This is a genomic window from Pseudomonas sp. S2_H10, from assembly GCF_054668285.1.
On sequence record NZ_CP162754.1, the window covers coordinates 4,435,001 to 4,492,671 of the forward strand.

The 57,671-nt window shown below is 61.0% G+C and carries 44 protein-coding genes, 2 rRNA genes and 1 pseudogene (1 of these 47 cut by a window edge); 32 read left to right on the top strand and 15 right to left on the bottom strand.

Annotation, left to right across the window (positions count from 1 at the left end; all coding sequences use genetic code 11):
- From AB4O16_RS19830 to AB4O16_RS19865, 8 genes are all read left to right on the top strand, one after another.
- Nucleotides 1-1,884 (top strand): 23S ribosomal RNA (locus AB4O16_RS19830) (it extends 1,010 nt beyond the left edge of the window).
- Between the two features lie 169 nt (nt 1,885-2,053).
- Nucleotides 2,054-2,169 (top strand): 5S ribosomal RNA (rrf, locus tag AB4O16_RS19835).
- Nucleotides 2,170-2,385: 216 nt separating this feature from the next.
- Entirely contained in the window at nt 2,386-5,835 is a 3,450-nt protein-coding gene (gene recC / locus AB4O16_RS19840) for an exodeoxyribonuclease V subunit gamma (RefSeq protein ID WP_460155608.1), read from the top strand.
- Entirely contained in the window at nt 5,835-9,524 is a 3,690-nt protein-coding gene (gene recB / locus AB4O16_RS19845; protein WP_460155609.1) for an exodeoxyribonuclease V subunit beta, read from the top strand. Before recC ends, recB begins: the two co-directional genes overlap by 1 nt.
- A complete protein-coding gene (gene recD / locus AB4O16_RS19850; protein ID WP_460155610.1) occupies nt 9,521-11,629 on the top strand; it encodes an exodeoxyribonuclease V subunit alpha in 2,109 nt (702 codons plus the stop codon). The genes recB and recD overlap by 4 nt, the downstream gene beginning before the upstream one ends.
- A gap of 119 nt (nt 11,630-11,748) precedes the next feature.
- Complete coding sequence (locus AB4O16_RS19855) at nt 11,749-12,324, top strand: YfiR family protein (protein WP_460155611.1); 576 nt, start codon at nt 11,749-11,751, stop codon at nt 12,322-12,324.
- Complete coding sequence (locus AB4O16_RS19860; RefSeq protein ID WP_460155612.1) at nt 12,321-13,589, top strand: diguanylate cyclase domain-containing protein; 1,269 nt, start codon at nt 12,321-12,323, stop codon at nt 13,587-13,589. The genes AB4O16_RS19855 and AB4O16_RS19860 overlap by 4 nt, the downstream gene beginning before the upstream one ends.
- A gap of 44 nt (nt 13,590-13,633) precedes the next feature.
- The gene (locus AB4O16_RS19865) at nt 13,634-14,095 is read left to right on the top strand and encodes an OmpA family protein (protein ID WP_160389537.1); all 462 of its coding nucleotides are present in this window, start codon (nt 13,634-13,636) and stop codon (nt 14,093-14,095) included.
- Here AB4O16_RS19865 and AB4O16_RS19870 read toward each other — a convergent pair.
- Complete coding sequence (locus AB4O16_RS19870) at nt 14,092-15,039, bottom strand: LysR family transcriptional regulator (protein ID WP_095942484.1); 948 nt, start codon at nt 15,037-15,039, stop codon at nt 14,092-14,094. The genes AB4O16_RS19865 and AB4O16_RS19870 overlap by 4 nt on opposite strands.
- 151 nt (nt 15,040-15,190) lie before the next feature.
- Between AB4O16_RS19870 and AB4O16_RS19875 the strand changes: the two genes are divergently transcribed.
- Together AB4O16_RS19875 and mmsB are read left to right on the top strand one after the other, a co-directional pair.
- Complete coding sequence (locus AB4O16_RS19875) at nt 15,191-16,714, top strand: CoA-acylating methylmalonate-semialdehyde dehydrogenase (protein WP_460155613.1); 1,524 nt, start codon at nt 15,191-15,193, stop codon at nt 16,712-16,714.
- Nucleotides 16,715-16,724: 10 nt separating this feature from the next.
- Entirely contained in the window at nt 16,725-17,612 is an 888-nt protein-coding gene (gene mmsB, locus AB4O16_RS19880) for a 3-hydroxyisobutyrate dehydrogenase (RefSeq protein ID WP_460155614.1), read from the top strand.
- A 161-nt stretch (nt 17,613-17,773) separates the two neighbouring features.
- Here the strand turns inward: mmsB and AB4O16_RS19885 are convergent, their stop codons facing one another.
- From AB4O16_RS19885 to AB4O16_RS19900, 4 genes are all read right to left on the bottom strand, one after another.
- Nucleotides 17,774-18,118, bottom strand: coding sequence for a cupin domain-containing protein (locus AB4O16_RS19885; RefSeq protein ID WP_046038617.1), 345 nt, complete (start codon nt 18,116-18,118; stop codon nt 17,774-17,776).
- A gap of 106 nt (nt 18,119-18,224) precedes the next feature.
- A complete protein-coding gene (locus AB4O16_RS19890) occupies nt 18,225-18,596 on the bottom strand; it encodes a MerR family transcriptional regulator (RefSeq protein ID WP_460155615.1) in 372 nt (123 codons plus the stop codon).
- Between the two features lie 49 nt (nt 18,597-18,645).
- On the bottom strand, nt 18,646-19,221 hold the full coding sequence (locus AB4O16_RS19895) for an NAD(P)H-dependent oxidoreductase (protein WP_160389527.1): 576 nt from the start codon (nt 19,219-19,221) through the stop codon (nt 18,646-18,648).
- 45 nt (nt 19,222-19,266) lie between these two features.
- The gene (locus AB4O16_RS19900) at nt 19,267-20,151 is read right to left on the bottom strand and encodes a LysR substrate-binding domain-containing protein (protein ID WP_460155616.1); all 885 of its coding nucleotides are present in this window, start codon (nt 20,149-20,151) and stop codon (nt 19,267-19,269) included.
- Between the two features lie 217 nt (nt 20,152-20,368).
- On the opposite strand from AB4O16_RS19900, the gene AB4O16_RS19905 reads away from it, so the two are divergent.
- Nucleotides 20,369-21,133 (top strand): sulfite exporter TauE/SafE family protein, encoded by a 765-nt coding sequence (locus AB4O16_RS19905; protein WP_460155617.1) that lies wholly within the window; start codon nt 20,369-20,371, stop codon nt 21,131-21,133.
- Here AB4O16_RS19905 and AB4O16_RS19910 read toward each other — a convergent pair.
- Nucleotides 21,123-21,437, bottom strand: coding sequence for a putative quinol monooxygenase (locus AB4O16_RS19910; protein ID WP_460155618.1), 315 nt, complete (start codon nt 21,435-21,437; stop codon nt 21,123-21,125). The genes AB4O16_RS19905 and AB4O16_RS19910 overlap by 11 nt on opposite strands.
- A gap of 162 nt (nt 21,438-21,599) precedes the next feature.
- On the opposite strand from AB4O16_RS19910, the gene AB4O16_RS19915 reads away from it, so the two are divergent.
- The 7 genes from AB4O16_RS19915 to AB4O16_RS19945 all read left to right on the top strand — a co-directional run bounded on the left by AB4O16_RS19915 (nt 21,600) and on the right by AB4O16_RS19945 (nt 29,768).
- On the top strand, nt 21,600-22,190 hold the full coding sequence (locus AB4O16_RS19915) for an NAD(P)H-dependent oxidoreductase (protein WP_460155619.1): 591 nt from the start codon (nt 21,600-21,602) through the stop codon (nt 22,188-22,190).
- A 147-nt stretch (nt 22,191-22,337) separates the two neighbouring features.
- A complete protein-coding gene (locus AB4O16_RS19920) occupies nt 22,338-23,249 on the top strand; it encodes a LysR family transcriptional regulator (protein ID WP_460155620.1) in 912 nt (303 codons plus the stop codon).
- Between the two features lie 103 nt (nt 23,250-23,352).
- Nucleotides 23,353-24,246 (top strand): NAD-dependent epimerase/dehydratase family protein, encoded by an 894-nt coding sequence (locus AB4O16_RS19925; protein WP_460155621.1) that lies wholly within the window; start codon nt 23,353-23,355, stop codon nt 24,244-24,246.
- A 207-nt stretch (nt 24,247-24,453) separates the two neighbouring features.
- Nucleotides 24,454-25,899: a SulP family inorganic anion transporter gene (locus tag AB4O16_RS19930; protein ID WP_460155622.1), complete on the top strand. Its 1,446-nt coding sequence runs from the start codon at nt 24,454-24,456 to the stop codon at nt 25,897-25,899.
- Nucleotides 25,900-26,084: 185 nt separating this feature from the next.
- Nucleotides 26,085-27,434, top strand: a complete 1,350-nt coding sequence (locus tag AB4O16_RS19935) for a GntT/GntP/DsdX family permease (RefSeq protein ID WP_460155623.1) — start codon at nt 26,085-26,087, stop codon at nt 27,432-27,434.
- A 14-nt stretch (nt 27,435-27,448) separates the two neighbouring features.
- Nucleotides 27,449-28,309 carry a MurR/RpiR family transcriptional regulator gene (locus tag AB4O16_RS19940; protein ID WP_160389518.1) on the top strand — a complete coding sequence of 287 codons (861 nt, stop codon included), beginning with the start codon at nt 27,449-27,451 and terminating at the stop codon, nt 28,307-28,309.
- A gap of 1 nt (nt 28,310) precedes the next feature.
- Complete coding sequence (locus tag AB4O16_RS19945; RefSeq protein WP_460155624.1) at nt 28,311-29,768, top strand: N-acyl-D-amino-acid deacylase family protein; 1,458 nt, start codon at nt 28,311-28,313, stop codon at nt 29,766-29,768.
- A 15-nt stretch (nt 29,769-29,783) separates the two neighbouring features.
- On the opposite strand, the gene gliR is transcribed toward AB4O16_RS19945, so the two are convergent.
- A complete protein-coding gene (gene gliR / locus AB4O16_RS19950) occupies nt 29,784-30,800 on the bottom strand; it encodes an AraC family transcriptional regulator GliR (protein ID WP_160389516.1) in 1,017 nt (338 codons plus the stop codon).
- A gap of 210 nt (nt 30,801-31,010) precedes the next feature.
- Between gliR and AB4O16_RS19955 the strand changes: the two genes are divergently transcribed.
- From AB4O16_RS19955 to AB4O16_RS19990, 8 genes are all read left to right on the top strand, one after another.
- Nucleotides 31,011-32,606, top strand: a complete 1,596-nt coding sequence (locus AB4O16_RS19955; RefSeq protein ID WP_460155625.1) for an FAD-binding oxidoreductase — start codon at nt 31,011-31,013, stop codon at nt 32,604-32,606.
- A gap of 5 nt (nt 32,607-32,611) precedes the next feature.
- The gene (locus tag AB4O16_RS19960) at nt 32,612-34,201 is read left to right on the top strand and encodes a glycerol-3-phosphate dehydrogenase/oxidase (RefSeq protein WP_460155626.1); all 1,590 of its coding nucleotides are present in this window, start codon (nt 32,612-32,614) and stop codon (nt 34,199-34,201) included.
- 20 nt (nt 34,202-34,221) lie between these two features.
- The gene (locus tag AB4O16_RS19965; protein WP_160389513.1) at nt 34,222-35,790 is read left to right on the top strand and encodes an FGGY-family carbohydrate kinase; all 1,569 of its coding nucleotides are present in this window, start codon (nt 34,222-34,224) and stop codon (nt 35,788-35,790) included.
- A 240-nt stretch (nt 35,791-36,030) separates the two neighbouring features.
- Nucleotides 36,031-37,320 (top strand): phospholipase, encoded by a 1,290-nt coding sequence (locus AB4O16_RS19970; RefSeq protein WP_460155627.1) that lies wholly within the window; start codon nt 36,031-36,033, stop codon nt 37,318-37,320.
- Between the two features lie 59 nt (nt 37,321-37,379).
- Nucleotides 37,380-39,335: a DUF1302 domain-containing protein gene (locus AB4O16_RS19975; protein ID WP_178120770.1), complete on the top strand. Its 1,956-nt coding sequence runs from the start codon at nt 37,380-37,382 to the stop codon at nt 39,333-39,335.
- 197 nt (nt 39,336-39,532) lie between these two features.
- Nucleotides 39,533-40,855, top strand: coding sequence for a DUF1329 domain-containing protein (locus AB4O16_RS19980; RefSeq protein ID WP_460158076.1), 1,323 nt, complete (start codon nt 39,533-39,535; stop codon nt 40,853-40,855).
- A gap of 87 nt (nt 40,856-40,942) precedes the next feature.
- Entirely contained in the window at nt 40,943-41,188 is a 246-nt protein-coding gene (locus AB4O16_RS19985) for a FitA-like ribbon-helix-helix domain-containing protein (protein WP_460155628.1), read from the top strand.
- A complete protein-coding gene (locus AB4O16_RS19990; protein ID WP_460155629.1) occupies nt 41,185-41,604 on the top strand; it encodes a PIN domain-containing protein in 420 nt (139 codons plus the stop codon). The genes AB4O16_RS19985 and AB4O16_RS19990 overlap by 4 nt, the downstream gene beginning before the upstream one ends.
- A 145-nt stretch (nt 41,605-41,749) precedes the next feature.
- Here the strand turns inward: AB4O16_RS19990 and AB4O16_RS19995 are convergent, their stop codons facing one another.
- Both AB4O16_RS19995 and AB4O16_RS20000 read right to left on the bottom strand, forming a co-directional pair.
- On the bottom strand, nt 41,750-42,613 hold the full coding sequence (locus AB4O16_RS19995) for a methyl-accepting chemotaxis protein (RefSeq protein ID WP_371317832.1): 864 nt from the start codon (nt 42,611-42,613) through the stop codon (nt 41,750-41,752).
- 42 nt (nt 42,614-42,655) lie between these two features.
- A pseudogene (locus AB4O16_RS20000) lies at nt 42,656-43,669 on the bottom strand (methyl-accepting chemotaxis protein); the annotation flags it as partial.
- 260 nt (nt 43,670-43,929) lie between these two features.
- Here AB4O16_RS20000 and pmrG point away from each other — a divergent pair.
- The gene (gene pmrG, locus AB4O16_RS20005) at nt 43,930-44,601 is read left to right on the top strand and encodes a lipopolysaccharide core heptose(II)-phosphate phosphatase PmrG (RefSeq protein ID WP_160389508.1); all 672 of its coding nucleotides are present in this window, start codon (nt 43,930-43,932) and stop codon (nt 44,599-44,601) included.
- Between the two features lie 31 nt (nt 44,602-44,632).
- A complete protein-coding gene (locus AB4O16_RS20010; protein WP_460155630.1) occupies nt 44,633-45,466 on the top strand; it encodes a phosphatase PAP2 family protein in 834 nt (277 codons plus the stop codon).
- A 263-nt stretch (nt 45,467-45,729) separates the two neighbouring features.
- On the opposite strand, the gene AB4O16_RS20015 is transcribed toward AB4O16_RS20010, so the two are convergent.
- Complete coding sequence (locus tag AB4O16_RS20015) at nt 45,730-47,136, bottom strand: DUF2252 domain-containing protein (protein ID WP_460155631.1); 1,407 nt, start codon at nt 47,134-47,136, stop codon at nt 45,730-45,732.
- 142 nt (nt 47,137-47,278) lie between these two features.
- Between AB4O16_RS20015 and AB4O16_RS20020 the strand changes: the two genes are divergently transcribed.
- Nucleotides 47,279-48,187, top strand: coding sequence for a YeeE/YedE thiosulfate transporter family protein (locus AB4O16_RS20020; protein ID WP_160389505.1), 909 nt, complete (start codon nt 47,279-47,281; stop codon nt 48,185-48,187).
- Nucleotides 48,188-48,284: 97 nt separating this feature from the next.
- Here the strand turns inward: AB4O16_RS20020 and AB4O16_RS20025 are convergent, their stop codons facing one another.
- Nucleotides 48,285-48,647 carry a DUF6124 family protein gene (locus AB4O16_RS20025; protein ID WP_160389504.1) on the bottom strand — a complete coding sequence of 121 codons (363 nt, stop codon included), beginning with the start codon at nt 48,645-48,647 and terminating at the stop codon, nt 48,285-48,287.
- Between the two features lie 601 nt (nt 48,648-49,248).
- Here AB4O16_RS20025 and AB4O16_RS20030 point away from each other — a divergent pair.
- On the top strand, nt 49,249-49,512 hold the full coding sequence (locus AB4O16_RS20030) for a hypothetical protein (protein ID WP_110657621.1): 264 nt from the start codon (nt 49,249-49,251) through the stop codon (nt 49,510-49,512).
- A gap of 220 nt (nt 49,513-49,732) precedes the next feature.
- Here AB4O16_RS20030 and AB4O16_RS20035 read toward each other — a convergent pair whose 3' ends face one another.
- The gene (locus AB4O16_RS20035) at nt 49,733-50,551 is read right to left on the bottom strand and encodes a PDZ domain-containing protein (protein WP_460155632.1); all 819 of its coding nucleotides are present in this window, start codon (nt 50,549-50,551) and stop codon (nt 49,733-49,735) included.
- Nucleotides 50,552-51,770: 1,219 nt separating this feature from the next.
- Nucleotides 51,771-52,646, bottom strand: a complete 876-nt coding sequence (locus AB4O16_RS20040) for a LysR substrate-binding domain-containing protein (protein WP_460155633.1) — start codon at nt 52,644-52,646, stop codon at nt 51,771-51,773.
- Nucleotides 52,647-52,789: 143 nt separating this feature from the next.
- Here AB4O16_RS20040 and AB4O16_RS20045 point away from each other — a divergent pair, with 143 nt between their 5' ends.
- Together AB4O16_RS20045 and AB4O16_RS20050 are read left to right on the top strand one after the other, a co-directional pair.
- The gene (locus AB4O16_RS20045) at nt 52,790-53,140 is read left to right on the top strand and encodes a RidA family protein (protein WP_460155634.1); all 351 of its coding nucleotides are present in this window, start codon (nt 52,790-52,792) and stop codon (nt 53,138-53,140) included.
- Between the two features lie 47 nt (nt 53,141-53,187).
- Nucleotides 53,188-54,579: an FAD-dependent oxidoreductase gene (locus AB4O16_RS20050; protein ID WP_460155635.1), complete on the top strand. Its 1,392-nt coding sequence runs from the start codon at nt 53,188-53,190 to the stop codon at nt 54,577-54,579.
- 113 nt (nt 54,580-54,692) lie between these two features.
- Here the strand turns inward: AB4O16_RS20050 and alr are convergent, their stop codons facing one another.
- Complete coding sequence (gene alr, locus AB4O16_RS20055) at nt 54,693-55,766, bottom strand: alanine racemase (protein WP_460155636.1); 1,074 nt, start codon at nt 55,764-55,766, stop codon at nt 54,693-54,695.
- A 107-nt stretch (nt 55,767-55,873) separates the two neighbouring features.
- A complete protein-coding gene (gene dadA, locus AB4O16_RS20060) occupies nt 55,874-57,178 on the bottom strand; it encodes a D-amino acid dehydrogenase (RefSeq protein ID WP_460155637.1) in 1,305 nt (434 codons plus the stop codon).
- Nucleotides 57,179-57,671 lie beyond the last annotated feature (493 nt).

Consider the following 57,671-nt stretch of genomic DNA (forward strand, 5'->3'; position numbering starts at 1 on the left):
AAGTGGGAAACGATGTGGGAAGGCTTAGACAGCTAGGAGGTTGGCTTAGAAGCAGCCACCCTTTAAAGAAAGCGTAATAGCTCACTAGTCGAGTCGGCCTGCGCGGAAGATGTAACGGGGCTCAAACCATACACCGAAGCTACGGGTATCACCTTCGGGTGATGCGGTAGAGGAGCGTTCTGTAAGCCTGTGAAGGTGAGTTGAGAAGCTTGCTGGAGGTATCAGAAGTGCGAATGCTGACATGAGTAACGACAATGGGTGTGAAAAACACCCACGCCGAAAGACCAAGGTTTCCTGCGCAACGTTAATCGACGCAGGGTTAGTCGGTCCCTAAGGCGAGGCTGAAAAGCGTAGTCGATGGAAAACAGGTTAATATTCCTGTACTTCTGGTTATTGCGATGGAGGGACGGAGAAGGCTAGGCCAGCTTGGCGTTGGTTGTCCAAGTTTAAGGTGGTAGGCTGGAATCTTAGGTAAATCCGGGATTCTAAGGCCGAGAGCTGATGACGAGTGTTCTTTTAGAACACGAAGTGGTTGATGCCATGCTTCCAAGAAAAGCTTCTAAGCTTCAGGTAACCAGGAACCGTACCCCAAACCGACACAGGTGGTTGGGTAGAGAATACCAAGGCGCTTGAGAGAACTCGGGTGAAGGAACTAGGCAAAATGGCACCGTAACTTCGGGAGAAGGTGCGCCGGTGAGGGTGAAGGACTTGCTCCGTAAGCCCACGCCGGTCGAAGATACCAGGCCGCTGCGACTGTTTATTAAAAACACAGCACTCTGCAAACACGAAAGTGGACGTATAGGGTGTGACGCCTGCCCGGTGCCGGAAGGTTAATTGATGGGGTTAGCTAACGCGAAGCTCTTGATCGAAGCCCCGGTAAACGGCGGCCGTAACTATAACGGTCCTAAGGTAGCGAAATTCCTTGTCGGGTAAGTTCCGACCTGCACGAATGGCGTAACGATGGCGGCGCTGTCTCCACCCGAGACTCAGTGAAATTGAAATCGCTGTGAAGATGCAGTGTATCCGCGGCTAGACGGAAAGACCCCGTGAACCTTTACTATAGCTTTGCACTGGACTTTGAATTTGCTTGTGTAGGATAGGTGGGAGGCTTTGAAGCGTGGACGCCAGTTCGCGTGGAGCCAACCTTGAAATACCACCCTGGCAACTTTGAGGTTCTAACTCAGGTCCGTTATCCGGATCGAGGACAGTGTATGGTGGGTAGTTTGACTGGGGCGGTCTCCTCCTAAAGAGTAACGGAGGAGTACGAAGGTGCGCTCAGACCGGTCGGAAATCGGTCGTAGAGTATAAAGGCAAAAGCGCGCTTGACTGCGAGACAGACACGTCGAGCAGGTACGAAAGTAGGTCTTAGTGATCCGGTGGTTCTGTATGGAAGGGCCATCGCTCAACGGATAAAAGGTACTCCGGGGATAACAGGCTGATACCGCCCAAGAGTTCATATCGACGGCGGTGTTTGGCACCTCGATGTCGGCTCATCACATCCTGGGGCTGAAGCCGGTCCCAAGGGTATGGCTGTTCGCCATTTAAAGTGGTACGCGAGCTGGGTTTAGAACGTCGTGAGACAGTTCGGTCCCTATCTGCCGTGGACGTTTGAGATTTGAGAGGGGCTGCTCCTAGTACGAGAGGACCGGAGTGGACGAACCTCTGGTGTTCCGGTTGTCACGCCAGTGGCATTGCCGGGTAGCTATGTTCGGAATAGATAACCGCTGAAAGCATCTAAGCGGGAAACTAGCCTCAAGATGAGATCTCACTGGGACCTTGAGTCCCCTGAAGGGCCGTCGAAGACTACGACGTTGATAGGTTGGGTGTGTAAGCGCTGTGAGGCGTTGAGCTAACCAATACTAATTGCCCGTGAGGCTTGACCATATAACACCCAAGCAATTTGATGCTCCTAGTTGAAGAAACGAAAGAGACCAGATTGCGGTGTGTGAAGACGAAATGAACCGAAAGTTCGTGATACTCACAAAACACCAAGCTGTCACATACCCAATTTGCTGAAGCGAGGCCATCCGGTCACGACTCAGTACCCGAATTTCTTGACGACCATAGAGCGTTGGAACCACCTGATCCCATCCCGAACTCAGCAGTGAAACGATGCATCGCCGATGGTAGTGTGGGGTTTCCCCATGTGAGAGTAGGTCATCGTCAAGATTAAATTCCGAAACCCCTATCTGCGTATGCAGGTAGGGGTTTTGTTTTTGCGCCGCATTGTAGGAGCGAGCCTGCTCGCGAAAAACGCCAGGACACCACGGGGCCCCAGACAGCCAGCGTCATCGTTGACGACCATCGTCGGAACGCCGCCCGGAGCAAGCTCGCTCCTACAAATGCTAAAGTCGTCCCTCGAATTTGTTTTCCAAGGAAGCCTATATGCCGGACGCGACGTCCCTCAGCGCTGGTTTTATGGTGGTTCACGGCAACCGCCTGGACGAGTTGCGCAGTCTGGTGGTCAGCTGGATGCGGCGCTACCCGCTGGCTCCCCTGGAGAATGAAATCGCGTTGGTGCAAAGCAATGGCATTGCCCAATGGTTGAAGCTGGCACTGGCGGAAGATTCTGAGGAAGACGACATGGGCGGCTGCGGAATCGCTGCCGCCATCGATGTGCAGTTGCCCGGCAGTTTCATGTGGCAGCTCTATCGCATGGTCCTTGGCCGCGACGAAATTCCGGCCAAGTCTTTGCTCGATAAAGCACCGCTGACCTGGCGTCTGATGCGACTGCTGCCGCAGTTGATCAACCAGCCGCACTTCGAGCCGCTGCAGCGTTTCCTGACCCATGACAGCGATCTGCGCAAACGTTATCAATTGGCCGAGCGACTGGCGGATCTGTTCGACCAGTACCAGGTTTATCGGGCTGACTGGCTCGAAGACTGGGCAGAAGGACGACATCAGACAAGAAGCGCCAGGGGCGAAGCCAAGCCACTGAGTCCGGCCAATTGCTGGCAGGCAGAGTTGTGGCGCGCACTCTTGCTGGATGTGGGAGAAGAAGGCATGGCGCAGAGCCGTGCCGGTGCCCATCAGCGCTTTGTCGAACGCATCAATAACCTCGAAGTCGCCCCCAAGGGATTGCCCTCGCGAGTGATCGTTTTCGGGATTTCTTCGCTGCCTGCCCAAGCCCTGGAAGCGCTGGCGGGACTGGCACGATTCAGTCAGGTCCTGCTGTGCGTACACAACCCGTGTCGTCACCATTGGGCGGACATCGTCGCCGATAAAGACCTGTTGCGGCATCAATACAAACGTCAGGCCCGCAAGAGTGGCATGCCGGCAGTGATCGATCCGCAAACCCTGCACCAGCATGCCCACCCGCTACTGGCAGCCTGGGGCAAGCAGGGGCGGGACTACATCAACCTGCTCGACAGCTACGACGATCCCAACAGCTATCGCTCGGCATTTCGCGACGGGCGCATCGACCTGTTCAGTGACGGTCAGCCGCTGAATGCACTCAACCAGTTGCAGGACGATATCCTCGAATTGCGTCCCCTCAACGAGACTCGGGAACGCTGGCCGGCCATCGATTTGCAGACCGACGAATCGATCCGTTTTCACATTGCCCACAGCGCCCAGCGAGAGGTCGAGATCCTCCACGACCAACTGCTCGCGCGCTTCAGCGCCAACCCGACACTGCGGCCGCGGGACATCATCGTGATGGTCCCGGACATCGACAGCTACGCCCCGCATATTCGTGCCGTGTTTGGCCAGCTTGACCGCAAGGATCCGCGCTTCATTCCATTTACCCTGGCCGACCAGGGCCAGCGTGGTCGCGATCCATTGCTGATTGCGGTCGAGCACCTGCTCAAGCTGCCTGACAGCCGATTCCCCGTCAGTGAGATTCTCGATCTGCTGGACGTTCCCGCACTGCGCGCTCGCTTTGGTGTCGAGGAGCGTGACCTGCCGACGCTGCACCGCTGGATCGAGGGTGCCGGCATTCGCTGGGGCATGAATGCCGAACAACGTGCCGGGCTCGGGCTGCCCAATGAACTGGAACAAAACAGCTGGCGTTTCGGTTTGCGCCGGATGTTGCTCGGTTATGCCGTTGGCAGCGCCGATGCTTATGAGGGTATCGAGCCCTACGACGAAATCGGTGGCCTGGACGCCGCGCTCATCGGTCCGCTGGTTGCTCTGCTGGACGCGTTGGAAGTCGCTCACCACGAACTCTCTCAACCTTCTCCCCCGCAGCAATGGGGCTTGCGCTTGCAGGGGTTGGTGCAGCTGTTCTTCCTTGCCAGCAACGAACACGATGACTACTTGCTGGCCCAGCTCGAGGAGCTGCGCGAGACCTGGCTCGAGACCTGCGAGTCCGTCGGGTTGCAGGACGAGTTGCCGTTGACGGTCGTCCGCGAAGCCTGGCTTGCAGGTCTGGATCAGGGCCGTTTGTCCCAACGCTTTCTGGCCGGAGCCGTCAACTTCTGCACCTTGATGCCCATGCGCGCCATCCCCTTCAAACTGGTGTGCCTGCTTGGCATGAATGACGGCGATTATCCGCGCGCGCAACCGCCGCTGGACTTCGATCTGATGGGCAGTGACTACCGTCCGGGCGATCGCTCCCGGCGCGAAGATGACCGCTACCTGCTGCTGGAAGCCTTGCTGTCGGCACGGGACCAGCTCTACATCAGTTGGGTGGGCCGCAGCATCCGCGACAACAGCGAGCGGCCGGCGTCGGTATTGATCGGCCAGTTGCGCGACCACCTGGCCAGCGGTTGGCGATCGGCACACAGTGACGAGGATCTGCTTGCGGCCATGACCCGGGAACACCCGCTGCAACCCTTCAGCGCCCGCTACTTTCACGAAGGCGATGAGTCGTTCAGCTACGCCAGCGAATGGCAGGTGCTTCATCAAGCGGCAGAGCAACAGGCGAGCGCCGAAGTGCTCGGGCCTCACGTTCAGGATGAACCACTGAGTCTCGGTCAACTGCAGGATTTCCTGCGCAATCCGGTACGGCATTTTTTCAGCCAGAGACTGAAGGTCTTCTTCGAGGCGGCGGAAGTGCCGCTGGCCGATGAAGAGCCCTTTGTCCTCGATGCGTTGCAGCGTTACGGCCTCAGCGACCGATTGCTCGAAGCGGCGCTGGCTGATCCGGACAATACCGCGCAGGCACTGGCGGATCAGGCGCAACGCCTGCAAAACAGCGGACTGCTGCCCATGGCCGGGTTCGGCGAGTGCCTGCAACGCGAGTTGATCGAGCCATTGCCTGACCTGCTGCAACGCCACCAACAGCTCTTGGCGTTGTGGCCGACACCTCTGGGTAGTGCGTTGCCCGTCAATCTTGAACTGCAAGGCCTGCACATCGAGGGCTGGCTCAGCGGCCTGCATCAGCGCGCCGATGGTGGTTTGCTGTCTATCACTACGATTCCCAACAGCATCGGCTCGATCAAGTCGCGCAAATGGCATCGGCTGACACGCCCGTGGCTCACCCACCTGGTGGCTTGTGCCAGTGGCATGGCGTTGACCACCGCGCTGGTGGCCAGCGACGACAGCCTGTTGCTCGCCCCTCTGGAGGCGGCCGCTGCGCGCAAGATCCTCTGTGACCTGTTGATGGCCTGGCAGTCGGGCATGCGCCAGCCGTTGCCGATCGCGGTCAAGACAGCTTTTGCGTGGCTGGGGCAAACCGACCCGGTCAAAGCCCAGGCCGCTGCGCGCAAGGCCTATGAAGGCGACGGGCAGACCACGGACGGGGAGCGTCGCGAAAGTCCGGCGCTCGCCCGTCAGTTCGCCGATTACGATGCCCTGGCCGCCGATGAGACGTTCCCCGATTGGTGTGATGCACTCTATCGCCCGCTTCTTGAAGCACCCTGGCGTTCACTGTCCAGCGAGGAGTCGCGTTGATGAGCTCGAAGACACCCCTGGCCCTGGCCTTCCCGCTGCGTGGCAGTCAGTTGATCGAAGCCAGCGCCGGGACCGGCAAGACCTTCACCATTTCCGCGTTGTACCTGCGTCTGGTGCTGGGCAATGGCGGGGAGGACAGTGGCTTCGGACGTGAGCTGTTGCCGCCGCAAATCCTCGTCGTAACCTTCACCGACGCCGCCACCAAAGAGTTGCGCGAACGCATTCGCACGCGGCTCGCCGAGGCCGCACGATTTTTCCGCGATGAAACACCAGCCCCCGACAGCCTGATTGCCGAGTTGCGTAATCAGTACTTGCCCGAGCAATGGCCCGGGTGCGCAAACCGTCTGGACATCGCCGCCCAGTGGATGGACGAGGCGGCGGTGTCGACCATCCACAGTTGGTGCCAGCGCATGTTGCGCGAGCACGCGTTCGACAGCGGCAGCCTGTTTACCCAGACCCTGGAAACCGACCACAGCGACTTGCTGGGAGAGGTCCTGCGCGATTACTGGCGGCTGTTCTGTTACCCGATGCAAGGTGACGCGCTGAATTGGGTGCGCAGCAACTGGGGCGGGCCGGCGGCGCTGCTGCCGCGGATTCGTGCGCTGTTCGCCAGCGAGCGCGATACGCTTGAAGGGAAAGAACCCGCCGAGTTGATTTCGCAATGCCTGCAAGAGCGACGGGTTGCCCTGATTGACCTGAAAAAGCCCTGGCTGCAGTGGGCGGACGAGTTGCTTGCCATCTGCCACCAGGGCGTTGCCAGCAAGAGTGTCGACGGTCGCAAGATGCAGGCTCGCTATTTCGAGCCCTGGTTCGAAAAGATCAAGGCCTGGGCCGAAGACGAATCCCTCGAGCAACTGGATATCGGCACCGGTTTCACGCGCCTGACCCCGGACGGCATGGCCGAAGCCTGGAAGGGCGAAGCGCCTCGACATCCGGGGCTCGATGCGATGGCCGGCCTCAAGGCCTGTCTCGATGGCTTGCCAACGCCTGATGCCGCCGTGCTGCAACACGCGGCTCGCTGGGTCGGGGCACGGTTCGAGGAAGAGAAACGCCGCCGTGCGGAAATGGGTTTCGACGACATGTTGCTGCGCCTCGATGCGGCCTTGCAGTCCGATGGCGGCGAGCGCCTGGCCACCCTGATTCGTGAACAGTTTCCGGTCGCCCTGATCGACGAGTTCCAGGACACCGACCCGGTGCAATACCGGATCTTCGAGAGCATCTACCGCATCGAAGAGAACAGCCCCGAGTGTGGTCTGTTCCTGATCGGCGACCCGAAGCAGGCGATCTACGCCTTTCGCGGCGCTGACATCCATACCTACCTGCGTGCCCGCCAGGCCACCACCGGCCGACTGCATACCCTGGGCACCAACTTCCGCTCGAGCCACGGCATGGTCGACGCGGTGAACCATGTGTTCGAACGCGCCGAAGTTCGGCAGTCAGGACGCGGCGCTTTCCTCTTTCGGCAGAACAATGGCGACAACCCGGTTCCGTTCATGCCGGTTGCCTCCCAGGGCCGCAAAGAAGTCCTGCGCATCAATGATCAGGCAATGCCGGCCTTGAACATCTGGCACTTGCCGGCCGAACAACCGTTGTCCGGTGCGGTGTACCGGCAACAACTGGCGGCGGCCTGCGCCAGTGAAATCACGGCATTGCTCAATGGCGGACAGCAGGGGCAAGCGGGGTTCATCCAGGACGGCAAAACCTTCCGGGGCCTGCTGCCGGCGGACATCGCCATCCTGGTGCGCGACGGCAAGGAGGCGCAGGCGGTTCGTGGGCAATTGGCCGCCCGTGGCGTGCGCAGTGTTTACCTGTCGGACAAGGACTCGGTGTTTGCCGCCCAGGAGGCACATGACGTGCTCACCTGGCTCAAGGCGTGCGCCGAGCCGGATGTCGAGCGACCGCTGCGGGCCGCGTTGGCCAGCATCACCTTGAACCTTTCCCTGGGCGAACTTGAGCGCCTGAATCAGGACGAGTTGGCCTGGGAATCCAGGGTCATGCAGTTCCGCGGCTATCGCGAAGTCTGGCGCAAGCAGGGTGTACTGCCGATGCTGCGTCGCCTGCTGCACGACTTCCGCCTGCCCCAGGCACTGATCGCCCGCAGTGACGGCGAACGCGTGTTGACCAACCTTCTGCACCTGTCCGAGTTGCTGCAGCAGGCGGCCGCCGAACTCGATGGCGAGCAAGCCCTGATCCGGCATCTGTCCGAACACCTGGCGTTGTCCGGGCAGGCCGGCGAAGAGCAGATCCTGCGTCTGGAAAGCGATGAGCAACTGGTCAAGGTCGTGACCATCCACAAGTCCAAAGGCCTTGAATACCCCTTGGTGTTCCTGCCGTTCATTTGCTCGGCGAAACCGGTGGATGGCAGCCGCCTGCCGCTGCATTACCACGATGAATCAGGCAATGCCCAGGTCACGTTGAAGCCGACGCCAGAGTTGATTGCCCTGGCTGACGATGAGCGTCTGGCCGAGGATCTGCGCTTGCTCTATGTCGCCCTGACTCGGGCGCAACACGCCTGCTGGCTGGGGGTGGCCGATCTCAAGCGCGGCAACAACAACGGCTCGGTGCTGCACCTTTCGGCATTGGGTTATCTGTTGGGCGGCGGTGCGCCATTGGCCGATTCCCCGGCGTTGTTGCAGTGGTTGCGGGATCTGCAACAGGACTGCCCGGCGCTGACCTATGCCCAGATGCCTGAAGCGACTGCAGAGCATTACCAGCCACCGCAAAACGAAGCGGCGCTGCTGCCTCCGTTGATCCCGAAACGCAAGGCCAGCGAAAACTGGTGGATCGCGTCCTACAGCGCGTTGCGCATCGGCGACACCCTGAGTGTCGGCACGGACGAGGCCCCGGAGAGCCCGCAGGCGCAAAAACTGTTCGATGACGAACGCCTCGATCCGCATGCGCCCAGAGAAGTGGTTGCCGGTGGCGGCGATATCCATCGCTTCCCGCGCGGCCCGAACCCCGGCACCTTCCTGCATGGTTTGCTCGAATGGGCGGGGAGCGAGGGTTTTGCCGCGGCGCCACAAGATGTGATCGACGCCATTGCCCGTCGCTGCAATCGCCGAGGCTGGGAGGGCTGGATCGCTACGCTGAGCGACTGGCTGCAGCATCTGCTCAAGTCGCCGTTGCATCTGGGTGTCGATCAACCCCCGGTGAAGTTCGAGCAATTGACGCAATACCAGGTGGAGATGGAGTTCTGGTTCGCCAGCCATAAGGTCGATGTGCTGAAACTCGATGCGCTGGTGTGCCAGTACACCCATAACGGCGTGGCCCGGGTGGCCGCCGAACCGGTGCAGCTCAACGGCATGTTCAAGGGCTTCATCGACCTGACGTTCGAGCACGACGGCCGCTATTACGTTGCCGACTACAAATCCAACTGGCTGGGTGCCGATGATGCGGCCTATACCCCGCAGGCCATGGAACAGTCGATTCTCGACAACCGTTATGACCTGCAATACGTGTTGTACCTGCTGGCCCTGCACCGCCAGCTCAAGGCGCGGCTTGCCGATTACGACTACGACCGGCATGTCGGCGGTGCGTTGTACCTGTTTTTGCGCGGTACGCGCGCGGCCAGCCAGGGCGTGTTTTTTACCCGTCCGCCACGAGAACTGATCGAGCGTCTGGACAGACTGTTCCAGGGCAAGCCAGAGCCCAAGGCCGAGCCCGCCTGGGAACAGGGAGTACTGCTATGAAGCGCACATTCGCCGATTTGTTGCCGACATCGCTGGCCGCCGAAAGCCTGGCCGAACTGGCGCCGCTGAGTCGTGCCGACGACTTGCTGTTGTTGCTCACGCGTTGGGTCGAGCGTGGCTGGTTGCGCGCGCTGGACAAAGCCTTTGTGGCGTTTCTGCATGAACTGGCTCCGGAAGATGATCCGCTGGTGCTGCTGGCCGCCGCGCTGACCAGCCACCAGTTGGGCCACGGGCATGTCTGCCTCGACCTGTTCGAAACGCTCAAGGAACCGGACTTCGCCCTGTCGCTGCCACCCGAAGGTGATGTGCAAGGCGGCGCGATGCTGTTGCCCTCGCAATTGCTCGGATCGCTGGACGGGGCTCACTGGTGCAAGGTCCTGGCCGCCAGCGACCTGGTCGCACTGGCTGCCGACAGTCGTGACAGCGTGCGCGAACGGCCATTGGTGTTATCCGGGAAACGCCTGTACCTGCGCCGCTATTGGGCCTACGAGCGACGGATCGACCTCTCGTTGCGCGAGCGCCTGACGGAGCACGAATCCACGCCCGACGACTTGCTCCAGCGTCTCAGTGGTTTGTTTGGTCCTGCCCGCCCCGGTGAAGTGATCGACTGGCAGAAGCTCGCCTGTGCCTTGGCGACCCGCAGCGCCTTCAGCATCGTCACGGGGGGGCCGGGAACCGGCAAGACCACCACCGTCGTGCGCTTGCTGGCGTTGCTCCAGGCACCGGCGGTCGAGGCCGGCATGCCCCTGCGCATTCGCCTCGCGGCACCGACCGGCAAGGCCGCGGCGCGGCTGACCGAGTCCATCAGTCAGCAAGTGCGCACCTTGAAGGTCAGCGAAGCCATACGCGAGAAGATCCCGTCCGACGTCACCACCGTTCACCGCCTGCTCGGCAGCCGGCCCGGGACTCGCCATTTCCGGCACCACGCGGGCAATCGCCTGCCGCTGGATGTGCTGGTGGTGGACGAGGCCTCGATGATCGACCTGGAAATGATGGCCAACCTGCTCGACGCCTTGCCGGCCCATGCGCGCCTCGTGCTGCTGGGTGACAAGGATCAACTGGCTTCGGTAGAAGCTGGTGCGGTACTCGGGGATCTGTGTCGCGACGCGGAGGCTGGCTGGTACAGCCCGCAGACACGCCAGTGGCTGGAAGCCGTCAGCGGCGAAAGCCTGCAGGCCAGCGGCCTGCAGGAGGATACGCAGGGCACTCATCCGTTGGCCCAACAGGTGGTGATGTTGCGCCATTCCCGGCGATTCGGTGAGGGCAGCGGTATTGGTCAACTGGCGCGTTGGGTCAACCAGCAGCAACCCGAAGAAGCCCGCAAGTTGCTGTCTGCGCGAAGCCACGACGATGTCTATTGCCTGTCCCTCAAGGGCGAGCAGGACCGGGCCCTGGAGCGTTTGCTTCTCGACGGTCACGGTGAGGGCCCGCAGGGCTATCGGCACTACCTGAGCGTGCTGCGCAATCAGCGGCCGCCACTCGACAGCCCGCTGGATGATTCGCGCTGGATTGATTGGGCCAGGCAAGTGTTGCAGGCCTTCGACGCGTTCCAGTTGTTGTGTGCCGTGCGCAAGGGGCCGTGGGGTGTGGAGGGCTTGAACCAGCGAGTGACCGACGCATTGCTGAGGGCACGCCTGATCGACAGCGACCAACAGTGGTACGAAGGTCGCCCTGTGCTGATGACCCGCAACGATTACGGGCTGGGTTTGATGAACGGCGATATCGGCATCGCCCTCAAGCTCCCGGAACAGCAAGGCCATGAAACTGGAAACCAGGTGCTGCGAGTGGCATTCCCACGCAATGATGGCCAGGGCGGCGTGCGGTTTGTCCTGCCCAGTCGCCTGAATGATGTCGAAACCGTGTACGCCATGACCGTACATAAATCCCAGGGCTCGGAGTTCGCGCATACCGCGTTGATTCTTCCTGACGCCTTGAATCCGGTGCTCACCAAGGAACTGATCTACACCGGAATCACCCGGGCCAAGGACTGGTTCACCCTGATCGAGTCGCGTGCGGGCGTGTTTGAAGAGGCGGTGAAACGCCGGGTCAAACGCTTGAGCGGGTTGATGCTGGAGCTAAAGGAAAGCAGCGAGCCGAGCGACTGAAGGGCCAGTAGCACGGTGTAGGAAATTGTCCGAGGCTGCGTAGTACGCGGCCTCGCTGGCATTTCCTCGCTGTGCTATCGTTGCGGCATCATTTCGCTACGATCCAAGAGTATCCCTGCATGAAGGTGGCTGTCAGGACGACAGAGCGCGTCGTTGGCTGTAAAAAAGCGCTGCTGGCCATCCTTCTTTGTCTGCTGGCCAGCGTAGCTTTCGCTCAATCGCAAGCCCCAGTGGGCATGGCGGACCAGCGCGCCAAAGCGGTGACTCAGGTGGTTCTCGGCATCCTCAGCTATGCCCGCTGGCCCGTTGAGCCTTTGCTGCTGCGCTTGTGCCTGGTTGGCCCTACCGAATACACCGACGACCTGGTCAAAGGCACCACCCAGGCAACCGGTCGACCTGTGACGGTGCAACGTTTGCTGGCCGACAACCCTTCGATTGCCACTGACTGCGATGCGGTTTATATCGGCAAGCTGACCGGCGAAGAACGCAGCCGATTGTTTGCCGCGTTGGTCGGGCATCCGGTGTTGAGCATCAGCGAGAATGACGAGCAATGCTCCGTCGGCAGCCTGTTTTGCTTGCGGGTCAGCGACGAGCAGGTGTCATTCGAGGTCAACCTCGACTCCGTCGCCCGCAGTGGCGTACGCATTCATCCGAGCGTGTTGCAACTGTCCCGTCGCAAGCCGGCGGCCCCATGAAACTACTGACACCGGGCAGCCGCCCGACTTTGCATTCGGTCATCGGTCGCGGCAACTTGCTCGTTGCGCTGGTGGGCGTCGCCATGGCCAGTGTTTCGCTGACGTTGCTCGGCGTGCTGGCCTTGCGCGTGTACGCCGATCACAACCTGCACCTGATTGCCCGCTCGATCAGCTACACCGTGGAAGCCGCAGTGGTGTTCAACGATAAGGCCGCCACCACTGAAGCGCTGGCGTTGATTGCCTCCACCGAAGAAGTGGCCGACGCCCAGGTGTTCGACCGGCACGGCCATTTGCTGGCCCGCTGGCAACGACCGGAAACCGGATGGGTATCCGATCTCGAACTGCACCTCGCCAAAGCCTTTCTCGAAGAGCCGATGAGCCTGCCGATCGTCCATCAAGGACAGGAAATCGGCAGCATCAAGCTCACGGGCTACGGCGGCAGCCTGATGCGCTTTTTGCTCAGCGGCCTGGTGGGCATCGTCTTGTGCACGGCCATCAGTGCCTGGGTTGCGCTGTTTTTGGCGCGCCGCCAACTTCGCGGGATCACCCAACCCCTGCGCAACCTGGCCGCTGTCGCCCACGCCGTGCGCAGTGAGCGTGCCTTCGACAAGCGCGTGCCGCCGGCCGACATTGTCGAGCTCGATGATTTCGGCAACGACTTCAATGCCCTGCTCGATGAACTCGAGTCCTGGCAATCGCACCTGCAAAGCGAAAACGAAACCCTGGCGCACAAGGCCAGTCACGACAGCCTCACGGGATTGCCCAACCGGGCGTTTTTCGAAGGCCGCCTGATGCGCGCGCTGCGCAACGCCAACAAGCTTGGCGAGCGAGTGGCGGTGCTGTTTCTCGACAGCGATCGCTTCAAGGAGATCAACGACAATTTCGGCCACGCGGCGGGGGACGCGGTGTTGGTCGCCGTGGCCAACCGGGTTCGCGCGCAACTGCGAGAAGAAGACCTGGTGGCGCGGTTGGGTGGCGATGAGTTTGCCGTGTTGCTGACACCGCTGCACAAGACCGCAGACGCCGAGCGAATTGCCGACAAGATTCTGGCCAGCATGGACATGCCGATTCCATTGCCGGGCAGTACCCAGGTGTTGACCTCGCTCAGTATCGGCGTCGCGGTGTACCCGGATCATGGCGCAACGCCGGGTGCCCTGCTCAACGCCGCCGATGCTGCGATGTATCAGGCCAAGCGCCTGTCCCGAGGCGCACAGTACACGGCAGGGTCGGAGCACCCTGCCGCCGATGTTCAAGACAGGAGCTGATTTCAGTGTTCACTTTCAACCCGCGTTCCCTGCGTTTTTTCACCATGACCCTGCTCGTGGCTTTATTGAGCCTGACCGGTTGCCAGACCACCCCCAAAGGCCTGACCCCGGCGCAAATCGCCGTACTGAAACAGCAGGGGTTCGAACTGACCGACGATGGCTGGGCCTTCGGCTTGTCCGGCAAGGTCCTGTTTGGCAGTGACGACGACAGCCTGAACAAGCAGAGCACCGAGATCGTCGAACGCATCGGCAAGGCGCTGCTCGGTGTGGGTATCGAGCGAGTGCGGGTCGATGGTCACACCGACGCATCGGGTAAAGAAGCCTACAACGAGCAACTGTCCGTGCGTCGGGCGAAAAGCGTTGCCAAGGTCCTCAACACCGTCGGCATGCCACCGGAAAACATCCAGCTGCGCGGCCTGGGCAGCAGCGTACCGGTGGCCAGCAACAACACCTCCAGCGGCCGCACCGAAAATCGCCGGGTCGCCATCGTGGTCAGCTCCGACTAATCGGCGAACAGCATCTCCCGACTTTCCCCCATCAGCAGGCCCTGATTCTGCTCGGTGACCTGGCGGATGTAATCCCACAACAGGGTGATCCGCTTCAACTTGCGCAGATCCTCGCGGCAGTACATCCAGAACTGGCGGGTGATGTTGATTTCCTGCGGCAACACCGGCAGCAGGCGCGGGTCCTGGGTGGCGAGGAAGCAGGGCAGGATCGCCAGTGAGCGTCCTTGCTGCGCTGCCACGAACTGCGCGATCACGCTGGTGCTGCGCAGGTTGGCACTGGCGCCGGGCAATACGTTGGCCAGGTACAACAGCTCCGAGCTGAACGCGAGGTCGTCGACGTAGCTGATAAATGAATGCTTGGCCAAATCGGCGGGTTTGCGGATCGGCGGATGGTTGTCCAGGTAGTCCTGGGTCGCGTACAGCTGCAACCGGTAGTCGCACAGTTTGCAGCAGACGTACGGGCCGTGCTCTGGGCGCTCCAGGGCGATGACGATGTCGGCTTCGCGCTTGGACAGGCTGATGAAGTGCGGCAACGGCAGGATGTCCACCGAGATGGCCGGGTAGGTATCGACGAAGTGGCTCAGCTGCGGCGTGATGAAAAAGCTGCCGAAGCCTTCGGTGCAGCCCATGCGTACATGGCCTGACAGCGCCACTCCGGACCCGGAAACCTGCTCGCACGCCATGTGCAGGGTGCTTTCGATCGACTCGGCATAACCCATCAACCGCTGGCCCTCGGCGGTCAGGACGAAGCCGTTGGTCCGGGATTTTTCGAACAGCAACGTGCCCAGCGCCGTTTCCAGTGAACTGATGCGTCGCGACACCGTGGTGTAGTCGACCGCCAGGCGCTTGGCCGCGGTGCTGGCCTTGCGGGTGCGGGCGACTTCGAGGAAAAACTTGAGGTCATCCCAGTTCAGCGAACCGAGGGAGGTGATGTTTTTTTGCATGTTGGACCGGTTTTTATGTGCGTTCTTATCAGAAGTTTGCACATCTATACTCCAAAAACAGCCCGACAACCAATTCGCGGCACACGCCTCATCTCAAGGCGAACTTTTTCGCCTTGGCTCCCCTGATAAGAACAAAGTCCAGGAGACCCACATGACATCGCTCACGCCCAACGACACCACCGTGCAAAAGGTCAAACTGTTGATCGACGGCCAGTGGGTCGAATCCAAGTCCACCGAATGGCACGACATCATCAACCCGGCGACCCAGCAAGTGCTGGCCAAAGTGCCGTTTGCCACCGCCGAAGAAGTCGACGCCGCCATCAGTGCCGCCCATCGTGCCTTCCAGACCTGGAAACTGACTCCCATCGGTGCGCGCATGCGCATCATGCTCAAGCTGCAGGCGCTGATCCGCGAACACTCCAAGCGCATCGCCGTGGTCCTGAGCGCCGAGCAGGGCAAGACCATTGCCGACGCCGAGGGCGATATTTTCCGTGGCCTGGAAGTGGTCGAGCACGCCTGCTCCATCGGCAGCCTGCAAATGGGCGAGTTCGCTGAAAACGTCGCCGGCGGCGTCGACACCTACACCCTGCGCCAGCCGATCGGCGTGTGTGCCGGCATCACCCCGTTCAACTTCCCGGCGATGATTCCGCTGTGGATGTTCCCGATGGCCATCGCCTGCGGCAACACCTTCGTACTCAAGCCGTCCGAACAGGACCCGATGTCGACCATGCTCCTGGTGGAGCTGGCGATCGAGGCGGGCATTCCGGCCGGCGTGCTCAACGTCGTGCATGGCGGCAAGGATGTGGTGGACGGGCTCTGCACCCACAAGGACATCAAGGCGGTGTCCTTCGTCGGTTCGACCGCCGTCGGTACCCACGTTTACGACCTGGCCGGCAAACACGGCAAGCGTGTGCAGTCGATGATGGGCGCGAAGAACCACGCCGTGGTGCTGCCGGACGCCAACCGCGAGCAAGCGCTGAATGCGCTGGTGGGTGCCGGTTTCGGTGCCGCCGGTCAACGCTGTATGGCCACCTCGGTGGTGGTGCTGGTGGGCGCGGCCAAGCAATGGCTACCGGACCTGAAAGCGCTGGCGCAGAAACTCACCGTGAATGCCGGTAGCGAGCCGGGTACCGATGTCGGCCCGGTGATCTCGAAAAAAGCCAAGGCGCGGATTCTCGACCTGATCGAAAGCGGCATCAAGGAAGGCGCCAAGCTGGAGCTGGACGGTCGCGAAATCACGGTTCCCGGTTACGAGAAGGGCAACTTTGTCGGCCCGACCCTGTTCTCCGGCGTGACCACCGACATGCAGATCTACACCCAGGAAATCTTCGGCCCGGTGCTGGTGGTGCTGGAAGTCGCCACCCTTGATGAGGCCATCGCCCTGGTCAACGCCAACCCGTTCGGTAACGGCACGGGCCTGTTCACCCAGAGCGGTGCGGCGGCGCGTAAATTCCAGAGCGAAATCGATGTTGGCCAGGTCGGCATCAACATCCCGATTCCGGTGCCGGTCCCGTTCTTCAGCTTCACCGGTTCGCGCGGCTCCAAGCTCGGCGACCTCGGCCCGTATGGCAAGCAAGTGGTGCAGTTCTACACTCAGACCAAGACCGTCACCAGCCGCTGGTTCGATGACAACAGCGTCAACGACGGTGTGAACACCACCATCAATTTGCGATAAGGAGCCGGAGATGAAAATCGCTTTTATCGGTCTCGGCAACATGGGCGCGCCGATGGCGCGCAACCTGATCAAGGCCGGCCATGCGCTGCGCCTGGTCGACCTGAACAAAACCGTGCTGGCGGAACTGGAACAACTGGGCGGCAGCATCAGCGCGTCGGCCCGTGAAGCGTCGGAAGGTGCCGAACTGGTCATCACCATGCTGCCTGCCGCGGTGCATGTGCGCAGCGTGTGGCTGGGTGAAGACGGCGTGCTCGCCGGTATCGGCAAGGGCGTACCGGCCGTGGATTGCAGCACCATCGATCCGCAGACCGCACGAGACGTGGCCGCCGCCGCTGCCAAACAGGGCGTGACCATGGCCGATGCGCCGGTCTCGGGCGGCACCGGTGGTGCAGCCGCCGGGACGCTGACCTTCATGGTCGGCGCCACGCCTGAACTGTTCGCCACCCTGCAGCCGGTACTGGCGCAGATGGGCCGTAACATCGTCCATTGTGGTGAGGTCGGCACCGGGCAAATCGCGAAAATCTGCAACAACCTGCTGTTGGGGATTTCCATGGTCGGCGTCAGCGAAGCCATGGCGCTGGGCGATGCCCTGGGCATCGACACCAAGGTGCTGGCGGGCATCATCAACAGTTCAACCGGGCGTTGCTGGAGTTCGGAGATGTACAACCCGTGGCCGGGCATCGTCGAAACGGCGCCGGCGTCGCGCGGTTACACCGGTGGTTTCGGTGCCGAACTGATGCTCAAGGATCTGGGGCTGGCCACTGAAGCTGCGCGTCAGGCGCACCAGCCGGTGGTACTCGGCGCGGTGGCCCAGCAGCTGTATCAGGCGATGAGTTTGCGTGGGGAGGGTGGGCAGGACTTCTCGGCGATCATCAACGGCTATCGCAAACCGCTGTAGGAGCGAGCTTGCTCGCGATGGTCGTTAACGATAATGCGGGGAGGCTGACACCCCGCGTTGTTCTCGGGTTTTTCGCGAGCAAGCTCGCTCCTACAAAAATTGAATGTACCCAAAGATATTTACCGGGAGATCACGTCGGGTGATCCCCCGGTTTTTTTGTATCAGGCAAACACGAAATATTTGCGCACGGTTTCCACCACTTCCCAGGTGCCTTTCATCCCCGGCTCAACGACAAAAATGTCACCGGCACGCAGGTGGATCGGCGCCATGCCTTCGGGCGTGATGATGCAGTAGCCTTCCTGGAAATGGCAGTACTCCCACTTCACGTATTCCACGTACCACTTGCCCGGCGTGCAGATCCAGGTGCCCATGATCTTGCTGCCGTCTTCACTGGTGTAGGCGTTGAGGTTGACGGTGTGCGGGTCGCCTTCGAGCTTTTCCCATTTGCAGGCGTCGAGCACGGGCAAGGGGTGGGTGTCGCGAAGTACGGTAATCGGTGCGGTCATGATGACTCCGGGCAGTGGGCTCAAGAACTGAAGTCGCACCCTATAGCGTCGGTCCATCCGTCAGTTGTCTGTGCTCGACACTGAGCTGCCCATAAGCGCACGGTCCTCATGGACGCGTCAGCGGACAATCGCGCCTGGATTGTTCGAGGCTGTTCTCGAACTCGACCAATTGCGCGTGCTGTTGTGACAGCGCCGCCATCCGTTCGGCGATTTCCTGTTTTTTGCTGGCGATGACCTGGTGTGCCCGTTCCCATGGCAGTTGCGGGCCTTGATGTCCGGCGAAGACCGAGTGCAATTCCTTGAGTCGGAACCCCAATTGTTGGGCACATTTGATGAACATCAGCAGGTCGACGCTGTGCTGGTCATAGATGCGGTACTTGCCCTGGCGTCGAGCGACAGGCAGCAGGCCGATCGACTCGTAGTGACGGATGCTTTTGACCGTGGTTCCGGAACGTTGCGCGGCTTGGCCGATGTACATGGGAAGGTCCTTTTCTCCGAGGGTAAGGCTCGGGGCATTATCGACCGACTCAAGCGCTGGCGATAGCTTCGGCCTGGCGCAACCAGGCCGCATGCCGGTCTGCGCTGGCGCCGAGAATTGGCCCGAAGGTGAGGGTTCGGGTGGGCTTGATGCCACAGAACTCCAGCGTGGTCTTGCGCACCTGGTGCAGGCCGGGCATGCGGTAGATCCATCGGTAATACCAGGGCGGTGTGTCCATGGTCACCAGCAGGTGGGCGGTTCGGCCGCGCAGGAGTTTGTCGGGGAAAGCTTTGCCCTGGCGATACTTGAAGGCAAAACCCGGCAAGAACACCCGGTCGAAAAAGCCCTTGAGCAAGGCCGGTACGCCACCCCACCAGATCGGATAAACCAGTGTCAGCTGTTCGGCCCACAGGATGTCGGCCTGGGCGTTGCGCAGATCGGCCTCCAGCGGCTGGACCTGCTGATAACCTTCGCGCAGCACCGGGTCAAAATCCATGCTGCCCAGGAACAACTGACGCACCTCATGCCCGGCGCGCACTGCCGACTGTGAGTAACGCTCAGCGAGGGCAGCGCAGAAGCTGTTGCTTGAAGGATGCCCGAGGATCACCAGTATTCGTTTGCCCATTGTCGCGGTCCTTGAAGATCAAGCCTCAAGGATAAAGTCTGCCCCTCAGGGGAGAGTCAAGGCGTGCAGCAGGGCCTTGGCATAGCCCGGCAACGCGGTGAAATCCCGGGCGCAGAGCAGCAGTTTGCGTTGAGCCCAGGGTTCTTGCAGGGCGAGGCTTTTGAAATGCAATGCGCCCGAACTGCGATCGACTGCGGCCAGCGGCACAATCGCCAGGCCCGCCCCATGGGCGACCATGCGCATCACGCCATCGAAGCCGTCGGCGCGGATGCGAATCTGCATGCGCAGGCCGGCGTGCAGTGCCTGTTCTTCCAGATACACCGCCAGCGCGCTGTTGGCATTCAGGCCGACATAGTCGTGATGCAGCGTGTCGGTGAAGCTCGGCGAGGTGGCCTGTGCCAAGGGATGGTCGCCGGGCATGATCAGCACCAGCGGGTCATCGCGGAACGCTTGGGTCTGCAGGTCACCGGTGTCGACCGCGTCGGACACGATGCCCAGGTCCGCCGCACCCTGGCGCAAAGCATGGGTGATGCGGGCGCTGGGCAGCTCCTGCAGGTCGATGTCGAGGTTGGGATGGCTGCTCAGGAAGTCCGCGAGCAGCTCTGGCAGGTACTCGGTGATCGCCGTGGTATTGCACAGCAGCCGCACCTGGCCTTTGACGCCCTTGGCGTATTCGGCCAGTTCCTGTTGCAGGCGCTCGGCCTGTTGCAGCAGAACCCGGGCGTGTCGGGCCAGGGCATCGCCGGCTGGCGTCGGGCTGACCCCACGACGGTTGCGCTGAAGAAACTCGACGCCCAGCGACGCCTCCATGGCACGAATTCGTGCGCTGGCCGCCGCGAGGGACAAATGACTGCGTGCGGCGCCGGCGGTGATGTTGCCGGCGTCGAGGATGTTCAGGTACAGGCGTAGGTCGATCAGGTCGAAGTGCATAGCAGCAACCTCTGGATGGGTGTTGTCCGGGCCGACCTCTTCGCGGGCAAGCCCGCTCCCACAGTGGTTATGTGTTGTTCACAAATCCCCTGTGGGAGCGGGCTTGCCCGCGATGGCGTCAGATGCCGCACCCGATTATTCAGCCTCTTGTCTGAAGAGAGGCAGCCTCAGTATATGGCAGATTTTCAATCACCCTCCGCGGGCTCACCATAGCCCCATGAATACACTCTCGACGTTTTATCAGAATCTCGGTTTGGCCCTGTCTCTGCTGGTAATCGGCACCTTCGTGCTGGCCGGCATGATCAAGGGTATGATCGGTCTCGGCCTGCCGACGGTCGCCATGGGCCTGCTCGGTCTGGCTATGGCGCCGTCGCAGGCAGCGGCGCTGCTGATCATTCCTGCAACGCTCACCAACGTCTGGCAACTGGCGTTCGGCGGGCATTTGTCCGGGTTGATCAAACGACTGTGGCCGATGTTGCTGGCGATCTTCATCGGCACCGGGGCGGGCACGCTGTGGATCGGCATGAGCGGCGGTCACTGGGTGGTGCGGGGATTGGGTGCAGCGCTGTTGCTCTATGCGCTGAGCGGATTGTGCCTGCCGACCCTGCGCGTAGAGCCTCACCGCGAAGGCTGGCTCGGTCCGCTGTGCGGCCTGCTGACCGGCGTCATCACGTCGGCCACCGGCGTGTTCGTGATTCCGGCGGTGCCCTATCTTCAAGCGCTGGGTTTGAGCAAGGACGAGATGGTGCAGGCGCTGGGCCTGTCGTTCACCGTTTCGACCCTGGCCCTGGCCGGTGGCTTGTTATGGCGCGGCGCGCTCGGCGGGGGCGAGTTGAGCGCGTCGCTGCTGGCGCTGATCCCGGCCATGCTCGGCATGTGGCTGGGGCAGTCACTGCGCCAGCGGATCAGCGCCCTGTGGTTCAAGCGCGTTTTTTTTGTTGGCCTGGGTTTGCTCGGCGGCCACTTGTTGATCAGCGGCTAGCGGACGACGGGCTGATCATCTCGATGGCGCGGATCTCGAAATCCCGTTCCAGGTATTCATCGCGCTGCTCGAGGAACTGCTTCATGTGCGGCAGGTTCGAGTGCACGTCGAGGTGGGCCTGTGATTGCCAGATCTCGTAGAAGATGAACAGGCTCGGGTCCTGCTTGTCGCGCAGCATGTGGTATTCGATGCAGCCGGGCTCGGCGCGGCTCGCTTGCACGTAGCCGCTGAAAAACGCCTCGAAGGCGTCGGATTTTTCCGGACGGGTCTTGGCGTGCAGGATGAAGCCCTGGATTTCACTCATTTGCATCTCTCCTCAAGTCAGAATCGGCGCCAGTCTAAGGCAACAATCGCCTATCGATTCGTGCTTGTAGGTCAAATGAATTTTGCCAGATCGAGGCTTATTCCGCGCGGGGCCGGTCGGTACTCTGCCGCCATCCGAGTCACGACCTTCCCGAGACCTCCCATGAAAAAAGTCCTGTTACTCAATGGCGGCAAAAAATTTGCGCACTCCGACGGCCGCTACAACGCCACCCTGCATGAAGCCGCGTTGAGCGTGCTGGATCGCGGCGGTATGGATGTGAAAACCACTTTCATCGACGAGGGCTACGACGTCGCCGAAGAAGTGGCCAAGTTCCTCTGGGCCGACGTGATCATCTACCAGATGCCCGGCTGGTGGATGGGCGCGCCGTGGACCGTGAAGAAGTACATCGACGAAGTCTTCACCGAAGGGCATGGCAGCCTCTACGCCAGCGACGGCCGCACCCGTTCCGACGCCTCGCAGAAATACGGCAGCGGCGGCCTGATTCACGGCAAGCAATACATGCTGTCGCTGACCTGGAACGCCCCGCAGCAAGCCTTCGACGATCCGACCGACTTTTTCGAAGCCAAAGGTGTGGACGCCGTGTATTTCCCGTTCCACAAAGCCAACGAGTTCCTCGGCATGACCGGTTTGCCGACGTTCCTGTGTGTGGACGTGATGAAGCGCCCGAACATCGAAAGTGATGTGGCGCGCTATGAGCAGCATCTGGCCGAGGTGTTTAGCCTGAAGGCGTAACGCTCGGCTACTATCGATACCTGAAGCCAGAACCTGTAGGAGTCCGGCTTGCCGGCGATGGCGCTCATGAAGACGCAATCGCCGGCAAGCCGGGCTCCTACGAAGAGCGATTTATGCGTTGTGCTGAATTATCGATAAGGGACACACGTGAAAGCCAGATCCGATGAGTTGCAGATTTTTGTCTGCGTGATTGAATGCGGGTCGATTTCTGCGGCGGCCGAGCAGGTCGGGCAAACGCCTTCGGCGGTCAGCCGTACGCTGTCGCGGCTGGAGGCCAAGCTCGACACCACCTTGATCAATCGCACCACGCGGCGCATGGACCTGACCGAAGAGGGCAAGTACTTCTTCGAGCACGCCAAGCGCATTCTCGATCAGATGGACGAGCTCGAAGAGCGCCTGTCCTCACGCCAGCAAACGCCGTCCGGGCGACTGCGGATCAACGCGGCATCACCGTTCATGCTGCACGCCATCGTGCCCTACATCGATGAATTCCGCAGGCTCTACCCCGACATCCAGCTCGAACTCAACAGCAACGATTTGATCATCGATCTGCTTGAGCAGAGCACCGACATCGCCATCCGTATCGGCACCCTGACTGACTCGACGTTGCATGCCCGCTCCCTGGGTTGCAGTCCGCTGCACATCGTCGCCAGCCCGGCGTACCTGGAAAAGCACGGCACGCCGCAAGCCGTGGCGGACCTGACCGACCATACGCTGCTGGGGTTCACCCAGAACGAAGGCCTCAACCAATGGCCGCTGCGCTACGTGCATGGCGATCGCTGGCCGATCCAGGCGTCGATCAGCGCCTCCAGCGGCGAGACCATCCGCCATCTGGCACTGGACGGCCAGGGCATCGCCAGCCTGTCGCACTTCATGACCATCGAGGACATTCGTGCCGGACGCTTGAAAGTGCTGCTGGCCGAATTCAACAGTGGTTATCGCCAGCCGATCAACGCGGTGTACTACCGCAACTCGCAACTGGCCCTGCGGATTCAATGTTTCCTGGACTTTATCCAGGGCAAGTTGGCGCGTTATGCGAGCGCAGACTTCAAGGGCTGATTCGTGATTCCTGCGCAAGAGTGAATTGGGTCGGCAGGGATTTTTCCGCAGGGATCGCTGCCGGATACTCCTTGCATCACTTATCCACGCAGGGAGTTTCTCCATGAACGTATTCGTTACCGGCGCTGCCGGTTTTATCGGCGGCTCCATCGCCACGGGCCTGGTCCAGGCCGGCCACAACGTCACCGGCCTGGTGCGCAGCGCCGAACAAGCGGATGAGCTGCGGGCACTGGGCATCGTCCCGGTGATCGGCACCCTCGACGACTCCGCCCTGTTGGCCGATCAGGCGCTGGCTGCGGACGCGGTGATCAACGCGGCCAGCAGCGATCATCGTGGCGCGGTGGAGGCCTTGCTCGATGCCCTGCGCGGTTCCGGCAAAGTGTTCCTGCACACCAGCGGATCGAGCATTGTCGGTGATGCCTCGGGCGGCAAATCCAGTGATGTCATCTACTTCGAAGACAACCTGCCGCAACCGACCGTCGACAAGGCGGCGCGCGTGGCCATCGACAATCTGATCCTCGCGGCGGCCATGGACGGGGTGAACTCGGCGGTGATCTGCAACACGCTGATCTACGGCCACAGCCTGGGCGTGCATCGTGACAGCGTGCAGCTGCCGCGCCTGCTCAAGCAGGCACGCAAAAGCGGGGTGGTGCGCCATGTCGGCACTGGCCGGAACATCTGGTCCAACGTACACATCGAGGACGTGGTTGCCCTGTACCTGCTGGCGCTGACCCATAACGTGCCGGGCACCTTCTACTTCGTCGAAAGCGGTGAAGCGTCGTTCATCGACATGACCACCGCCATGGCCCAGGCGCTGAACCTGGGCGAACCGCAAGACTGGCCGCTCAAGGACGCCGAAGCCGAGTGGGGCTATGAGATGGCCAACTATGGTTTGGGCTCCAACAGCCGGGTGCGCGGCAAGCATGCGCGGGAATTGCTGGGCTGGGTGCCTAAGCGCACGTCGGTGGTCGAGTGGATTCGCGACGAGATGGTGTGAGTTCGCTTTAGACCGCGTTGCCCCCATCGCGGGCAAGCCCGCTCCCACAGGTTTTGCGTCGTTCGATAATTTTGTGAACGGCAAAATACCTGTGGGAGCGTGGCTTGCCCGCGATGGCGTTTTCAAAGTCCCTGCAACTGGCCGCGCCGCCCCTGATTCCGTAACATCCGCACACTCTTTTCGTCTCTCCCTGTGTGCGGTCCCTCCATGAAAGCAAAACGTCTACGCGCCGATGTCCTGGCCGGACTTACCACTTCCTTCGCCCTGTTACCCGAGTGCATCGCCTTCGCGCTGGTGGCCCACCTCAATCCGCTGATGGGGCTCTATGGCGCCTTCATCATCTGCACCCTGACCGCGCTGTTCGGCGGACGACCGGGGATGGTCTCGGGCGCGGCCGGCTCGATGGCGGTGGTGATCGTCGCGCTGGTGGTGCAACACGGCGTGCAGTACTTGCTGGCCACGGTGTTGCTGGGCGGGCTGATCATGATGGCGTTCGGGCTGCTCAAGCTCGGCAAACTGATACGCATGGTGCCGCACCCGGTGATGCTCGGCTTCGTCAACGGCCTGGCGATCATCATTGCCCTGGCGCAACTGGAACACTTCAAGGACGGTGAGGCCTGGCTGAGCGGCACGCCGCTGTACATGATGCTCGGGCTGGTCGCGGTGACCATGGCCGTTGTCTATGTGCTGCCGCGCCTGACCCGCGCGGTGCCGCCGGCACTGGTGGCGATCCTCGGCGTGGGCCTGGCGGTGTATCTGCTTGGGCTGCCGACCCGCACCCTGGGCGACATGGCGCACATCGCCGGTGGCTTGCCGACGCTGGCGCTGCCGGACATCCCGTGGAACCTGGAGACCCTGCGCATCATCGCGCCCTACGCGATCCTGATGGCGCTGGTCGGCTTGCTGGAAACCCTGTTGACCCTCAACCTCACCGACGAAATCACCGAGAGCCGTGGTTACCCGGATCGCGAGTGCGTGGCGCTGGGGGCGGCGAACATGGTGTCCGGTGCATTCGGCGGCATGGGCGGCTGCGCCATGATCGGCCAGACCGTGATCAACCTCAGTTCCGGCGGTCGCGGGCGCTTGTCCGGGGTGGTGGCCGGGGTGTCGATCCTGCTGTTCATCCTGTTCCTGTCGCCGCTGATCGAGCGCATTCCGCTGGCGGCGCTGGTCGGGGTGATGTTCGTGGTGTCGCAACAGACCTTCGCCTGGGCTTCGCTGCGGGTGCTGAACAAGGTGCCGTTGAACGATGTGCTGGTGATCATCGCGGTGACGGTGATCACCGTGTTCACCGACCTGGCAACGGCGGTGCTCTGCGGGATCATCATCGCGGCGCTCAATTTCGCCTGGCAGCAGGCCCGGCAGCTATACGCCGACAGTCATCTGGAGAACGACGGCAGCAAGTTGTATCGGGTGCATGGCACGCTGTTTTTTGCCTCGACCACCCCCTTTCTCAATCAGTTCGATCCGGCCAATGACCCGGCGCAGGTGACGCTCGATTGCCGTCACCTGAGCTTCGTCGACTACTCGGCCATTGCCGCGCTCGGCACCTTGCGCGAGCGCTATGCCAAGGCCGGCAAGCACCTGCGGGTGCTGCATTTGTCCGAGCGCTGCAAGAAATTGCTCAAGCGCGCGCGGATTCAGCACGACTGAAGTCAATCAGGCAGGCGCGATGAAAATCCGCCTGCCTGATTTTCATTATTTGCGACAACGCATACCTCTGTGCGACACGTCTTACCTCTGCACGAAAATTACTTTCACCTCGTTTGATAATCGCCTGTCGAAATGTTTTAAGAGTTTCACAAATATTTTGACGTGACCCTCTCGAGGAGTACCGCATGACCCTGTCCTTCGGCTATTGGCTGCTGGTGTATGCCGCCATTGCCATCATCGCTCTGATCGTTCTGATCGCTCGCTACCGGCTCAACCCGTTCATTGTCATCACCCTGATTTCGATCGGCCTGGCGCTGGTGGCGGGGATGCCGCCGTCCGGTGTGGTGGGGGCGTACGAGGCCGGGGTCGGCAAGACGCTGGGGCACATCGCACTGGTGGTGGCGCTGGGCACCATGCTCGGCAAAATGATGGCCGAGTCCGGCGGCGCCGAGCAGGTGGCACGGACCATGATCGACCGATTCGGCGAGAAGAACGCGCATTGGGCGATGGTTTGCATCGCGTTCCTGGTGGGGCTGCCGCTGTTCTTCGAAGTCGGTTTCGTCTTGCTGGTGCCGATCGCCTTTACCGTGGCGCGGCGAGTGGGCGTGTCGATCCTGATGGTCGGCTTGCCGATGGTCGCCGGGCTCTCGGTGGTGCATGCGCTGGTGCCGCCGCATCCGGCGGCGATGCTGGCGGTACAGGTGTATCAGGCGTCGGTAGGGCAGACCTTGATGTACGCGATCCTGATCGGCATTCCGACGGCGATCATCGCCGGTCCCCTGTACGCCAAATTCATCGTGCCGCGCATTCAGTTGCCTGCGGAAAACCCGCTGGAGCGCCAGTTCCTCGAACGTGAACCGCGCGACAGCCTGCCGGGTTTCGGCATCACCATGGCGACCATCCTGTTGCCGGTGGTGCTGATGCTGATCGGCGGCTGGGCCAATCTGATCTCCACGGCGGGCACAGGTTTCAACCAGTTTTTGCTGTTCATCGGCAACTCGGTGATCGCGCTGTTGCTGGCGACCTTGCTGAGCTTCTGGACCCTCGGCCTGGCCCAGGGCTTCAACCGCGAATCGATCCTCAAGTTCACCAACGAATGCCTGGCGCCGACCGCGAGCATCACCTTGCTGGTGGGCGCCGGCGGTGGCTTGAACCGGATTCTGGTGGACGCCGGCGTCACCGACCAGATCGTCGGCCTGGCCCACGAATTTCATCTGTCGCCGCTGTTGATGGGCTGGCTGTTTGCCGCGCTGATGCGCATCGCCACCGGTTCTGCCACTGTGGCCATGACCACCGCTTCAGGCGTGGTCGCGCCAGTGGCCATTGGTCTGGGTTATCCCCATCCGGAACTGTTGGTGCTGGCCACTGGCGCCGGGTCGGTTATCTTTTCCCACGTTAACGACGGCGGTTTCTGGTTGATCAAGGAATATTTCAACATGACCGTTGCCCAAACCTTCAAGACCTGGACCGTGCTCGAGACGTTGATCTCGGTCGTCGCCTTCGGTCTGACCGTGGGTCTTTCTTACCTGATTTAGCCGGAGCCACTTGCATGGACATCCTCTACCAGATCCGCGCCCGTCAGGATTCCTTCAGCGCCGGTGAAGGACGCATCGCCCGCCTGATGCTCGACGATGTAGGCTTTGCCGCCTCCGCCAGCCTTGACGAACTGGCGCTGCGGGCGGAAGTCAGCAGCGCCACGCTGTCGCGGTTCGCCCGTACGGTCGGCTGCAAGGACCTGCGTGACCTGCGCTTGCAACTGGCCCAGGCCAGCGGCGTCGGCAGCCGCTTTCTCGACCCGGCGGGCACGCCCGAGCAGTCGGCGTTCTACGGGCAGATCGTCGGCGATATCGAGACGACCTTGCGCCAGCACCTGGCGGCGTTCGACGAGTCGCGTTTCGCCGACGCGGTGAAACTGCTGGGCAAGGCGCGGATGATTCACGCGTTCGGCATGGGCGGCTGCTCGACCCTGTGCAGCGATGAACTGCAAGTGCGCCTGGTGCGCCTCGGCTATCCGATCACGGCGTGCCACGACGCGGTGATGATGCGCGTCACCGCCGCCAGCCTCAGCGCCGAACAGGTGGTGATTGTCTGCTCGCTGACCGGCATCACCCCGGAACTGGTGGAAACGGTGGAGCTGGCGCGCAACTACGGTGCGCGCATCCTCGCCATCACCCGCGCCGATTCGCCGCTGGCGCAACTGGCCGACATCGTCCTGCCCCTGCAAGGCGCGGAAACCTCGTTCATCTACAAACCCACGGCAGCGCGCTACGGCATGCTGCTGGCCATCGATGTGCTCGCCACCGAGCTGGCCCTGGCCAATCCTCAAGACAATCAAGAACGTCTGCGGCGGATCAAACTCGCCCTCGACGAATACCGCGGCGGCGACGATCACTTGCCGCTGGGAGACTGACATGCAGTACGACACGCTGATTCGCAACGCCCTGATCATCGACGGCAGCAACAGCCCCGGATACCCCGCCGACGTGGCCATTCTCAACGGGCGCATCGAGCGTATCGGCGACTTGCGCGATGCCCGCGCCCATGAAGAAATCGACGCGCAGGACCATGTGCTGGCGCCGGGTTTCATCGACGTGCACACCCATGACGACACCGTGGTGATCCGCCAGCCGCAGATGCTGCCCAAGCTCAGCCAGGGCGTGACCACGGTGATCGTCGGCAACTGCGGGATCAGTGCCTCGCCAGTGAGCTTGCGTGGCGATCCGCCGGACCCGATGAACCTGCTCGGTACGGCCGCCGCGTTCGCTTATCCGACATTCAGCGACTACCGCCAGGCCGTCGAAGCGGCTAACACCACGTTGAACGTTGCGGCACTGGTCGGCCATACGGCGCTGCGCAGCAATCATCTGGACGACCTGTTCCGTACCGCCAGCGCTGAAGAAATCGCCGCGATGCGCGAGCAACTGCGCGAAAGCCTCGAGGCTGGCGCGCTGGGCCTGTCCACCGGCCTTGCCTATGCCAGCGCCTTCTCGGCATCGACCGATGAAGTGATGCAGTTGACCGAAGAGCTGACGGCGTTCGGTGCGGTCTACACCACCCATTTGCGCAGCGAATTCGAGCCGGTGTTGGAGGCCATGGACGAGGCGTTCAAGATCGGTCGCCATGCGCAAAGCCCGGTGATCATTTCCCACCTCAAATGCGCCGGCGCCGGTAACTGGGGGCGCAGTCCACAGCTGCTGGCGTCCCTCGAAGAGGCGGCGAAGACTCACCCGGTGGGGTGCGATTGTTATCCGTATGCGGCGAGCTCCTCGACCCTGGACCTCAAGCAAGTGACCGATGCCCACCGCATCACCATCACCTGGTCGACGCCGCACCCGGAAATGGGCGGTCGCGACCTGATGGACATCGCCGCCGAATGGAATGTGTCGCTGCTGGATGCCGCCCGCCAACTGCAACCGGCCGGTGCGGTGTACTACGGCATGGATGAGGCGGATGTGCGCAGGATTCTCGCGCACCCGCTGTCGATGGTCGGCTCCGACGGCTTGCCGGAAGATCCATTTCCGCACCCACGCTTGTGGGGCGCATTCCCTCGGGTGCTCGGACATTTCAGCCGCGACGTGGGACTGTTCCCGCTGCACACCGCCGTGCACAAGATGACCGGGCTGTCGGCGGCCCGCTTCGGTTTGAAGGGGCGTGGTGAAATCCGCGAAGGGCACTGGGCGGACCTGGTGTTGTTCGATCCGGCGACGGTCCGCGACGTCGCCGATTTCAACGATCCGCAACGAGCGGCGCAAGGCATCGAGGGCGTCTGGGTCAACGGTGTGTTGAGCTACCGCGACGGCCAGGCCAACGGGCGCAGGGAAGGACGGTTCCTGGCCCGGGAAGGGGATTTGCGCACGGGGTTTCAGTGAGTTTCGAAGACTGCGTCAACCCCGGTGGGTCTGGCGGAACTCGCCGGGCGGCATCCCGCGCCGGCTTTTGAAGGTGCGGTGAAACGAGCGGGGTTCGGTGAAACCCAGGTACTGGGCGATGTCCTGGATCGGCAGGGTGCTGTTGAGCAGGTAATGCTCGGCCAGCTCCTGGCGCAGGTCATCGAGGATCTGCTGGTACGACGTACCGGCCTGGTGCAGCTGGCGTTGCAGGGTACGCACTGACACGGCGAGCTGCTCGGCCACCTGCTCCTTGCGTGGCAGGCCTTCCTTGAGCAACTGGCGCAGGATGCTTTTGACCCGCTGCTGCAGCGAGGCGTCCTCCAGTGTGGCCATCAACCCCTGGGCATGTTCTTCCAGGGTGCGCAGCAATTGCGCATCGGCCTGGCGCAGGGGCAACTGCAAATACGGCAACGGCACGATCAGCGCCGAGTAAGGCTGGTCGAACAGTACGGGGCAGTCGAAGAACTGCTCGTACTCTGCCAGCGTCGTGTCGGCCGGGCGGGCATGTTCGAGCCAGACGGCGGCCGGTGACAGTTGCGTGTCGGCGATCCAGCGTGCGTATTGCAGCCAGGAACCGAGCACGTTTTCCACCAGGTGCCGGCGAATGCGCGGGCGTTGATGGCGGCAGGTCCAGATCAGGTGCACCTCGCTGCCTTGCACCTCGGCGCGGCTGACGCCCATGTCGCCCACCAGTTTCTCGAACGGCATGATGCGGCTCATCGCATCGCCCAGCGTCGCGCAGTTCATGGTGATGTAGCCCAGCACGCTCCAGGAGTTGGGCAACACGAAACGCGCGGCATTGAGACCGAACAACGCATCGCCCGAGTGTTCGCAGAAATAATCGAGCAGCCGTTCATGGGCTTCACCCGGCAACCGCAGGCTGTTGTCACTCAACTGCTGTGCCTGCAACCCGGCAGCCGCCAACGCAGGCTCGATGGCCATGCCCAGTTGTTCGGCATGACGCAGGTATTTGAGCAGCGGCGGAACTGAAGTGAAGCCGAGCGATTGCATGATCGTTTCCTTTGATCAAGGCCCGCATGCGCGGATGAATGCGCTGAAAGGTAATTTGAAACCACGGCTAAAGTAAATGGCTGGTGCTTGCGCGACGTTTGACTCAATTGGCTACTCGAACTGGCCGGATGCGACCGTGACACTTTCGGGCGGCTGACTAGTATGGGGGCCTGAAATATCACTGATCAGAACCGCAAAAGGGACACACGCATGCGACGCTGGAACGGCTGGGGAGATGCAACCACGGTGGTCGAGCTGCCGGCCCAGGGCGCGAGTTTTCTCGCGCAACGGGTGGGAGAAGGTCGAGCACTGCCCGATGCGACGCTTGAAACGGCATTGGCCCGCGTGCCCCCGTCGCGGTTGCAGCAACACTACTTGTACAGCGTGGATGCCCATGATCGTTTGCTGCATGCTCGCGGCCAGAGCCTGCCGGACTGGCTGGCGTTGCGTGAGGGTGCGCTGGGCAATTATCCCGACGCCGTGGCCTATCCCGAGACCGCCGAACAGATTCGCCAGTTGCTGGCGCTCGCCCATGAACAGGACCTGTGCCTGATTCCGTATGGCGGCGGTACTTCGGTGGCCGGTCACATCAACCCACCCAGTTCCGCGCGGCCGGTGGTGACGGTTTCCCTGGCCCGGATGAATCGCCTGCTGGACCTCGACGAAGAGAGCCTGCTGGCCACCTTCGGCCCCGGCGCGAGTGGGCCGCAGGTGGAAAGTCAGCTGCGGGCGCGTGGTTACACCCTCGGCCATTTTCCGCAGTCGTGGGAGCTGTCGACCCTGGGCGGTTGGGTCGCCAGTCGCTCCAGTGGCCAGCAGTCGCTGCGCTATGGGCGAATCGAGCAGTTGTTCGCCGGCGGGACCCTGGAAACCTTTGCCGGCCCGTTGGAAATACCGACCTTCCCGGCCTCGGCGGCAGGTCCTGATCTGCGCGAAGTGGTGCTGGGTTGCGAGGGCCGCTTCGGGATCATTTCCGAGGTCAAGGTACGGGTCAGCGCACTGCCTGCCGATGAACGTTTCTACGGCGTTTTTCTGCCCGATTGGCCGCAGGCGCTACGAGCCATCCGCCAGTTGGCCCAGGCGCGCGTGCCGCTGTCGATGCTGCGCCTGTCCAACGCGGTGGAAACCGAAACCCAGTTGGCGCTGGCCGGGCACCCGCAGCAGATCGCCTGGCTGGAAAAGTACCTGGCCCTGCGCGGCGCTGGCGAGGGCAAATGCCTGCTGACGTTCGGCGTGACCGGCAATCGTCGGCAAAATGCGCTGTCCCTGCGTCAGGCCCGGCAGCACCTCAAGGCGTTCGGCGGGGTGTTTACCGGCACCTTGCTCGGCAAGAAGTGGGCGCAGAACCGTTTTCGTTTTCCCTACCTGCGCGAAAACCTGTGGAACGCCGGTTACGTGGTGGACACCCTGGAAACGGCCACCGACTGGAGCAACGTCGATAACCTGCTCACTCTGATCGAAAACAGCCTGCGCGACGCCTTGGCTGCCGAAGGCGAGCGGGTGCATGTCTTCACCCACCTTTCCCATGTCTATGGTGAAGGATCGAGCATCTACACCACCTATGTGTTTCGCCCGGCGGTGGATTACCCCGCCACCCTGGCGCGCTGGCAGGCGCTCAAGCAGGCGGCCAGCCAGACGATCGTCGACAACCACGGCACCATCAGTCACCAGCATGGCGTCGGCAAGGACCACGCGCCGTATCTGCAGCGCGAGAAGGGGGCGCTGGCGATGGACACCCTGCAGGCACTGAGTCGGCATTTTGATCCGGCCGGGCGCCTGAACCCTGGCACGCTGTTGCAGGAGTGACGGCCATGAGCCTGGACTGGAACGCGGCGTGGCGACAGCGGGTGCTACCGACGCTGGCGGATGAAACCTGGGACCTGATCGTCATCGGCGGCGGCATCAGCGGTGCCGGCATCCTGCGCGAAGCCGCGCGCCGAGGCTGGCGCTGCCTGCTGCTGGAGCAGCGCGATTTCGCCTGGGGCACCTCCAGCCGCTCCTCGAAAATGGTCCATGGCGGCTTGCGTTACATCGCCAAGGGCCAGTGGCGCCTGACCCGCGATTCGGTCCGTGAACGCCAGCGCCTGCTCGACGAAGCGCCGGGGCTGGTGGAGCCGATGAGCTTCATGATGCCGCATTACCGTGGCGGCTTTCCCGGACCGCGGGTGCTGGGTGGTTTGCTGTCCGTCTATGACGCCTTGGCCGGGCGCCGCAGCCATCACTTCCATGATGCGCAACAGCTGCGTTATCTGGCGCCCGGGGTGAAGGAAGATGACTTGCTGGGTGGCACCTGTTTTGTCGATGCGCTGACCGATGATGCGCGTCTGGTGATGCGCGTATTGAGCGAAGCCCGGGCCGACGGCGCCGTGGTGCTCAATGGCGTGCGCGTGCAGCAATTGCTGCGAGAAGAAGGCCGCGTTTGCGCGGTTCAGGTCGAAGACGGCGAGGGCGGTGGATCACTGACAGTGCGTTGTGCTGTGCTGGCCGTGGCTACCGGCGCGTGGGCCGAGCGCCTGCGCCTGCCTGATGCCCCGCGCCAGTTGCGCCCGTTGCGTGGCAGTCATCTGTTGTTGCCGGGCTGGCGCCTGCCCGTGGCGCAAGCCTTCACCTTCCTCCACGAGCGCGACCGTCGACCGGTGTTCGTGTTCCCCTGGGAGGGCGCCACGGTGGTCGGCACCACGGACCTGGATCATCACGGCGATCTGGACCAGAGCGCGAGCATCAGCCCTGAGGAACTCCACTATCTGCTGGCGGCCTGCCGCCAACAGTTTCCCGGCGCTGAAGTGGTCGCGGCCGATGTGCTGTCGACCTGGTCCGGCGTGCGCCCGGTGGTGGGCAGCGCTGCGGGTGAACTCAAGCCGTCGAATGAAACCCGTGAGCATGTGCTGTGGCAGGAGCCGGGTTGCGTGACCCTGGCCGGCGGCAAGCTGACGACCTTTCGCCCGCAGGCCATCGAAGTGCTCAGGGCCTGCGCGAGCATGCTCGAGCGGCCCTTCGATGATGACGCCGCGCCGGTGTTCGCCGTCGTGCCGCCGCTGGCGATCCCGGGGCTCAGCGCCAGCCGCTGGCGGCGCCTGGCCGGGCGGCATGGCCGTGACCTGCCGAGGCTGGCGCAACTGATTGCCGAACTGGGCCACGACAGCGTCGGCGGCACTGACACCCTGTGGGCGGAACTGGCCGTTGCCTGCGACGCGGAAATGGTCCTGCATCTCGATGACCTGCTGCTGCGCAGAACCCGTCTGGGCCTGTTGTTGCCGCGCGGTGGCGAGGAATATTTCGCTGCCATTCGCCAACTCTGCCAACCGCGACTGGGTTGGGACGATGAGCGTTGGCAGCAGGAGATACAGCGTTATCGGGCGTTGTGGCAACGCCATCACGGATTGCCGGATGCCACGCATTGATGCCCATTGAAGAGAGCTCCATGGATAACCACCCGAACAAGCGTTACCTATTGGCCATCGACAATGGCACCCAGAGCGTGCGCGCGCTGCTCTTCGATCTGCAGGGCAATCTGCTGGGCAAAGGCAAGGTCGAGTTGCAGGCCTATTACTCGACGCAACCCGGCTGGGCCGAGCAGGACCCGGATTATTACTGGGCAAAACTGGGTGAGGCCTGCCAGCAGTTGTGGCAGCAAACCGGCATCGATCGCTCACAGATTGCCGGCGTATCCCTGACCACCCAGCGCGGCACCGTGATCAACGTCGATGCCCAGGGCAAGGCGCTGCGCCCGGCGATCCTGTGGCTCGATCAACGCCAGGCCGAAGTCGAAGGCGGTATCAAGGGACCGTGGGGCTGGCTGTTCAAACTGGTCGGCGCGCAAGCCACGGTGGACTACTTTCGCGCCCAGGCCGAGGCCAACTGGATTGCCCGCAATCAGCCAGAAGTGTGGGCGGCGACCGACAAGTTTCTGCTGCTCTCGGGGTTTCTCACCCATCGCCTGTGCGGGCGCTTTGTCGACTCCGTGGGCTGTTGCGTCGGTTACCTGCCGTTCGACTTCAAACGTCTGAAATGGGCTGCTCCCGCCGACTGGAAATGGCAGGCGCTGGCGGTGCGTCCCGAGCAACTGCCGAGCCTGCACAAGCCCGGCGAAACCCTCGGCCATATCAGCGCCGAGGCCAGCCGCCACACCGGCATTCCCGAGGGGCTGCCGCTGATCGCAGCGGGTGCCGACAAGGCCTGTGAGGTCGTCGGTTCCGGTGTCGTCGACGCAGGCACCGTGTGCCTGTCCTACGGCACCACGGCGACGATCACCAGCACCCGCTCGCGCTACCTGGAAATCGTCCCGCTGATTCCGCCTTACCCGTCCGCGGTGCCGGATCAATTCAACTGCGAGGTGATGATTTATCGCGGCTACTGGATGGTCAGCTGGTTCAAGAACGAGTTCGGCCTGCGCGAGATGCAGCAGGCCAAGGCCCAGGGCGTGGAGCCCGAGCAACTCTTCGATGCGCTGGTCGAGGCCGTGCCGCCGGGCTCCATGGGCTTGATGCTGCAACCCTACTGGTCACCCGGCATCCGCGAGCCGGGCGTGGAAGCCAAGGGCGCGATGATCGGCTTCGGCGACGTGCATACCCGCGCGCACATTTACCGGGCGATCCTCGAAGGGCTGGCCTATGCCTTGCGCCAGGGCATGGAGAAGATCGAAAAGCGTTCGAGGATTTCCGTCACGCGCTTGCGCGTCGCCGGCGGAGGTTCGCAGAGCGATGCCGCGATGCAACTCACGGCAAACATTTTCGGCCTGCCGGCCGAGCGTCCGCATGTCTACGAAGCGTCCGGCCTGGGCGCGGCCATTTGTTGTGCGGTGGGGTTGGGGCTGCACGCGGATTTCCCCACGGCGATGGCCGCGATGACGCGGGTCGGCGCGGTATTCATGCCGCAACCCGAGGCGCAGCAGATCTATGAGCGACTGTACAAAGAGGTCTACCTGCGCATGTATCGACAGCTCAAGCCGTTGTATCAAAGCATCCGCAAAATCACCGGTTACCCGGCCTGAAAGAACACCGCAGATCCCCTGTGGGAGCGAGCTTGCTCGCGATGACGGTATATCACTCGGCATCTATCTCGACGGACACGCCGCCATCGCGAGCAAGCTCGCTCCCACAATGATCGGTGGTGATTTCACGCCATCACATGTGGCGCTATCGGAGAACTTTTCTGGTGAGATCGGACAGTGTCAGGGCCCGGGTCGGTTGTTAGGCTCAATCCCCACGGCACATCCAATAAGAACCAGGCAATGAAGCTGAAATTCCTCCTGTTGCTGCTTTGTGCAACGGCCCCGACGGCCTGGGGCTGGTCCAACCATACGGTGGGCAGCTACCTGGCGTTGCAGGACCTGCCGGCCTTGCGCGACGCACCGCAGGTCAAGGTCGAACCGCTGGAACAGTTTCTCTCGCAGCAATACGAGGCCGTGAGCGCGTTGCTCGACGAGCAGGAGCGCTTCGCCCGCGAACACTTCGCCCAATACCCGCCGCGCCCCGACAGCCTGCGATTGCCAGCCGTGCCCGGGGACAATCTGCGCCACGATTTCCTCACCGCGCTGCGGATCAATCCGCAGATTCATCTGGCGATGGTCATCCAGCCGATGCCGGGCAAGGATCTGCCTGAACGTGAACACCTCAAGGCCGAGCAGGTCATGGTCGAGCAGACACTCTCACCGTGGAATCGCCAGCGCTTTATCCGTGTGACCGACAACGAAAAAGTCGCGCCCTTGGCAATCCTGGCCAGCGCCGCCGACGAGCCGGATTACGGCCACGACATCAACTTGTTCAGCGACAACCCCGGCGAAGTCGGCGCGCTGTACGGCTTCGGCCCGCAGCCCTTCGGCGACGCGCGGTTCCAGTACAGCTCCCAGGCGCCGTTCCATATGGGCTTCTTCCATGAGAGCCCGGTGGTGTACGCCGCTGCCGGATTTCTCGAGCGCAGTTGGCCCGATTGGCGCGCCTATCAATACATGGGGTTGGCGCGACTGGCCTTTGCCACCGGCCATTCCTACTGGGGTTATCGCTTTCTCGGCTGGGGCCTGCACCACGTCCAGGACCTGACCCAGCCTTATCACGCCAAGCCATTGCCCGGTGTCGATCTCGCCAATCTCCTTCTGCTGGAGGGCAAGGCACTGGCCGGTTTCACTGCCGACAAGCAGGCGTCCATCGAACGCGTTGCGACCCGGCACATGGAAGTGGAGAAATATCAGTCGACCTGGCTGCGTCGTTTGCTGCGCGCGGGTCAGCCCCATCCGATGCTCGACGCTTATGCCGACTCGGCACAGGACGCCCGTTACCCGCCGTACTCGGTGGACTACCTGCGCGAAGTGGTGAGTGCCGAGTCCGTCGACGATTCCGCTGCATTCGATGAAGCCATCGGCCAGTGGCTGGACGCGGCGCCGGTCAGCAGCGATTTCAGCAGCGGCAATCAGCTGCAGCGCGAAGATTTCGACCATCCGGCACTTAACCGGCAGCTGTTCATGCTGCTGGGACATTTCGGCGCGCACAGCCGGATTTATGCCGGTGCGGGTTTGGCGCCATAACCAATCGGCCAATTTGACCGAACACAAAAACAATAAAACCAGGGAAGGAGGAACAGATCATGAACACTCGAATTCGCCTGTGTGGCGCAGCGCTACCCGGCGTCGGCCTGGCAGGACTGCTGCAACTGTGCGCGGTCGACGGCGTGCAGGCCAAGGAGTTCAGCGTGCTGGACAACCAGGTCACCGGCTCATTCGACAGCACCTTGTCTTATGGCCGCTTGTGGCGGGTCCAGGGCCGGGACAGGAACAACGACGACGTCAACACCAACGACGGCAATCGCAACTTCGACACCGGGCTGGTTTCCGAGGTGTACAAGATCACCTCGGAGCTCGAGGCCAACTATCAGAACTACGGGATGTTCGTGCGCGGCACGGCGTTCTATGACACCCAACTGATGGACAAGCGCAACGACTACTACAGCAACAACAACCCGTCGCAACCCAGCCAGAGTTACCCCCAGGACGACCACTTCACCAGCCAGACCCGTGACATCGCCGGCAGCCGGGTGGAGATGCTCGACGCCTACCTCTATGGCAACTGGGACGTCGCGCAGATGCCGCTCACGGCACGTATCGGGCGCCAGGTATTCAACTGGGGCGAGGGGATTTTCTACCGTGGCGGGATCAACACCACCAACCCGGTGGATGCGGCCAAGTACCGTCTGCCCGGGGCCGAAGTCAAGGAAGTGCTGGTACCGGTGGAGGCGCTCAGCTTCAACCTCGGCCTGACCGACACCCTGACCATGGAAAGCTTCTACCAGACCAACTGGAAGGAAACCCGCATCGACCCGGTCGGCACGTTCTACTCGCAGACCGACCTGTTCGCCGACGGCGGCAACACCGCCTACAACAACTTCAGCGGCACCGCCCTGGATACCCCGGTGCCGGGCTTCGGCAACGTGATCGATCTGTACAGCGCGCTGGGCAACAACCCGCTGCTCAACCAGGCCCTGAGCACCACCGGCCTGTACGCCAACGGGGTCACCCCGGCCTTTGGCAACACCGTCAAAGTGGCCACGGTCGGCAAGGATTACAACGCGCGCAACGACGGCCAGTTCGGCTTCGCCTTTCGCTACATCGCAGAAGAACTCAACAGCACCGAGTTCGGCTTGTACATGGTCAACTACCACGCCAAGGAACCGACCATTTCCGCCGACCTTGGCGGCTACCAGGGCATCGACATGAATGCCCTGACCAACCTGTTGGCTGGTGTCGCCGGCAGTCAGGCGGGGCAATTGGCCAACGGCCTGGCGACCATGGATGTGCTGGGCAATATTCAGGCGCACCGGCGCTATGCCGAAGACATCCGCATGTACGGCTTCAGTTTCAACACCACCCTGGGCCAGGCGTCGGTGTTCGGCGAGGTGGCTTATCGGCCGAACCTGCCCATCGGGGTCGCCGCCACCAACGACCTGATCGGCGACCTGGCCAATGGTGCCGCCGCAGCAGCGGCCGGCCAGACCATCAACATCGGCGGGCAGCAGGTCACGCTCGACAGCCAGATCAATAACGCCGAGCGGGTGGAAGCGTTCAACACGTCCCTGGGCACCATCTACAACTTTGGCCCGAGCCTGTCCTTCGACTCGATGTTTGGCGTGTTCGAACTGGCGTCCGAACACCTGCGCGGCAGCAGCCTGCAATACACCGCTTATGACGGCAGCAGCCGTTACTACGCGGGTACCGGTAACTTTTCCTACGTGTCCGGCGGCGAGCGCGGAGACCAAGTCAACCGCAATTCCTACAGCTACACGGCGATGTTCAACGGTACCTGGAACGACGTGTATGCCGGGGTCAACGTCTCGCCTTATGTCGTCTACAAGGATGACTTCGAGGGCAACAGCTACCAGGCGGGCAACATCATCGAGGGCCGCAAGGCCTACACCCTGGGGATCAAGGCCAACTACCAGAACAGGCTGGAGGCCGAGCTGCAATACACCGAGTTCTTTGGCGGCGGACAGGACAACGGCCTGCGTGACCGCGACAACGTCGGCTTCAACCTCAAGTACTTCTTGTGAAAGCTCATTCCCCTGTGGGAGCGGGCTTGCCCGCGATGGCGGCAGCACATTCGACATCCATGTTGACTGATCCACCGCTATCGCGGGCAAGCCCGCTCCCACAAGGACTGGGTGCAGTGCATCTGCCTTTATTTCGGAGAACGATCATGTTTCACACTTCACGACTGACCAAAACCGCGCTGGCCCTATTCCTGAGTATGGCCGCCGGCAACACGCTGGCCGCGATCACGCCCCAGCAAGCCGAGCAACTGAAAACCACGCTGACGCCCCTGGGCGCCGAGCGTGCCGGTAACGCGGCCGGGACCATTCCGGCATGGACCGGCGGCATCACCCAGGCGCCGGCGGGCTACAAGCCGGGCCAGCATCACCCGGACCCGTATGCGGCGGACAAGCCGCTGTTCACCATCACCAAGGCCAACCTCGATCAGTACAAGGCCCACCTCAGCCCGGGTCAGATCGCCCTGTTCAACAGCTACCCCGACACCTTCCAGATGCCGGTCTATCCCTCCCGCCGCTCGGGTTCGGCGCCGCAGTGGCTGTATGACAACACCTTGAAAAACGCGACCTCGGCCAAGCTGCTTGATGGCGGCACCGGGTTTGCCGATGCCTATGGCGGCGTGCCGTTCCCGGTGCCAAAGGACGGGGTCGAGGTGCTGTGGAACCACATCACCCGTTATCGCGGCATCTATGTGGTCCGTCGCGCTTCCGAAGCGCCGGTGCAACGCAACGGCAGCTTCGCGCTGGTGACCTCGCAGCAAGAGGGGCTGTTCAACTATTACCGCCCCGGCGGGCAGTTCGCCGACCTGAAAAACATCCTGTTCTACTACCTGGCGTTCGTGAAGAGCCCGGCCCGGCTGGCGGGCGGTGCGGCGTTGATACACGAGACCCTGGACCAGCTCAAGGACCCGCGCCAGGCTTGGGTCTACGACGCCGGCCAGCGCCGTGTGCGGCGGGCGCCGAACCTCGCGTATGACACCCCGATCGCCTCATCCGACGGCCTGCGTACGGCGGACGACACGGACATGTTCAACGGCTCGCCGGACCGCTACGACTGGAAGCTCAAGGGCAAGCAAGAGGTCTACATTCCCTACAACAATTACAAAGTCGGCAGCCCTGAGGTGAAGTACGAACAGTTGCTCACACCGGGTCACCTCAACCCGCAATACACCCGTTATGAGCTGCACCGGGTCTGGGTGGTCGAAGGCACCCTCAAGCCGGGCGCGCGGCATATCTATTCCAAACGAGTGCTGTTTCTCGACGAGGACAGCTGGGGCGCCGCATTGGTGGATCAATACGACGGGCGAGGGGAGTTGTGGCGGGTGTCGATGGCCTACCTGAAAAACTTCTACGACCTGCCCACCACCTGGAGCGCGCTGGACGTATTCCATGATTTGCAGGCGCGTCGATACTACGTGCAGAACCTGGACAACGAAGAACCGGCCACCGTCGACTTCGCCCAACCGGTGCCGGAAGACGCCTACTTCATGCCATCGGCATTGCGTCAGCGCGGTACGCGGTGATATCGGCCATTGGGAAGATTGCCGGGGTTTGGTTTACCAGGATGTGCTAGCCTGCAATCAATGATTTCATTGATTGCAGGAGGCGTCATGGCCAGCATCACCATTAGAAACCTTGATGAGAAGCTCAAGGAGCAGCTGCGCATCACGGCGGCTCATAACGGACATTCGATGGAAGAGGAGGCTCGCCTGATTCTGGGCCGGGCCTTGGCGACTGTTGATCGCGCCGGTGGACTTGGAAGCAGGATCCGCAACAGGTTCAGCGCTTTCGGAGGCGTCGAGCTTGATCTGCCAGAACGCTCAGAGAAAGCGACGGCGGTGGATTTTTCTGAATGATAGTGCTCGATACCAACGTTCTTTCAGAGTTTATGCGAGTCGAACCTGAAGCCCGGGTGCTTGCCTGGGTTGATGCGCAGCCATCGATGGATCTGGCAGTCAGTGCGGTAACGGTGGCGGAAATACTCCACGGCATCGCACGCCTGCCTTCCGGCAAGCGCAAACAAAAACTTGAAGCCCATGCCATGGCAATGTTCGAAGAGGACTTTGCCGGACGCATTTTGCCGTTCGATGCTCATGCCGCTGTCGAGTACGCAACGCTGACTGCCGGTGCAGAGGCCAATGGGCGTGTGGTTTCAATGGCAGATGCGCAAATTGCCGCCACTTGCCGAAGCCATGGGGCTGCCATAGCCACCCGCAATGTTCGCGACTTCGGATTTTCCGGGGTTGAGGTCATCAATCCTTGGGAGGCCTGAGCATCTTCGCTGTCATCCAGAATGCAATCGCGAGCAAGCTCGCTCCCACAGGGTTTTGGGTCGTTCACAGATTCTGTGTTCGACTCTTGACCTGTGGGAGCGAGCTTGCTCGCGAAGGGATCTTTCATTCACCGCAAGGCGAATGTCAGACGCGGAAGTGGCTCACCATCTGCTGCAACTGACCACCCAGCCGCGCCAGCTCAACGCTGGACTTGGCGGTCTCATCGCTCGCCGCAGCGGTCTGTTCCGACACATCGCGCACGTTGATGATGCTGCGGCTGATCTCTTCGGCCACGGCGCTTTGCTGTTCGGCTGCGGCGGCGATCTGCTGGTTCATCGACTGGATGTTGGACACCGTGCGGGTGATGCTTTCCAGTGACTCGCCGGCCTTGCGGGTCAGGGCCACGCTGCTGTCGGTGAGGACGCGGCTGTTGTTCATCACCGCCGACACTTGTTGCGTGCCGTTCTGCAGGCCAGCCACCAAGCCTTCGATTTCCTCGGTGGATTTCTGTGTGCGCTGGGCCAGGCCGCGGACCTCGTCGGCGACCACGGCAAAACCACGACCGGCTTCACCGGCGCGGGCCGCTTCGATGGCGGCGTTGAGCGCCAGCAGGTTGGTCTGCTCGGCCACGGCCTTGATCACGTCCATGACGCTGCCGATCTTGTCGCTTTCCTGTTGCAGCACGCTCATGGCTTCGGTGGAGCGCACCACTTCGCTGGCCAGGCGCTCGATCTGGGCGATGGCTTCGTTGACCACTTTGTCGCCTTCACGGGCTTCGCCGTCCGCCGCCGCCGCGGCTTGCGAGGCTTCTTCGGCGTTGCGCGCGACTTCCTGCACCGTGGCGGTCATCTCGTGCATGGCGGTCGCGACCTGATCGGTTTCGACTTTCTGGCTGTTGACCCCGGCGCTGGTCTGTTCGGTCACAGCCGACAGTTCCTCGGCGGCGCTGGCGATCTGGGTCACGCCATCGCGGATGCCGCTGATCAAATCGCGCAGGGTCACGCCCATGCGCGCGATGCCTTGCTGCAATACGCCGATTTCGTCACGACGAGTGACCAGCACATTGTGGGACAGGTCGCCGCTGGCGATGCGATCGACCACCGCCAGGGTTTCGCGCAACGGGCGGGTGATCTGGCGCGTGATGACCACGGCGGCAATGATGCCCACCAGCAGTGCCAGCAGGGTGCTGATCAGCTGCAGGGTGCGCGCGCGGGCGCTTTCGGCGTCGCGGCGGTCGAGCTGGATCTGGTACAGCTGATCGCTCTGGGACACGATGGCGGCGCCCTGGTCGGTCATTTCCTTGCGCGCTTGCACCGCGTCATTGCTGGCGGCCTTGTAGGCCTGCAAGGCGCTGCGGTAGTTACCCAGTGCGGTTTCCAGTTGGCGCAGGGCATCTTGCTGGGAGTCGGCGAATTGCGCGTTCAGCGGTTTCAGGCTGGCGATGGCAGCGTCCAGTTGACCGACGGCTTTCTGCTCGGTTTCGGCATTGGTGGTGGCGGTGTAGCCGCGCACTTCGTAGCGAGCGAGCAGGAACGCTTCCTTGGCTGCGGTGATGGCCTGGAACTGTTCGAAGCGCTGGTCGCTCAGCGGCATTTGCTGCACGCGGGTGTTGATGTCGTTGATCAGCGTGTTGGCGGTTTCGGCGTTGGCACTCATGGCGTCGCGGGCGCTGTTGCCGGCGCGATAAGCGTTGCGCATCTTGCCCAGGGACGTCTTGTAGGCGTCGATGACGGTGCCTTGCTCGCGCAGCAGCTTGAGGTTTTCCGGGCTCTTGAACTTCACCAGCAGGGCCTGCTGCTGGGCCGAGAAGGCGTCGAGGGTGGTCTGCACGCTCTGCGCGGCGGTTTCGTCGCCGTTGGTCAGCATGTATTGCAGGCGAACCACGCGCAGCTTGGTCAGGCCGGCGTTGAGCTGGGTGATGTCGCTCATCCAGTTGCTGCGGTCGATCAGCCCGCCCAGGCTGGTCCAGCCGGTCAGGGCGAGGACGCAGGTCAGTGCCAGGACCAGGCCAAACCCCAGGCCCAGTTTCATGTTCACGCTGATGTTGCCGAACCAGCTATTCATCAAATTCCTCCAGGAACGTAGTGCTTCTTTGTCGTCGGTTGGCTGGAAGATTGTTTTTTTTGGGGGCCGCCAAGCTGTGTAAGCAGGATGTATCGGCAGCAATCCCTGGAGCTGAAAGGATTTTTCCCAATGGATTCTGTAACAAAGTTTTTACAGTGCTTTTAAGCTTTTTTTCACATGGGTTTCACCGGCCACCGACGCACGCTTGCTTAACCTCTCGGGATCTAATGAGGTGGCGTGTGCCGGTGAGGCGGCTTGATGTGGAACTGAGACTGAGTCTGTTCGGGATAAAACGCTCGATCGATCTGAGCCGCTTTGCCCGCTATCGCAACGCGGCGGTGGTGTTGGCTTCGGCGTTGCTGGTGATCCCGCTGACCGTGTTTCTGCTGCGTCCCGCCGCCGTGGCGGACCTGGCTCATGGCAATGTGAGCGGTGCGCAGGCATTGATGAGCGGGTGGGCCAAGGGCGACTTGATCGTATTGGTGCGCCACGTCGAACGCTGCGATCACTCTTCGGCTGCCTGCCTGATCGGCAACGATGGCATTACCGACCGATCCCGCAGTGTTGCGACAAATGTCGGGGCGCATTTCCAGAACCTGGGCCTGGGCAAGACCGATATCTACAACAGCCCGATCCTGCGCACGGCGCAGACCGCCGCCTTCATGTTCAACAAGGCCGGCACGGGCGAGGACTGGCTGATCAGTTGCAAGGGCACCATGTTGCGCGACGCGCTGGCGCACAAGGTGGCCGGGCGCAACCTGATTCTGGTGACCCACAGCGAATGCATGGCGCAGCTGGAAAAAGACCTCCAATTGCCGACTTCGACCCTGGGTTACGGGGCCTCTCTGTTTATCTCCGCCGAAACGCCGAACACTGCGCGCATGCTTGGTTTTATCGAAGCATCGGATTGGCCCACGGTGACGACTCGTTGAACTCCACCCTCCCTTTGAATCAGGACTGAGCATGCAGACCGCTTCGCGCTACCGCTTTTATTCGGTGAATTTTGGTATCCCGCTGGCCTGCGCGCTCGCGGTGTTCCTGATGTTCGACATGACCCGTATCGACATCGCCTTCAACAATTACTTTTTTGATCCGGTGACGCAGACGTACCCGCTGGACCAGGTCCATCTGTTCGAAAAAATCACCCATAAATGGGCGCGGATCATTCCGAACTGGACAGGCGAAATTGCGATTATCGGTGCCTTGCTGTCGTTTCTCTGGCCGTGCCTGAAGGCTGAAAAACACGCGAAAATCATCGCCTTCCTGGAAAAAATCAAAGTCGCCCCGGTGCTGCGCTTTGCCGCACGGCACCGTCGGGATTTTCTCTACGTGGTGTTCGCGTTTTCCATCAGCACCGGTGTCATTCACTACCTCAAGGGCCACACCAGCGTGTACTGCCCGATCGAGACGACCCTGTACGGCGGCAAGATGCAGCACGTCGAATGGTACGAGAATTTCAAACTGCTCAAGACCGCCGGTGACGGCCGCTGCTGGCCGGGCGGACATGCCTCGGGCGGTTTCACCATGCTGGCGCTGTACTTCGTGGCCCGCCGCTATCGCTGGCGCTATTCGAAAGCGATCCTGTACGGCTCGTTGACCCTGGGTTTCATCTACGGCACAACGCGGGTGCTTCAGGGCTGGCACTACATGTCCCACACCTTCTGGGCCGGAATCTTTGTGTGGCTGGCGTGCTTGCTGACGGCGCTGGCGTTCTACGGGCGAGCGAGGCTGGAGCAGCCGGTGTTGAAGGCGTCTGAAAAACCGCTATTGGCGTCCGGGCCCCTGCCCGTGAACTGATCCGGCACAGGAACCGAAAACCATCCTGTAGGAGCCGGCTTGCCGGCGATGGATTCAAGTACGCCGCGTTTATCCGGTTCATACGCGTTACAAGATCAAGTGATCTCAAAACCCCGTAAAAAATACCCAAAAAAAAGCCCGCGGGAGGGCGGGCAAACCGTAGTTTCTTGAATGAGCAAAGGCAATGTACAGGCTGCAGCGGAGCAACGGGGTGAAGAAAAGTTCATCTCGATCAAGGCGCCGCACCAGAGCCTGCGACACCGCTAAGGCAAATGATCCGCGGCAAAGTCGGCCTCGGAACGCGCACGCAAACGTCCCTTGCGGCAGGCCTGCTGGAATCGTTCGAAATCTTGCTCGTTCTGCTCGGTATAACCCCGGGCATATTTGTAGAGCGCGTCGGCCAGTGCTTCGCTTTTGCCGATGTAGCCGCTGATGACCGCCGCGTGCCCGGAAGACTTGGCGTGGGCGCGAGCCAGGGCGCGGCCGCAGAGCCGGCCATAGGCCGCGAAGGCGTCGCCATCGAAGGTCTCGAGTTCGGCGGAGATTTTCATATCGCGCAATTGCCGCACATAGAAATGCCGCCCGCTGGGGCCAGTGGTCCAGCCGAGGAACAAATCGCTGGCCGATTGCATCAAGCGCTGACCCTCGACCACTCGCTGCCCTTCATGACGCACCCGTGACTTGGCCTTCACGTAGCCGGCGAGCACCGAGCGCCGCGCTTCCTTGAATTGCAGGAACAGCGGGAACTGCTGATCATCGGTCAGCAGCGCCACCAGGCAACGGGTGCCGACACTGCCGACGCCCACCACTTTGAACGCCATGTCCTGCACATGAAAACGCGACACCAGCTCCCGGCGGTCCGCTTGCAGGGTGCCGCGATAATCGCGCATGAAGGTGTCGTAGAGCGGACGCCAGTCCGAGAGACGCAACCAGTCATCATCGGCGTCCAGCAGCGTAGTGTTTTTGTGCAGGTGGAAAATTTCCGGCAAGTCATCGCGAATGATCAGACGCCCATGGGCGTCGCGTTCGCTGATTTTTGGCAACAGTTCGGCATGGGTGCGCCGTTCGGCCTTGGCGATGGCGCGCTCCACGTGTTCCAGGGTGCTCTTGTTGGCCTGCGCCAGCAGGTCGTCATAGCTGATGGATTCGTACCAGGTTTCCAGCGAACTCTGTTCGGCGCACTCGAGCATGGTTTTCTGATAGGCGCTCACGACCTGATGGCAAACCGAATCTTCAACCGACTCCCCATGACGCAGATTGCGAGCCGCCACCAGGAAACTCGCCACCAGACGCTTCAAGTCCCACTCCCACGGGCCGGGATGGGTTTCATCAAAGTCGTTGACGCTGAACAGCAGGTTGCGTTCCGGCGTTGCGAAACCGCCGAAATTCATCAGGTGGCTATCACCGCAAATCGGCGAAACCAGCCCCATGTTCGGAGTGCCCGCCAAATCGTGGGCCTGCAGCAGCGCGTTGCCACGATAGAAAGTGAACGGCGACACCAGCATGCGCCCGTAGCGCAGCTCCACCAGCGATTTGACGCGCCCTTCACTCGACGCCTTGATCAGCGGAATCGGATCGCGGTCGACATTGCCCAGGGAGGCTTGCGAACTGCGCGGACACTTCCTGCGCGCATCCTTGCCTTGCTTCAAACGGTCGGTGAGGGTGGTCATGGGGGCCTATTTGACAGGTGTTGTAGGGCGATTGCGGATTGAGTGTAGAAGGGCTTTGCAGGTTTATCCGCAGTGTTTGCACAGCGACTAATCTGTCTGTCAGGCATCGCCTTGATGCCACCACCCGGAAACAGGGAGGCCCGTGTTTTCATTGCCTGTTTCACTGCTGTTGGCGTTCCTCATCGGCTGGGTGTCCCAGCGCATGGGCATGTGCCTGGTCAATGCCATGGGGCTGTTGCTCAAGCGCCGGCCGACCCTGTTCGTGTCGCTGGTCAGTTGTGGTTTGTTCGGCCTGTTGCTCGCACCGCTCTACGCCTTGTCTGGCGTCAGCCAGCCGCTGTTCATCCCTGAAGTCGGCTATCTGTCACTGGTCGGTGGCGGGTTGCTGTTCGGCCTCGCGTCGGTGCTCAACGACGGATGCAGTGTCGGCACCCTCACCAAGCTCGCCAGCGGCAACCTCAACAAGGTCTTCACCATCCTCGGCTGGGTACTGGGCATCGTGCTGTGGCATCACCTGAACATGCTGCCCGAACACCGGGCGCTGCAAATGCCGATGATCACCAGCCGTCATTACTGGCTGGTCATTGGCATCGTGCTGCTGATTCTGCTGTTCCTGATCCGGATTCACGGCGACAGGCACCTGGTGCTGTCGAGCCTGCTGCTGGGGGCGTTGACCAGCGCCCTCTACACCTTTGAACCGCTGTGGACGCCCAGCGTATTTTTCTACGATCTCTCGCAACCGTTCTGGGGGTCGGGCGACACATCATTGACCACCCAGCGTGTGGCGGTGTTCGCCATGCTGATGCTGGGCATGCTCTGTTACACCTTGCATCGCCGCACGTTCAACTATCAGCGGTTTGCCGCGATGACAGCGGGCAGGCATTTGCTCGCAGGCGTGTTGATGGGGACCGGTGCGTCGATGATGTTGGGCGGCAATGACTCGCAGATATTGTTGGTGTTTCCGACGCTGACCTGGGTGGGAGCGGTGCCGTTGGTGTCGATTGTGTTGGGGATATTGGTGGGGGTTGGGGTTAAGCGGCTGCGTGCTTGATGATCGCGGATCTGGAGTGGGACGACCTCAATGAGACCGTCCATTTTTCAAGGCAATGGTGCAGTCGATGCCGGTCATCGACATGTATCGATCCTTTTCACGCCTCCATTTCGTCGAGTGGCGCGATGTTGTCCAGTGCCCGGTTCACCAGCAATTGCGCCAGCACAGCCAGTTGCTGAATTGCCAGGGCGATGTTGCGACGCGAGCTTTCAAGTTCACAGGCAAGGTCGGTGCTCATGACGTTGAGCGAGGCTAGGGTTTCGCTGGCGTGGGTGAGCAGGGACGGTGTGTCGATGTCGGGGCGCAGGGTGAAGACGTGGCTGATGGGGTCGAGGTGATTGGGGTTGCGCAGGCGGGCGCTGATGGCGGGTTCGGTGGTTTTTGAGAGTTGAGATAAGTCGATTTTTTCTTCAGCTAAATTAGCTGGGGTTTCCGGGGGATTGGGGCTGTTCTTTTTCAAAATGGCATTCCTCACACTGTTTAGAAAAGCTGCCATCCCCTGCTGTCAAACAGGATTGGGTGGCAGCTATACGCGGGTTGACAGACCGGAAGTGTGAGAACCCGGTGCACCCGAAGGTGCCCCGCGCACAGCCGCCATAATCGTGACTACATGCGTGAAAGCATGCTGTCTGATTTGGGAGGTGTGAAGATTACACTTTCAGCCTGTCAAAACCGATCGCTGATTTGCAGCGACCCCTGAAGGCTATCGTCGAGAAGTTGCGTCCGCCAGTTCATGAAAGGCGATGCGTTTTGCGGGAAATATCCTAGGACGTGAGGAAGGCATCGAGATGGGTCCGCTGCTGTCCAGTGACGACACCACCGTCAAATCCGTGATCAATGTCGGCTGCAAACCCGCATCAAACAGCTCAGCCGTTACCGATTCCCATATTGCAACCATGCACATAACAGCCTGGCGCGACGGCCTATGTGACCCTATCGTCAGAATTCACCTGCCACAAAGTGCTTTTGTGAGTTGTGAGCGTACGATGTAATACAGGTTGTCGCTGAATTTCTGCTTGAGCGAACGAAGCGACTGAGCGAAATGGAATTGGAGATACATCATGATTCCCAAGCACTACTTGAAAGCCCTGGCGACGCTGCTCATCGCCGCTGGCGTACAGTGGGTGACGCTACCCGCCTACGCGACCGAGCAAGGTGAACAACGGCGTGAAGCTCGCGATACCAGGCAGGAAGGGCGCTCCACTGCCCGGCAAACCAAGGATGCCTGCAGAAAGGGCAGTGACAAGAGCAACGTGGAATGTCGCCAGGACAAACGCAGCACCAAACAGGATACCCGTCGCACCGCCCGGGATATCAAGTACTGATCGTTGGCGTGGGGCCTGTTTCAGCCCCGTGTGGGACTTGCGATACAGCCAGAAACGACAAAGCCCGCACAAGGCGGGCTTTGTCAGCTTCGATTGGTGGGCCGGGGTCGTTTGAACTTGCCTAAAAGGCACCGTAATCATTGGGCTTTTCTGACTTCAATTTTTAAAGGGATACAGCCGGGGATACACCGCGTTGAAGCTTGGCTCTCCCAGGAGAGTATTAATTGCCCACCTGCAGGTTTTTTTCGATGGCGTGCCCCTGTCGAACCAATGACAAATTAATGGATCGTCCCTTCCTTTCAGAGGCCATGCGGGTGAACCCCTCTTGATTGGAAACTCTTTCCCCATCTATCGCAATGATCATGTCGCCGAGTAGGACATCCGCTTTGTAAGCCGGACTGTCATCGACGATATTAGTGACTACTACGCCTTGATTCGTTTGTAATTGCTGACGCTCGGCGTCGTTCAGGTTGCGAACGAATGCGCCAATTCGGAACCGACCTTTCACAAAGTAAATTGCACCGTAATCAGATCGGTTGACTGTAACGGGGATATACGTCGTGTTGCTCCCGTAGGTCGTGGTTGTGGCGTTACCGTAGGCCGAAACCGGTCCACCTGGCCCGTAAGCGGTGGCATTAGCGGTGGTGTACGAAGTGTTTGTCGTTGGTGTCGTGAATGGCACGCTTGAGGTAACCGATCCCGTGTATTGCGGTACAAAAACTAGAACCAAATCTGCTCCGACGGCCTGCCCCTGCTCGATTGCGTCATCATCTGAAACGCTTTCACCGCTATTGAAACTCGATTCACCAATAATCAAATAACCGCGCTTTGCATACCCTGCCAGAAGCTGATCTGTGTTACCAAATGCTGATCGTTCAACAATGGGTGTCTGCGGCGCGGCTGATGCGCGAGTTGACGCGATAGCTTCCGGGGTTGCGCCAGGAGTGGGGGTATAGAATTCTTTGTAGCCACTGGCACACCCCGCGATGCTGAGCGATGCACTCATCGCCACCAGCACATGCATGAACTTCTTTTTCATACGTCCCTTTCCTTGGCCTGAAAACGTTGCGCTATTTGCACGGGAGTATGGCGTAACGCCGCTACAAGACCTAGATCTCCAGACAAGCTTTCTAACAGTGAGTGTTGGGGAGGGCTTAATGCGTGTCAGGCTTGGTTCAATGGGTCCTTCCGGCGATCTGAGGGAATGGGGTAATTCGAACCCCGTTCTTTTTGCAGATTCAACCCGACAGAGGGGGTTCCGCTTCCCATTCATTACCACTGCATGACCATAGCCATGCAGCGTGAAACTGTTGACCCTCTGGACATGCGCGAGCGGTACGCACGCGATGTACGGAAATGCAGGCATCAACGATAGACCGCTGGCCAGCTTGGATGAAATCCGCATTGTTCAAGACGTACGTTCGCCAGCAGGGCGCGGAGACAGCCAACTGGAAGATTCGTGTGCGGAAGAGATCTGAAGCCCGGTGGGGACCCTGGAGCTTTTTCAATCAACACGGGGTCGGAAACCCGCGGGATTGTGGTAGCGGCAACTTACCCAGCTTACTGAAATTTCAATGTTGAAATTGAAGGGATATCGAAGAAAAAGGACCACCTTTACCGCATCTGTAAAGGTGGCCCGTCGTGTTGATGGTCGTGAACACCAGGGCACCGTCAACTGCGGGGATCGATGTCAACCTGTCAACCGATGTGAAAAAACCTCCCACTAACACGAAGGCGCGGGTTTTCGACCCCGTACTAAATAAATATCGCCCAGGGTGGTCCCTAGCGATGTCAGTGCCACGGTCTCCTGTTCGTTGTTGGCAGGCGGCACCTCCCAAGCGACCTAGCATTCAGCAACCCAGCGTTCGAGTTTTGCATTAGTCGATACCAAGCCAGTATTGCTTCCGCTGGCGGCGTTATCGCCGATGGGGCGTTAGGGGCGAAAAGATGTGTTACAGGTGTTGCAGGTGAAATGAGTGTTGTTAACCAATTGAAATTATTGGGTTTTGTTGATGTTGCACACCGTTCATCGTTCACGTGCGTTGGGTGTTACAAGCCGAATAGGTGTTGCAGCAGCGTTTAAACATCTTGGTAAATCGTAGGCCGTATTCGGCCAATAGGCGTCGGTCTGAGTGTCATGGGTCGATTTTAGTCAGCCGCGACGGGCAAAAATCGGCCAAAAGCAGCCGTTCAGCCCTTCGCATGCAGCCACCCATAGCGCCATAGATAGCTGCGTACGTAAGTGATCAAACGTAATCTCACTCAACCAAGCCTTCTCGAACCATGTCGAAGAAGGTGGTCAGGATACGCCGTGAACTCTGCGCGCGCAGGCAGACCAGAGTCTCGGTGAAGCGACGCTGGCAATCGATGATGGGCAAACCACGAAGCCGCGAGTCCGAGCCAAGCTCGGCCGCCGACACGACACCAACGCCCATGCCAATCGCCACGGCCTCACGAGCCGCCTCACGCCCTTCCACTTCGATCGCCTTGCAAATATGCAGGCCCGCCGCTGTCATTTCCTCCTCCAAAGATAGGCGGGTGACTGAACCTTTTTCCCGGAGAACCAGGGGCGTGTCATCCAATTCAGAGAGGCTGATTGAATGGCGTTGTGCCCAAGGATGGTCAAGCGCAACGAAAGCGTGCATCGGATCGCTCCGTAGGTGCAATGTCTGAAGGCGTTCATCTTCGATGTTGCGTCCTAGCAGGGCAATGTCTGCCTGATGGCCGAACAACCGTTGCAGCACCTCATCAGTATTGGCGGTTTCAATCTTCACATCGATACCGGGGTAGCGACTGCAAAAGCGTGCGACATAAGGCAACACATGCACCGGCGCATCCACCGCTAGATTCAAAGTTCCAGTCGAGAGGGTGCGGTAGTCCATCAGCATGTCGTGGGCATCCACACTGATATCGAACAGACGCCTGGTCATGCCGAACAGCCGTTCCCCCACTTCCGTCAAGCGCACCAGACGCTTGTCACGGTAGAACACCATCACCCCGTAGTAATCCTCAAGTTTGCGAACCTGATCGGACACCGCCGGTTGAGACAGGCAAAGCTGTTCGGCTGCCCGAGTGAAACTGCCGTTGACTGCAACGGCGTGAAAAGCCTTGAGCTGGGTATGGGAAATAGTCATTGGGGAAGCCTTTGCATAGTTTTAACTTATTCATGCATACGTTAAATCGATTTTATTTATAGACGATGAGCTGCAAGCATGGTTTTCGCAAGCCCAGACCCGTGTTCGAACACTGCGGCCTCGCAACCACCCAGGAATGCTTAATGGAAATCGAACGTTTCGCCGCGATAAAACGCCGCTCGGACATGATCCGGTATGACAACCACCTCTACATCGGTGGCCAGGTTGCCACGGACCTCAATGGCGATATCGAGGCACAGACCCACGAGGTACTCGCTGGTATCGAGCAGCTATTGCTCTGTGCCGACAGCAGCCGCACGCAGGTGCTTTCGGTGCGGATTCTGCTCGCCCATCGCGAGGACTACGCAGGACTCAACAAGGTCTGGGACGAGTTCTTTCCCGAAGGCCATGCCCCCACGCGAGCTTGCACCCTGGCGGATTTGATCGACCCCGGCTGGCGCGTGGAAATGATCGTGGTCGCCGCGTGCGGCTGATTGCTTCCTGAACCCTGCCCTAAAACCGCTCCATTGGAGATGACCTCATGCGCCCCTTCTGGCTCGATCAGGCCCTGACAACTCAACCCGACTCGCCCTGCCCTCCGCTGCGGCAGAACACCCGCGCCGACGTCTGCATCGTCGGTGGTGGTTACACCGGTTTGTGGACTGCAATCATGCTCAAGGAACAGAACCCCGAGCTGGACGTGGTCATCGTCGAAGCCGACATTTGTGGTGCCGGTGCCAGCGGGCGCAATGGCGGCTGTGCTCTGTCCTGGTCGGCCAAGTACTTCACCCTGGAGCGCTTGTTCGGTGTCGAAGAAGCGGTACGCCTGGTCAAGGAATCGGAGCAGAGCATTTACGCCATCGGCAGCTTTTGCGAAAAGTACGCGGTGGATGCCGACTACCGTCTCGATGGCACGCTCTACACCGCCACAAACAAGGCCCAGGTCGGCTCGACCGACGGCGTGATCGCGGCATTGGAGCGCAATGGCATCAACTCTTTCTCCAAATACGCGCTAGCTGACGTGCAGCGTATGGCAGGTTCGACCCGGCACATTGAAGGCTGGTTTTCGCCAGCGGCTGCCAGTGTGCAGCCGGGCAAGCTGGTGCGCGGTCTGCGTCGGGTCGCGCTGGATCTGGGCGTGCGAATCTTTGAAGGCTCGCCGATGACCGGCCTGGTACAAGGGCTGCCGGCCACCATCAAGACGCAGGGCGGTAACGTGGTCGCCAATCGCGTAGTGCTGGCGATCAATGCCTGGATGGCGCGGGTTTTTCCAGAGTTCGAGCGTTCGGTGGCTATCGTCTCCAGCGACATGATCATTACTGAGCCGCGGCCTGATCTGCTCGAACGAATCGGCCTGACCAACGGGGTCACCGTGCTCGACTCGCGGATCTTCGTGCACTACTACCACAACACCCCAGACGGCCGGATCATGCTCGGCAAAGGTGGCAACACCTTCGCCTACGGCGGGCGCATGTTGCCGGTATTCGACCAACCGTCACCCTACGCAGGGTTGTTGCGCAACACCCTCACGGAGTTCTTTCCGGAATTTGCCGATGTCGGCATCGCCGCCACCTGGAATGGTCCGTCCGATCGCTCAGTCACCGGGCTGCCTTTCTTCGGCCGTATGGGTACAAGTGGCAACATTTTCTATGGTTTCGGCTATTCCGGTAGTGGCGTCGGCCCCTGTCATATGGGAGGGCAAATCCTCTCATCTCTGGTTTTGGGGTTGGACAATCCTTGGACACGCTCGCCACTACTGCAAGGCCCCCTCGGCCATTTCCCACCGGAGCCTATTCGCTACCTGGGCTCACTGATGGTGCGCAACGCCGTTCGCCGCAAGGAGCAAGCTGAGGACCGCAACCAACGGCCAAGTCGGCTGGATGTGCGTCTGGCAAAATTCGCCGCGGCTGCCGGCAAGGCGGACAAGGGGTAAAGCCTCGATCACATGTCGAAACTTTTACGCTTGCTAACAAAAAACCGCCTGACTATTGGCCGGTGGCTTTTCTGTTTTCAACACTTGCAGGACCCAGGCCCGATGCGCCTCAATTAATCTTCGCAATGGAGTTTTGGTACCCGACGCAGGTTGCAGAAGATCTGATAAGGAATCGTGTCCGCTGCCGCCGCCACGTCGCTGGCGAGGATGTTTTTGCCCCACAACTCGACGGTCGAACCGAGGCCGGCTTGCGGTACATCGGTCAGGTCTATGCACAGCATGTCCATCGACACCCGGCCGATCAACTGGCTGCGCTGCCCGGCCACCAGCACCGGCGTACCGGTTGGCGCCTGACGCGGATAGCCGTCGGCATACCCCATGGCCACCACACCCACACGCATCGGTTTGGGTGTAATGAATTTCGCACCGTAACCAACCGGTTCACCAGCCGCCAGCTCACGCACACTGATCACTTTCGATTCCAGCGTCATCACCGGTTGCAGGCGCGAGGCGACTGCGTTGGCTTCTTCAAACGGCGTCGCGCCATACAGCAGGATGCCCGGACGCACCCAATCGCTTGGAATCTGCGGCCAACCCAGCACCGCCGGCGAATTACGCAGGCTGACCTCGGCCGACAAACCCTGACGCGCAGCTTCAAATACGGCGACCTGCTCGGCGCTGGACTGCTCGTGCAGCTCATCGGCCCGGGCGAAGTGGCTCATCAATACAACCTTTGCCACCTTGCCGCTGGCCAGCAGCCGTTGATAGGCCGCCTGATAATCCTTTGGATGCAAGCCCACCCGATGCATGCCCGAATCCAGCTTCAGCCAGACGCTGATCGGCTTGCTCAGCGAAGCTTGCTCGATGGCTTCAAGCTGCCAGAGCGAATGCACCACGCACCAGAAATCATGCTCGACAATCAGCGACAACTCATCAGCTTCGAAGAACCCCTCCAGCAGCAAAACCGGGGCCCGAATGCCCGCGGCGCGCAGCTCTAACGCCTCTTCGATGCAGGCCACGGCAAAACCGTCGGCCTCGGTTTCCAGTGCCTGGGCGCAACGCACTGCGCCATGGCCGTAAGCATCGGCCTTGATCACCGCGAGGGCTTTGGCTCCCGTGACTTCACGGGCAATTTGGTAATTTTGACGCAGGGCTTGAAGGTCGATCAAGGCACGGGCAGGACGCATGGTGGCAGCCTTTATTGGCAGTATCATGAGAAATGAAAACCGACGCTGTCACACGGCGATTTCGCCGTGCGCAACGCTTGGTGTCGAATTGGCTTATACGTTCTCGCTCATTGTTGAACGGGCGCTGGAGCGCCCTGCACTGCAGGCTCCGACGTACCACTGTTGTAACGGGAAATATCGAGGCCTTCGGCGCTGATCTGCGGTTTTCTCTTCGCCATCAGGTCTGCCAGCAAGCGACCGGAGCCACAGGCCATGGTCCAACCCAGCGTGCCGTGACCGGTGTTCAGGAACAGGTTCTTGAACGGTGTCGCGCCGACGATCGGCGTGCCGTCCGGAGTGGTCGGACGCAGGCCGGTCCAGAAATCGGCCTGGGCCAGATCGCCGCCCTGAGGATAAAGGTCGTTGACGATCATCTCCAGGGTTTCGCGCCGACGCGGGTTCAGCGACAGGTCAAAACCGGCAATCTCTGCCATGCCGCCGACGCGGATGCGGTTGTCGAAACGGGTAATCGCGACCTTGTAGGTTTCGTCGAGAATGGTCGAAGTCGGGGCCATCGCCGGGTTGGTGATCGGCACGGTCAGCGAGTAACCCTTGAGCGGGTACACCGGTGCCTTGATCCCCAGCGGCTTGAGCAGCTGCGGCGAGTAGCTGCCCAGAGCCAGCACGTAGCGGTCGGCGGTTTCCAGCTTGCCGTCGATCCACACACCGTTGATGCGATCACCGGCGAAATCGAGGCGCTGAATGTACTGACCAAAGCGGAATTCCACACCCAGTTTCACCGCCATTTCGGCCAAACGTGTGGTGAAGATCTGGCAGTCGCCCGTCTGGTCATTCGGCAGGCGCAGGGCACCGGCGAGGATGTCGGTGACGCTGGCCAGCGCTGGCTCAACACGGGCAATGCCGGCGCGGTCGAGCAGTTCGAACGGTACGCCGGACTCTTTCAGCACCGCGATGTCTTTCGCCGCGCCGTCCAGTTGAGCTTGGGTGCGGAACAATTGGGTGGTACCGAGACTGCGGCCTTCGTAGGCAATGCCGGTTTCAGCGCGGAGCTCGTCGAGGCAGTCTCGGCTGTACTCGGACAGGCGGACCATGCGCTCCTTGTTCACTGCGTAACGGCTGGCGGTGCAGTTGCGCAGCATCTGCGCCATCCACAAGTACTGATCGATGTCGGCCGTGGCCTTGATCGCCAGCGGTGCGTGGCGTTGTAGCAACCACTTGATGGCTTTGAGCGGCACTCCAGGCGCGGCCCACGGCGAGGCATAACCGGGCGACACCTGGCCCGCGTTGGCGAAACTGGTCTCCAAGGCAGCAGCCGGCTGCCGATCCACCACCACAACTTCATATCCGGCACGCGCCAGATAATAAGCACTGGTGGTACCAATCACACCGCTACCAAGCACCAGAACGCGCATGTTCATTCCCTCTAAGTGGCTAACCGCTGAAATTGTTGTAGGTCTCGCTCGGCGCAGTCTAAGAAAGAACAGCCAGTGGCTTTCACTATATAAAGACTTGTATTTGGAGATAATTCTCTGAAAAAACGCTTTTCACGGAGGTGCATCCCCTATTCTCAGCAACAATTAAAGCAAGTCTGAGCGAAACAAAATCGGCCGAAAAGTCCTGCGAATCGTGCTGGCGGTGGGGCTTATCACTCAAACGAGCAGCGGAGAAAAGTTCTTCTTTCGACCCCGTACCGAGCGAGTCCGCGCCTCAAGCGCTAAGGGCATTTTCTGGGGTGGCTTCGAATCGCAAGCTCAACTTGAGCATGTACGTAAGGCCTAGAAATGCATCGTCATGGGAAGAGATTTAAGCTTACACACCCGAATTGAACGCATAGATAGATCAAGGCTGATCTACAGCGGTGATGCAATTCAACTTATAAGCTCAGCTTGTTTCTGAAGTGTGATA

Coding starts and splice junctions, on each gene's coding strand:
- recC (WP_460155608.1), top strand. CDS start 2,386: ATGCCGGACGCGACGTCCCTCAGCGCTGGTTTTATGGTGGTTCACGGC.
- recB (WP_460155609.1), top strand. CDS start 5,835: ATGAGCTCGAAGACACCCCTGGCCCTGGCCTTCCCGCTGCGTGGCAGT.
- recD (WP_460155610.1), top strand. CDS start 9,521: ATGAAGCGCACATTCGCCGATTTGTTGCCGACATCGCTGGCCGCCGAA.
- AB4O16_RS19855 (WP_460155611.1), top strand. CDS start 11,749: ATGAAGGTGGCTGTCAGGACGACAGAGCGCGTCGTTGGCTGTAAAAAA.
- AB4O16_RS19860 (WP_460155612.1), top strand. CDS start 12,321: ATGAAACTACTGACACCGGGCAGCCGCCCGACTTTGCATTCGGTCATC.
- AB4O16_RS19865 (WP_160389537.1), top strand. CDS start 13,634: ATGACCCTGCTCGTGGCTTTATTGAGCCTGACCGGTTGCCAGACCACC.
- AB4O16_RS19870 (WP_095942484.1), bottom strand. CDS start 15,039: ATGCAAAAAAACATCACCTCCCTCGGTTCGCTGAACTGGGATGACCTC.
- AB4O16_RS19875 (WP_460155613.1), top strand. CDS start 15,191: ATGACATCGCTCACGCCCAACGACACCACCGTGCAAAAGGTCAAACTG.
- mmsB (WP_460155614.1), top strand. CDS start 16,725: ATGAAAATCGCTTTTATCGGTCTCGGCAACATGGGCGCGCCGATGGCG.
- AB4O16_RS19885 (WP_046038617.1), bottom strand. CDS start 18,118: ATGACCGCACCGATTACCGTACTTCGCGACACCCACCCCTTGCCCGTG.
- AB4O16_RS19890 (WP_460155615.1), bottom strand. CDS start 18,596: ATGTACATCGGCCAAGCCGCGCAACGTTCCGGAACCACGGTCAAAAGC.
- AB4O16_RS19895 (WP_160389527.1), bottom strand. CDS start 19,221: ATGGGCAAACGAATACTGGTGATCCTCGGGCATCCTTCAAGCAACAGC.
- AB4O16_RS19900 (WP_460155616.1), bottom strand. CDS start 20,151: ATGCACTTCGACCTGATCGACCTACGCCTGTACCTGAACATCCTCGAC.
- AB4O16_RS19905 (WP_460155617.1), top strand. CDS start 20,369: ATGAATACACTCTCGACGTTTTATCAGAATCTCGGTTTGGCCCTGTCT.
- AB4O16_RS19910 (WP_460155618.1), bottom strand. CDS start 21,437: ATGAGTGAAATCCAGGGCTTCATCCTGCACGCCAAGACCCGTCCGGAA.
- AB4O16_RS19915 (WP_460155619.1), top strand. CDS start 21,600: ATGAAAAAAGTCCTGTTACTCAATGGCGGCAAAAAATTTGCGCACTCC.
- AB4O16_RS19925 (WP_460155621.1), top strand. CDS start 23,353: ATGAACGTATTCGTTACCGGCGCTGCCGGTTTTATCGGCGGCTCCATC.
- AB4O16_RS19930 (WP_460155622.1), top strand. CDS start 24,454: ATGAAAGCAAAACGTCTACGCGCCGATGTCCTGGCCGGACTTACCACT.
- AB4O16_RS19935 (WP_460155623.1), top strand. CDS start 26,085: ATGACCCTGTCCTTCGGCTATTGGCTGCTGGTGTATGCCGCCATTGCC.
- AB4O16_RS19940 (WP_160389518.1), top strand. CDS start 27,449: ATGGACATCCTCTACCAGATCCGCGCCCGTCAGGATTCCTTCAGCGCC.
- AB4O16_RS19945 (WP_460155624.1), top strand. CDS start 28,311: ATGCAGTACGACACGCTGATTCGCAACGCCCTGATCATCGACGGCAGC.
- gliR (WP_160389516.1), bottom strand. CDS start 30,800: ATGCAATCGCTCGGCTTCACTTCAGTTCCGCCGCTGCTCAAATACCTG.
- AB4O16_RS19955 (WP_460155625.1), top strand. CDS start 31,011: ATGCGACGCTGGAACGGCTGGGGAGATGCAACCACGGTGGTCGAGCTG.
- AB4O16_RS19960 (WP_460155626.1), top strand. CDS start 32,612: ATGAGCCTGGACTGGAACGCGGCGTGGCGACAGCGGGTGCTACCGACG.
- AB4O16_RS19965 (WP_160389513.1), top strand. CDS start 34,222: ATGGATAACCACCCGAACAAGCGTTACCTATTGGCCATCGACAATGGC.
- AB4O16_RS19970 (WP_460155627.1), top strand. CDS start 36,031: ATGAAGCTGAAATTCCTCCTGTTGCTGCTTTGTGCAACGGCCCCGACG.
- AB4O16_RS19975 (WP_178120770.1), top strand. CDS start 37,380: ATGAACACTCGAATTCGCCTGTGTGGCGCAGCGCTACCCGGCGTCGGC.
- AB4O16_RS19980 (WP_460158076.1), top strand. CDS start 39,533: ATGGCCGCCGGCAACACGCTGGCCGCGATCACGCCCCAGCAAGCCGAG.
- AB4O16_RS19985 (WP_460155628.1), top strand. CDS start 40,943: ATGGCCAGCATCACCATTAGAAACCTTGATGAGAAGCTCAAGGAGCAG.
- AB4O16_RS19990 (WP_460155629.1), top strand. CDS start 41,185: ATGATAGTGCTCGATACCAACGTTCTTTCAGAGTTTATGCGAGTCGAA.
- AB4O16_RS19995 (WP_371317832.1), bottom strand. CDS start 42,613: ATGGGCGTGACCCTGCGCGATTTGATCAGCGGCATCCGCGATGGCGTG.
- AB4O16_RS20010 (WP_460155630.1), top strand. CDS start 44,633: ATGCAGACCGCTTCGCGCTACCGCTTTTATTCGGTGAATTTTGGTATC.
- AB4O16_RS20015 (WP_460155631.1), bottom strand. CDS start 47,136: ATGACCACCCTCACCGACCGTTTGAAGCAAGGCAAGGATGCGCGCAGG.
- AB4O16_RS20030 (WP_110657621.1), top strand. CDS start 49,249: ATGATTCCCAAGCACTACTTGAAAGCCCTGGCGACGCTGCTCATCGCC.
- AB4O16_RS20035 (WP_460155632.1), bottom strand. CDS start 50,551: ATGAAAAAGAAGTTCATGCATGTGCTGGTGGCGATGAGTGCATCGCTC.
- AB4O16_RS20040 (WP_460155633.1), bottom strand. CDS start 52,646: ATGACTATTTCCCATACCCAGCTCAAGGCTTTTCACGCCGTTGCAGTC.
- AB4O16_RS20045 (WP_460155634.1), top strand. CDS start 52,790: ATGGAAATCGAACGTTTCGCCGCGATAAAACGCCGCTCGGACATGATC.
- AB4O16_RS20050 (WP_460155635.1), top strand. CDS start 53,188: ATGCGCCCCTTCTGGCTCGATCAGGCCCTGACAACTCAACCCGACTCG.
- alr (WP_460155636.1), bottom strand. CDS start 55,766: ATGCGTCCTGCCCGTGCCTTGATCGACCTTCAAGCCCTGCGTCAAAAT.
- dadA (WP_460155637.1), bottom strand. CDS start 57,178: ATGCGCGTTCTGGTGCTTGGTAGCGGTGTGATTGGTACCACCAGTGCT.